The sequence below is a fragment of the Streptomyces sp. NPDC049627 genome (assembly GCF_044465645.1).
Lineage (GTDB): Bacteria > Actinomycetota > Actinomycetes > Streptomycetales > Streptomycetaceae > Streptomyces.
Map to the genome: position 1 here is coordinate 747,511 of NZ_JBITLW010000002.1, position 57,671 is coordinate 805,181.

The 57,671-nt window shown below is 70.2% G+C and carries 45 protein-coding genes and 1 tRNA gene (2 of these 46 only partly in view); 29 read left to right on the top strand and 17 right to left on the bottom strand.

What is annotated here, in order from left to right:
* Both ACIBU0_RS08420 and ACIBU0_RS08425 read right to left on the bottom strand, forming a co-directional pair.
* A protein-coding gene (locus ACIBU0_RS08420) for an ArsA family ATPase (protein WP_398813531.1) crosses the window boundary here: on the bottom strand, nt 1-1,381 show its 5' portion. 35 nt of this gene lie to the left of the window's left edge; only the first 1,381 of its 1,416 coding nucleotides appear in the window; it begins with the start codon at nt 1,379-1,381; its stop codon lies beyond the left edge, outside the window.
* 52 nt (nt 1,382-1,433) lie between these two features.
* A complete protein-coding gene (locus ACIBU0_RS08425) occupies nt 1,434-2,411 on the bottom strand; it encodes an ArsA family ATPase (RefSeq protein ID WP_398813535.1) in 978 nt (325 codons plus the stop codon).
* Nucleotides 2,412-2,527: 116 nt separating this feature from the next.
* Here ACIBU0_RS08425 and ACIBU0_RS08430 point away from each other — a divergent pair, with 116 nt between their 5' ends.
* Together ACIBU0_RS08430 and ACIBU0_RS08435 are read left to right on the top strand one after the other, a co-directional pair.
* Complete coding sequence (locus ACIBU0_RS08430) at nt 2,528-2,689, top strand: DUF4177 domain-containing protein (protein ID WP_003975360.1); 162 nt, start codon at nt 2,528-2,530, stop codon at nt 2,687-2,689.
* Nucleotides 2,686-3,153 carry a RidA family protein gene (locus ACIBU0_RS08435; RefSeq protein ID WP_398813538.1) on the top strand — a complete coding sequence of 156 codons (468 nt, stop codon included), beginning with the start codon at nt 2,686-2,688 and terminating at the stop codon, nt 3,151-3,153. The genes ACIBU0_RS08430 and ACIBU0_RS08435 overlap by 4 nt, the downstream gene beginning before the upstream one ends.
* A gap of 225 nt (nt 3,154-3,378) precedes the next feature.
* Here ACIBU0_RS08435 and ACIBU0_RS08440 read toward each other — a convergent pair whose 3' ends face one another.
* The 3 genes from ACIBU0_RS08440 to ACIBU0_RS08450 form a co-directional block, all read right to left on the bottom strand.
* Nucleotides 3,379-4,218 (bottom strand): MBL fold metallo-hydrolase, encoded by an 840-nt coding sequence (locus ACIBU0_RS08440; protein WP_398813541.1) that lies wholly within the window; start codon nt 4,216-4,218, stop codon nt 3,379-3,381.
* Between the two features lie 58 nt (nt 4,219-4,276).
* Nucleotides 4,277-5,143: an NUDIX hydrolase gene (locus tag ACIBU0_RS08445; RefSeq protein ID WP_398813544.1), complete on the bottom strand. Its 867-nt coding sequence runs from the start codon at nt 5,141-5,143 to the stop codon at nt 4,277-4,279.
* A gap of 382 nt (nt 5,144-5,525) precedes the next feature.
* Entirely contained in the window at nt 5,526-6,200 is a 675-nt protein-coding gene (locus ACIBU0_RS08450; protein ID WP_015658871.1) for a Crp/Fnr family transcriptional regulator, read from the bottom strand.
* Nucleotides 6,201-6,566: 366 nt separating this feature from the next.
* Between ACIBU0_RS08450 and nth the strand changes: the two genes are divergently transcribed.
* From nth to ACIBU0_RS08465, 3 genes are all read left to right on the top strand, one after another.
* A complete protein-coding gene (nth, locus tag ACIBU0_RS08455; protein WP_398813546.1) occupies nt 6,567-7,580 on the top strand; it encodes an endonuclease III in 1,014 nt (337 codons plus the stop codon).
* Nucleotides 7,581-7,731: 151 nt separating this feature from the next.
* Nucleotides 7,732-8,427 (top strand): NUDIX hydrolase, encoded by a 696-nt coding sequence (locus tag ACIBU0_RS08460; RefSeq protein WP_398813549.1) that lies wholly within the window; start codon nt 7,732-7,734, stop codon nt 8,425-8,427.
* Between the two features lie 120 nt (nt 8,428-8,547).
* Nucleotides 8,548-9,747 carry a MarP family serine protease gene (locus ACIBU0_RS08465; RefSeq protein ID WP_398813552.1) on the top strand — a complete coding sequence of 400 codons (1,200 nt, stop codon included), beginning with the start codon at nt 8,548-8,550 and terminating at the stop codon, nt 9,745-9,747.
* Nucleotides 9,748-9,760: 13 nt separating this feature from the next.
* Here ACIBU0_RS08465 and ACIBU0_RS08470 read toward each other — a convergent pair whose 3' ends face one another.
* The 6 genes from ACIBU0_RS08470 to ACIBU0_RS08495 form a co-directional block, all read right to left on the bottom strand.
* The gene (locus tag ACIBU0_RS08470) at nt 9,761-9,943 is read right to left on the bottom strand and encodes a hypothetical protein (RefSeq protein ID WP_398813555.1); all 183 of its coding nucleotides are present in this window, start codon (nt 9,941-9,943) and stop codon (nt 9,761-9,763) included.
* 261 nt (nt 9,944-10,204) lie between these two features.
* Nucleotides 10,205-11,143, bottom strand: a complete 939-nt coding sequence (locus ACIBU0_RS08475) for an alpha/beta fold hydrolase (protein ID WP_398813558.1) — start codon at nt 11,141-11,143, stop codon at nt 10,205-10,207.
* A complete protein-coding gene (locus ACIBU0_RS08480; RefSeq protein WP_398813560.1) occupies nt 11,140-11,637 on the bottom strand; it encodes a phage holin family protein in 498 nt (165 codons plus the stop codon). Before ACIBU0_RS08480 ends, ACIBU0_RS08475 begins: the two co-directional genes overlap by 4 nt.
* Before the next feature lie 78 nt (nt 11,638-11,715).
* Nucleotides 11,716-13,155 (bottom strand): Na+/H+ antiporter NhaA, encoded by a 1,440-nt coding sequence (nhaA, locus tag ACIBU0_RS08485; RefSeq protein ID WP_398813563.1) that lies wholly within the window; start codon nt 13,153-13,155, stop codon nt 11,716-11,718.
* Between the two features lie 220 nt (nt 13,156-13,375).
* Nucleotides 13,376-15,331 (bottom strand): acetate--CoA ligase, encoded by a 1,956-nt coding sequence (gene acs, locus ACIBU0_RS08490; protein WP_398813567.1) that lies wholly within the window; start codon nt 15,329-15,331, stop codon nt 13,376-13,378.
* Nucleotides 15,332-15,671: 340 nt separating this feature from the next.
* Nucleotides 15,672-18,344: a bifunctional SulP family inorganic anion transporter/carbonic anhydrase gene (locus ACIBU0_RS08495; RefSeq protein WP_398813568.1), complete on the bottom strand. Its 2,673-nt coding sequence runs from the start codon at nt 18,342-18,344 to the stop codon at nt 15,672-15,674.
* A gap of 297 nt (nt 18,345-18,641) precedes the next feature.
* Here ACIBU0_RS08495 and ACIBU0_RS08500 point away from each other — a divergent pair, with 297 nt between their 5' ends.
* Nucleotides 18,642-19,988, top strand: coding sequence for a hypothetical protein (locus ACIBU0_RS08500; RefSeq protein WP_398813571.1), 1,347 nt, complete (start codon nt 18,642-18,644; stop codon nt 19,986-19,988).
* Nucleotides 19,989-19,991: 3 nt separating this feature from the next.
* Here the strand turns inward: ACIBU0_RS08500 and ACIBU0_RS08505 are convergent, their stop codons facing one another.
* A complete protein-coding gene (locus ACIBU0_RS08505; RefSeq protein ID WP_398813574.1) occupies nt 19,992-21,002 on the bottom strand; it encodes an ATP-binding protein in 1,011 nt (336 codons plus the stop codon).
* Between the two features lie 147 nt (nt 21,003-21,149).
* On the opposite strand from ACIBU0_RS08505, the gene ACIBU0_RS08510 reads away from it, so the two are divergent.
* The gene (locus ACIBU0_RS08510; RefSeq protein WP_398813577.1) at nt 21,150-21,974 is read left to right on the top strand and encodes an oxidoreductase; all 825 of its coding nucleotides are present in this window, start codon (nt 21,150-21,152) and stop codon (nt 21,972-21,974) included.
* Between the two features lie 475 nt (nt 21,975-22,449).
* Here ACIBU0_RS08510 and ACIBU0_RS08515 read toward each other — a convergent pair whose 3' ends face one another.
* On the bottom strand, nt 22,450-23,283 hold the full coding sequence (locus ACIBU0_RS08515) for an HAD family hydrolase (RefSeq protein WP_398813581.1): 834 nt from the start codon (nt 23,281-23,283) through the stop codon (nt 22,450-22,452).
* Between the two features lie 572 nt (nt 23,284-23,855).
* Here ACIBU0_RS08515 and ssd point away from each other — a divergent pair.
* The 7 genes from ssd (at nt 23,856) to ACIBU0_RS08550 (ending at nt 30,228) form a co-directional block, all read left to right on the top strand.
* Complete coding sequence (gene ssd, locus ACIBU0_RS08520; RefSeq protein WP_398813584.1) at nt 23,856-24,968, top strand: septum site-determining protein Ssd; 1,113 nt, start codon at nt 23,856-23,858, stop codon at nt 24,966-24,968.
* A 620-nt stretch (nt 24,969-25,588) separates the two neighbouring features.
* The gene (locus ACIBU0_RS08525) at nt 25,589-26,755 is read left to right on the top strand and encodes a TadA family conjugal transfer-associated ATPase (RefSeq protein ID WP_398813587.1); all 1,167 of its coding nucleotides are present in this window, start codon (nt 25,589-25,591) and stop codon (nt 26,753-26,755) included.
* 118 nt (nt 26,756-26,873) lie between these two features.
* A complete protein-coding gene (locus ACIBU0_RS08530) occupies nt 26,874-27,725 on the top strand; it encodes a type II secretion system F family protein (protein WP_398814016.1) in 852 nt (283 codons plus the stop codon).
* A 150-nt stretch (nt 27,726-27,875) separates the two neighbouring features.
* Nucleotides 27,876-28,664: a type II secretion system F family protein gene (locus ACIBU0_RS08535; protein WP_398813590.1), complete on the top strand. Its 789-nt coding sequence runs from the start codon at nt 27,876-27,878 to the stop codon at nt 28,662-28,664.
* A gap of 205 nt (nt 28,665-28,869) precedes the next feature.
* The gene (locus ACIBU0_RS08540) at nt 28,870-29,079 is read left to right on the top strand and encodes a DUF4244 domain-containing protein (protein ID WP_398813593.1); all 210 of its coding nucleotides are present in this window, start codon (nt 28,870-28,872) and stop codon (nt 29,077-29,079) included.
* 76 nt (nt 29,080-29,155) lie between these two features.
* Nucleotides 29,156-29,548 carry a TadE family type IV pilus minor pilin gene (locus tag ACIBU0_RS08545; protein WP_398813596.1) on the top strand — a complete coding sequence of 131 codons (393 nt, stop codon included), beginning with the start codon at nt 29,156-29,158 and terminating at the stop codon, nt 29,546-29,548.
* Between the two features lie 284 nt (nt 29,549-29,832).
* The gene (locus ACIBU0_RS08550) at nt 29,833-30,228 is read left to right on the top strand and encodes an Rv3654c family TadE-like protein (protein ID WP_398814019.1); all 396 of its coding nucleotides are present in this window, start codon (nt 29,833-29,835) and stop codon (nt 30,226-30,228) included.
* Here ACIBU0_RS08550 and ACIBU0_RS08555 read toward each other — a convergent pair.
* On the bottom strand, nt 30,134-32,950 hold the full coding sequence (locus ACIBU0_RS08555) for a DEAD/DEAH box helicase (RefSeq protein WP_398813599.1): 2,817 nt from the start codon (nt 32,948-32,950) through the stop codon (nt 30,134-30,136). The two genes, ACIBU0_RS08550 and ACIBU0_RS08555, sit on opposite strands and share 95 nt — an antisense overlap.
* A gap of 82 nt (nt 32,951-33,032) precedes the next feature.
* Between ACIBU0_RS08555 and bldG the strand changes: the two genes are divergently transcribed.
* The 12 genes from bldG (at nt 33,033) to ACIBU0_RS08615 (ending at nt 50,560) form a co-directional block, all read left to right on the top strand.
* Nucleotides 33,033-33,374 carry an anti-sigma factor antagonist BldG gene (gene bldG / locus ACIBU0_RS08560; RefSeq protein ID WP_003975386.1) on the top strand — a complete coding sequence of 114 codons (342 nt, stop codon included), beginning with the start codon at nt 33,033-33,035 and terminating at the stop codon, nt 33,372-33,374.
* A gap of 122 nt (nt 33,375-33,496) precedes the next feature.
* Nucleotides 33,497-33,934, top strand: coding sequence for an ATP-binding protein (locus tag ACIBU0_RS08565; protein WP_398813602.1), 438 nt, complete (start codon nt 33,497-33,499; stop codon nt 33,932-33,934).
* A gap of 324 nt (nt 33,935-34,258) precedes the next feature.
* On the top strand, nt 34,259-36,664 hold the full coding sequence (locus ACIBU0_RS08570) for a sodium-translocating pyrophosphatase (RefSeq protein ID WP_398813605.1): 2,406 nt from the start codon (nt 34,259-34,261) through the stop codon (nt 36,662-36,664).
* A gap of 195 nt (nt 36,665-36,859) precedes the next feature.
* Nucleotides 36,860-37,468, top strand: coding sequence for a small secreted protein (locus ACIBU0_RS08575; protein WP_398813607.1), 609 nt, complete (start codon nt 36,860-36,862; stop codon nt 37,466-37,468).
* A gap of 111 nt (nt 37,469-37,579) precedes the next feature.
* Nucleotides 37,580-39,115 (top strand): methyltransferase, encoded by a 1,536-nt coding sequence (locus ACIBU0_RS08580; protein ID WP_398813610.1) that lies wholly within the window; start codon nt 37,580-37,582, stop codon nt 39,113-39,115.
* A gap of 542 nt (nt 39,116-39,657) precedes the next feature.
* Complete coding sequence (locus ACIBU0_RS08585; protein ID WP_398813613.1) at nt 39,658-39,855, top strand: hypothetical protein; 198 nt, start codon at nt 39,658-39,660, stop codon at nt 39,853-39,855.
* Between the two features lie 243 nt (nt 39,856-40,098).
* Nucleotides 40,099-42,936: a type I DNA topoisomerase gene (gene topA, locus ACIBU0_RS08590; protein ID WP_398813616.1), complete on the top strand. Its 2,838-nt coding sequence runs from the start codon at nt 40,099-40,101 to the stop codon at nt 42,934-42,936.
* Between the two features lie 236 nt (nt 42,937-43,172).
* Nucleotides 43,173-46,370 carry a dTMP kinase gene (gene tmk / locus ACIBU0_RS08595; RefSeq protein ID WP_398813619.1) on the top strand — a complete coding sequence of 1,066 codons (3,198 nt, stop codon included), beginning with the start codon at nt 43,173-43,175 and terminating at the stop codon, nt 46,368-46,370.
* 97 nt (nt 46,371-46,467) lie between these two features.
* The gene (locus ACIBU0_RS08600; protein WP_398813622.1) at nt 46,468-47,673 is read left to right on the top strand and encodes a DNA polymerase III subunit delta'; all 1,206 of its coding nucleotides are present in this window, start codon (nt 46,468-46,470) and stop codon (nt 47,671-47,673) included.
* A 130-nt stretch (nt 47,674-47,803) separates the two neighbouring features.
* On the top strand, nt 47,804-49,441 hold the full coding sequence (locus ACIBU0_RS08605; protein ID WP_398813625.1) for an alpha/beta hydrolase: 1,638 nt from the start codon (nt 47,804-47,806) through the stop codon (nt 49,439-49,441).
* Nucleotides 49,442-49,593: 152 nt separating this feature from the next.
* A tRNA-Thr gene (locus ACIBU0_RS08610) sits at nt 49,594-49,667 on the top strand.
* Between the two features lie 254 nt (nt 49,668-49,921).
* Nucleotides 49,922-50,560, top strand: a complete 639-nt coding sequence (locus ACIBU0_RS08615; RefSeq protein WP_398813627.1) for a hypothetical protein — start codon at nt 49,922-49,924, stop codon at nt 50,558-50,560.
* Between the two features lie 25 nt (nt 50,561-50,585).
* On the opposite strand, the gene ACIBU0_RS08620 is transcribed toward ACIBU0_RS08615, so the two are convergent.
* Nucleotides 50,586-51,371: a hypothetical protein gene (locus tag ACIBU0_RS08620; protein ID WP_398813630.1), complete on the bottom strand. Its 786-nt coding sequence runs from the start codon at nt 51,369-51,371 to the stop codon at nt 50,586-50,588.
* 200 nt (nt 51,372-51,571) lie between these two features.
* On the opposite strand from ACIBU0_RS08620, the gene ACIBU0_RS08625 reads away from it, so the two are divergent.
* Nucleotides 51,572-52,840, top strand: coding sequence for a hypothetical protein (locus ACIBU0_RS08625; RefSeq protein ID WP_398813633.1), 1,269 nt, complete (start codon nt 51,572-51,574; stop codon nt 52,838-52,840).
* Nucleotides 52,841-54,124: 1,284 nt separating this feature from the next.
* Here the strand turns inward: ACIBU0_RS08625 and ACIBU0_RS08630 are convergent.
* Together ACIBU0_RS08630 and ACIBU0_RS08635 are read right to left on the bottom strand one after the other, a co-directional pair.
* The gene (locus ACIBU0_RS08630; protein WP_398813635.1) at nt 54,125-55,759 is read right to left on the bottom strand and encodes a tyrosine-type recombinase/integrase; all 1,635 of its coding nucleotides are present in this window, start codon (nt 55,757-55,759) and stop codon (nt 54,125-54,127) included.
* A 1-nt stretch (nt 55,760) separates the two neighbouring features.
* A complete protein-coding gene (locus tag ACIBU0_RS08635; RefSeq protein WP_398813638.1) occupies nt 55,761-56,399 on the bottom strand; it encodes a helix-turn-helix domain-containing protein in 639 nt (212 codons plus the stop codon).
* A 117-nt stretch (nt 56,400-56,516) separates the two neighbouring features.
* Here ACIBU0_RS08635 and ACIBU0_RS08640 point away from each other — a divergent pair, with 117 nt between their 5' ends.
* Nucleotides 56,517-56,744, top strand: coding sequence for an integrase (locus ACIBU0_RS08640; protein ID WP_398813641.1), 228 nt, complete (start codon nt 56,517-56,519; stop codon nt 56,742-56,744).
* Nucleotides 56,745-57,013: 269 nt separating this feature from the next.
* A protein-coding gene (locus tag ACIBU0_RS08645) for an NACHT domain-containing protein (protein ID WP_398813644.1) crosses the window boundary here: on the top strand, nt 57,014-57,671 show its start. It continues 1,370 nt past the right edge of the window; only the first 658 of its 2,028 coding nucleotides appear in the window; it begins with the start codon at nt 57,014-57,016; its stop codon lies beyond the right edge, outside the window.

Here is a 57,671-nt window from a genome sequence, read left to right on the forward strand (position 1 = left end):
GATGGGCCGCGAGCCGGTTACCGATGTCCCGCAGACCGGTGAGGTCATGCACATCGCCGGGCAGTGCGGCCACTTCGGCCACCGCCACCTCGGGGTGGAGCGCGGTGAAGCGGTCACGTGTGCGCTGCTCGCGCGAGAGCAGCTGCATACGCTCCGCATGCAGCCTCAACAGGCCTGCGGTGAGCTGGTCGACGGACCGCTCGACATGCGGAGCGGCGGACTGCGGTGCGTCCGTGGCTGGAGTGCGCTCCCTGTCCGTGGCGGCGTCCGTGACGGCGGGGGAGCCTTCGTCAGGAGCCGGTACCTCGGAAGTGGCTGATTCTGAACTGCCGTACGTGTCGGGGGAGTTACGAAGTCCAGCTTTCCCTCCCTCCTGATCCACAATGCGGGGCTCTTCAAGATTTTCCGCGGCGGCGAGCGCCCGCTCGGCCGACAGCCGGTCGGCGCCGCTGCCGTGGACCCGGTTGAGCACCAGACCGGCGAGCGGCATGTCCTCGGCGGCCAGCCGCTCCACGAAGTACGCGGCCTCCCGCAGCGCGTCCCGCTCCGGCGCCGCCACCACCAGGAACGCCGTCCCGGGCGCCTGAAGCAGCTTGTACGTGGCGTCCGCGCGCGTGCGGAACCCGCCGAACATCGAGTCCATCGCGGCCACGAAGGTCTGTACGTCCTTCAGCAGCTGCCCGCCCAGCAGTTTGCCCAGCGCGCCCGTCATCATCGACATGCCGACGTTCAAGAACTTCATTCCCGCGCGTCCGCCGACCTTCGCCGGGGCCAGCAGCACGCGGATCAGCTTGCCGTCCAGGAACGAGCCGAGCCGCTTGGGCGCGTCCAGGAAGTCCAGCGCCGAGCGGGACGGCGGCGTGTCGACGACGATGAGGTCCCACTCGTCCCTGGCCCGCAACTGCCCCAGCTTCTCCATCGCCATGTACTCCTGCGTGCCCGCGAAGCCCGCCGAGAGCGACTGGTAGAACGGGTTGCCCAGGATCGCGGCCGCCCGGTCGGGGTCCGCATGCGCCTCGACGATCTCGTCGAAGGTGCGCTTCATGTCGAGCATCATCGCGTGCAGCTCGCCGTCGCCCTCGACGCCCTTCACCCGGCGCGGGGTGTTGTCGAGGGAGTCGATGCCCATGGACTGGGCGAGCCGGCGGGCCGGGTCGATGGTCAGCACGACCACCTTCCGCCCGCGCTCGGCGGCCCGCAGACCGAGAGCGGCCGCGGTGGTCGTCTTCCCCACGCCGCCCGAGCCGCAGCACACCACGATGCGGGTCTTCGGGTCGTCCAGCAGCGGGTCGAGGTCCAGCACGCGCGCGGGGGCCAGGTGCTGGGGGTGGTGGGGCTGGCGAGCGGCGTCGTGCGTGTGGGCCGGTTCCGGACGACTCATGACATCCCCTGCTTCCGACGTACCGCGTACCGCTCGCACCCGGTGAACGAACTCATGTCAGACCCTGTTCCCGCAGTTCGCGCCCGAGTTCGTACAGGCCCGCCAGGTCCATGCCCTCGGCCAGCAACGGAAGCTCGTGCACGGGCAGCCCCAACTCGCCCAGCACCGCCCGCTGTTCCTGCTCCAGCGCATACCGCTCGGCGTACTCGTCGGCCTGCGCCAGGAGCGGGTCCACCAGCCGTTCGGCGTTCCCGCCGCGCCGCGCTCCGCCGAGCCCGGCCGAGGACAGCGACTTGGCCACGGCGGCCCGCGGGACACTGCGGACGAGTTCCAGATCGGCCGCGTCCAACACCTCCGGCCGCACCATGTTCACGATGATCCGCCCCACCGGCAGCCGGGCCGCCCGCAGCTCGGCGATCCCGTCCGCCGTCTCCTGGACGGGCATCTCCTCCAGCAACGTCACCAGGTGCACGGCCGTCTCCGCGGACTTCAGCACCCGCATCACGGCCTGCGCCTGGTTGTGTATCGGGCCGATCTTGGCGAGACCGGCGACCTCGTCGTTGACGTTCAGGAAGCGCGTGATGCGCCCGGTGGGCGGCGCGTCCATGACGACGTAGTCGTACACGAACCGCCCGCTCCTGTCCTTGCGGCGGACGGCCTCACAGGCCTTGCCGGTCAGGAGTACGTCTCTCAGGCCCGGTGCGATGGTGGTGGCGAAGTCGATGGCGCCGAGCTTCTTCAGGGCCCGGCCCGCGCCGCCCATCTTGTAGAACATCTGGAGGTAGTCCAGAAGGGCCAGTTCGGGGTCGATGGCGAGGGCATACACCTCCCCGCCCCCTGGAGCGACGGCGATCTTCCGCTCCTCATAGGGCAGCGCCTCTGTTTCGAAGAGCTGCGCGATGCCCTGCCGGCCCTCGACCTCGACGAGAAGCGTCCGCTTCCCCTCGGTCGCGAGGGCGAGCGCGAGCGCGGCGGCGACCGTGGTCTTTCCGGTCCCGCCCTTGCCGCTGACGACCTGGAGCCTGCTCACGCCTTCGAGCCTAACCAGTCGGCGCGCCGGCTACGCGACAGCTTGTGGACAACGTGACCGCGGTCGGCCGCATGGCCCCTCATGGCCTTCGTCGGGCAGCGGATAAAGTCGGCCACATGACCAAGTGGGAATACGCAACCGTGCCGCTGCTCGTCCATGCCACGAAGCAGATTCTGGACACCTGGGGCGAGGACGGCTGGGAGCTCGTCCAGGTCGTGCCCGGGCCGAACAACCCCGAGCAGCTCGTGGCCTACCTGAAGCGGGAGAAGCAGGCATGAGCGCGGTCGAGGCGAAGCTCGCCGAGCTGGGCCTGACACTTCCGGAGGTCGTGCCTCCGCTGGCCGCCTACCAGCCGGCGGTCCAGTCGGGCGTGTACATCTACACCGCCGGCCAGCTCCCCATGGTGGAGGGCAAGCTTCCGGTCACCGGCAAGGTGGGCGCGGAGGTCACCGCCGATGAGGCCAAGGAGCTCGCGCGTACCTGCGCCCTGAACGCCCTCGCGGCCGTGAAGTCGGTGGCGGGCGACCTGGACCGCATCGCGCGTGTGGTGAAGGTGGTGGGCTTCGTGGCCTCGGCCCCGGACTTCACCGGCCAGCCCGGCGTCCTCAACGGCGCGAGCGAGCTCCTGGGCGAGGTCCTCGGCGACAAGGGCGTCCACGCGCGCAGCGCCGTGGGCGTGGCCGTGCTTCCGCTGGACGCGCCGGTGGAGGTCGAGGTCCAGGTGGAGCTGACGGAGGCGTAGGCCTCCGGCGGTTCGGCCGTCGTGGGGCCGGTCGTCGTCGGCTGGTGGTCGTGTGCCGGTGGTCGTGCGGCGGCCGTTGTGCCGCCGTCGTCGTGAGCCGGTCCTCGTGAGCCGGTCGTCGTCCACGGCCGCAGTGCCGCAGCAGCCTGTCCGGGAGGCCCGGGCAGGCTGAACATCGTCCTGAGCGGCGCCGGGAAGGGTCGGATCAGCCGGCCAGTCATGAGGTCAGGCGGACTCGATGAGGCCGTGCTCCTCCAGGTACTCCATCTGTGCCCGTACGGACAGCTCGGCCGCCGGCCACAAGGAGCGGTCCACGTCCGCGTACACATGGGCCACGACCTCGGCCGGTGTGCGGTAGCCGTCCTCGACCGCCGTCTCGACCTGGGCGAGGCGGTGGGCGCGGTGGGCGAGGTAGAACTCGACGGCGCCCTGGGCGTCGTCCAGGACGGGGCCGTGGCCCGGGAGAACCGTGTGCACGCCGTCGTCGACCGTGAGGGACCTGAGCCGGCGCAGCGAGTCCAGGTAGTCGCCGAGGCGGCCGTCGGGGTGCGCCACGACCGTCGTGCCGCGGCCCAGGATGGTGTCGCCGGTCAGGACGGCGCGGTCGGCCGGGAGATGGAAGCAGAGGGAGTCGGCGGTGTGGCCTGGGGTCGGTACGACCCGCAGCTCCAGGCCGCCGACGGTGACGACGTCCCCGGCAGCGAGCCCCTCGTCGCCGAGCCGCAGCGCCGGATCGAGGGCACGCACGCGCGTGCCGGTCAGTTCGGCGAAGCGTGCGGCGCCCTCGGCGTGGTCCGGGTGGCCGTGCGTGAGCAGGGTCAGCGCGATGCGTTTGCCGGCCTTCTCGGCCATGGCGACGACATTGCGCAGATGTCCGTCGTCCAGCGGGCCGGGATCGACGACGACGGCCAGGTCCGAGTCCGGCTCGGCGAGGATCCAGGTGTTGGTGCCGTCCAGGGTCATCGCGGAGGGATTGGGCGCGAGGACGTTGACGGCGCGGGGGGTGGCGGGGCCGGAGGCGACCCCGCCTCGCGGCTGGCCGGGGAGGGCTGCTGCGTCCGTCATGCGAGGGGGCCTTCCAGGGCTGCGGGCACTGTGAGCGGTTCGGGCAGTGCGGGCACGGTCATGCGGGGGCTCCGCCGGTCGGGATGTGCTTGGTGAACTCGTCGTGGCCCGGCCAGGAGAGCACGATCTCGCCGTCTTCGAGGCGAGCCTGAGCCAGGACCGGGGTCAGGTCGCGATCGGGGGCGCCGGCGAGGGCTTCGGCGGCGCTGTCGTACGGGGTCAGCTGGCGCAGGGTCGCGATGGTGGGCGGCATCATCAGCAGCTCGCCCTTGTCGTAGGAGGCGGCGGCGTCCGCGGGGCGGATCCACACCGTACGGTCGGCCTCCGTGGAGGCGTTCCGGGTGCGCTGGCCCTTCGGGAGGGCGGCGACGAAGAACCACGTGTCGTAGCGGCGGGGCTCGAACTCCGGGGTGATCCAGCGCGTCCAGGCGCCCAGGAGGTCCGAACGCAGGGAGAGCCCCCGGCGGTCCAGGAACTCGGCGAACGACACGTCCCGGGTGACCAGGGCGGCGCGGTCCGCCTCCCAGTCCTCGCCCGTCGTGTCGCCGACGACGGAATCGTCGGTGGGCCCGGCGAGCAGGACGCCCGCCTCCTCGTACGTCTCCCGTACGGCCGCGCAGACGATCGCCTGGGCCGTCGCCTCGTCGACCCCCAGCCTCTGCGCCCACCACGCGCGCGTGGGGCCCGCCCAGCGGACCGGGTGCTCGTCGCGCGGGTCGACGCCGCCGCCCGGGTAGGCGTACGCCCCACCGGCGAAGGCCATGGAGGCCCGGCGGCGCAGCATGTGCACGGCAGGACCGGCGTCGGTGTCCCTGAGCAGCATGACGGTGGCCGCACGCTTCGGAGCCACAGGGGTGAGGCTTCCGTCCGCCAGCGCACGGATACGGTCCGGCCACTCCGGTGGGTACCACTGCCCGTTTGCCATGGGCGGAGGCTATCTCTTGGTGCGCGGATGTTCGAGGGGTGGCCGTTGCCTCCGGCGGTGGGGCCGGGGATGCCTGCGGGGGCCTCCGGCGGCCGCGCGGGGGGTGCCTGCGGCGGCCTGTGCGGGTGCGGTGGGGGTTCGCGTAGCGCCTGCGGGTGGTTTGCGGGTCGGGGCCGCGCCGGGGGGGTGTCCGTCCTCGGACCGGCTGTTGGGTCGGGCAGGGAGGTGCTGTTTCTTGACGCCGGCCACTGCGGGCGGACCCCCGGCACGTCCCCCTCCCGCCGTACGCGACCGCGGGCCCGCGGGGGTGAAGGGCCCAACGGCGACGAGGCCCCGCCTCATAGTGAGACGGGGCCTCGGCGTCGTATGGCCAGACGCTCGGTCAGCGCGAGCGCTTCGCCAGCCGCTCGACGTCCAGCAGGATCACCGCGCGGGCCTCCAGGCGGAGCCATCCACGCTGGGCGAAGTCGGCCAGTGCCTTGTTGACCGTCTCACGCGAGGCGCCGACCAGCTGGGCCAGTTCCTCCTGCGTCAGATCGTGTACGACGTGGATGCCCTCCTCGGACTGCACGCCGAAGCGACGGGAGAGGTCCAGGAGCGCGCGGGCCACGCGGCCGGGGACGTCCGAGAAGACGAGGTCGGACATCGCGTCGTTGGTGCGGCGCAGGCGGCGTGCGACGGCGCGCAGCAGCGCGGTCGCCACCTCGGGGCGGGCGTTCAGCCAGGGCTGGAGGTCGCCGTGGCCCAGACCCAGCAGCTTGACCTCGGTCAGCGCGGTCGCCGTCGCCGTACGCGGACCCGGGTCGAAGAGGGACAGCTCGCCGATGAGCTCACCGGGGCCGACGACGGCCAGCATGTTCTCGCGGCCGTCGGGGGACGTGCGGTGAAGCTTGACCTTGCCTTCGGTGACGACATACAGCCGGTCACCGGGGTCGCCCTCGTGGAACAGTGAGTCACCGCGCGCGAGGGTCACCTCACTCATGGAGGCGCGGAGCTCCGCGGACTGCTCGTCATCGAGCGCCGCGAAGAGCGGGTTGCGCCGCAGAACGTCGTCCACGAGTTCTCTCCTTGTCGACCTGCTCAGGGGATCACTCCCCTGCGTACCAGGGGACCGTGTTCCCCATTTTGCCGGACGGTCCAAACAGTGTGATCTGTCACAAGGATGCCGCACAGGTGTCCCGAGGTAAGCGGCAGGGGTCCAATTGGGGGCCGATCTTCGGGGTCCGGGGCGGATGTCGGTGCCGGGCTTTAGGCTGGCCGAGTGTCCAAATCGCCGGTGAGAGCACAGGCCAAGGGGGCTGGGCGGGTGGTTGTACGTCGCGATTCCGCTGTGGGCGAACAGAACCCTGGTGGCGGACGGAAAACGGCAAAAGCGGCGAAAAAGGCGCCGGGTGAAACGGCCGCAGATGGCGAGAAAGCTGCGGTGAGGAAGTCGGCGTCCGCGCGGAAGGCCGCGCCTGCCAAGAAGGCTGGGGCGAAGAAGACGACGGCTCCTGCGAAGAAGGCGGCTGCCGTGAAGAAGACGGCTGCCGTGAAGACGGCCGCCGGCGCCGTGGCCACGAAAAAGGTGGTCGGCAAGAAACCCGCCGTCGTTCCGAAGAAGGCCACCGTCTCGGTCAAGGGTGCCTCTCCGGCCAAGACCGTGACCGCGAAGCCTCCGACGGCCGAGTCCCGCACGGCCCTCGTCCGCCGGGCCCGCCGTATCAACCGTGAGCTCGCCGAGGTCTATCCGTACGCCCATCCCGAGCTGGACTTCGACAACCCCTTCCAGCTCCTGGTCGCCACGGTCCTGTCCGCCCAGACCACCGACCTGCGCGTCAACCAGACCACCCCCGCGCTCTTCGCCAAGTACCCCACTCCCGAGGACCTGGCCGCGGCCAACCCGGAGGAGGTCGAGGAGATCCTCCGTCCGTGCGGTTTCTTCCGGGCCAAGACCAAGTCGGTCATGGGCCTGTCGAAAGCGCTGGTGGAGGACCATGGCGGCGAGGTCCCGGGCCGGCTCGAAGACCTGGTCAAGCTGCCCGGCGTCGGACGCAAGACGGCCTTCGTCGTCCTCGGCAACGCCTTCGGCCGCCCCGGCATCACCGTGGACACGCACTTCCAGCGGCTGGTGCGGCGCTGGCAGTGGACCGAGCAGACGGATCCCGACAAGATCGAGGCCGAGATCGGCGCCCTGTTCCCCAAGAGCGACTGGACGGACCTCTCGCACCATGTGATCTGGCACGGCCGCCGCATCTGCCACGCCCGCAAGCCCGCGTGCGGCGCCTGCCCCATAGCGCCGCTCTGCCCGGCGTACGGCGAGGGCGAGACGGACCCGGAGAAGGCGAAGAAGCTCCTCAAGTACGAGAAGGGCGGCTTCCCCGGCCAACGCCTCAACCCTCCGCAGTCCTACCTGGACGCGGGCGGCAGGCCGGCCCCGCCGCTGGGGGCCGGATGACGGGGCGAGCGGGAGAGGCCGGGGCAGGGGTACGCGTGCGTACGGCCGGGGCGGGACGGGCCGCCCGACGGCCGGCATGGGGTCGTACGGTCCCGGCGGAACGATCTAGGTGCCGTCAGGCGTTGGACTCGGCAGGACGACGGGGGTGGCGATGACGCGTGCGAGCGGTACCCAGGACGGGCCGGTGGTGCTGAGCAAGGAGGGGCTGCCCGACTGGCTGGGCCCGGTGGTGCGGGTGGTGGAGACGGTCGAGCCGCTGCAGCTGAGCCGTTTCCTGCCGCCGGAGAACGGCGCGGGGCGCCAGTCGGCCGTACTGATCCTCTTCGGCGAGGGTGAGTGCGGGCCCGAGCTGCTGCTCATGGAGCGGGCCAGTTCCCTGCGGTCGCATGCCGGGCAGCCGTCCTTCCCCGGTGGGGCCCTCGATCCCGAGGACGGCGACCCGCAGGCCGACGGGCCGCTGCGGGCGGCTCTGCGCGAGGCCGAGGAGGAGACCGGGCTCGACCCGAGCGGCGTCCAGCTCTTCGGCGTGCTGCCCAAGCTGTACATCCCGGTCAGCGGCTTCGTCGTCACGCCCGTGCTGGGCTGGTGGCGTGAACCCAGCCCGGTCGACGTAGTCGATCCGAACGAAACGGCCCGGGTCTTCACCGTCCCCGTGGCGGATCTCACGAACCCGGACAACCGGGCCACGACCGTCCACCCCAGCGGCTACCGAGGACCGGCATTTCTGGTCGAATCGGCCCTGGTCTGGGGCTTTACGGCCGGAATCATCGACCGTCTGCTCCATTTCTCGGGCTGGGAGCGCCCCTGGGACCGCGGGAAGCAGGTCCCGCTCGACTGGCGGTCATGACAGGGTGTCTGCGGTGCTGTGTTCCTCCGGGGGCCGCTGTGTCCGATTGCCGCGTCGCGGCGGGCCGGACCCTGCGCCGACCGGGCGTGATCGGAAAGTGACGAGGCGGAGCCTGAAGCAGTGAACGTGCTGGACATCCTGTTGCTGGTCGCCGCCGTATGGTTCGCGATCGTGGGCTACCGCCAGGGCTTCGTCGTCGGCATCCTGTCGGTGATCGGCTTCCTCGGTGGCGGCCTCGTGGCCGTGTACCTGCTCCCGGTCATCTGGGACTGGCTGACCGACAACGCCGAGGTGAGCACGACCGCCGCCGTCGTCGCGGTCGTCGTCGTGATCGTCTGCGCATCCGTCGGCCAAGCCCTGACCACGCACCTCGGCAACAAGCTGCGCCGGTACATCACCTGGTCCCCGGCCCGCGCCCTGGACGCGACCGGCGGCGCCCTCGTCAACGTCGTCGCGATGCTCCTCGTGGCGTGGCTGATCGGCTCCGCCCTCGCGGGGACGACGCTGCCGACGCTCGGCAAGGAGGTCCGCAACTCCAAGGTCCTGCACGGTGTCTCGGAGGCGCTGCCCGACCAGGCGAACACCTGGTTCGCGGACTTCTCCTCGGTCCTCGCGCAGAACGGCTTCCCGCAGGTCTTCAGCCCCTTCGCGAACGAGCCGATCAAGGAGGTCGAGCCGCCCGACCCGACGCTCGCGGGCAGCCCGGTGGCGACCCGCGCCCAGCGCTCCATCGTCAAGGTCATGGGCACGGCGACGAGTTGCGGCAAGGTCCTGGAGGGCACCGGTTTCGTCTTCTCCGACCGCCGCGTCATGACCAACGCGCATGTCGTCGGCGGCGTCGACGAACCCACCGTCCAGATAGGAGGCGAGGGCAGGAAGTACGACGCGACGGTCGTCCTCTACGACTGGGAGCGCGACATCGCCGTACTGGACGTGCCGGACATGCGAGCGCCCGTGCTGCAGTTCACGTCCACCGACGCCCGCAGCGGCGACAGCGCGATCATCGCGGGCTTCCCGGAGAACGGGTCGTACGACGTCCGCCCTGCACGCGTGCGGGGGCGCCTGCCGGCCAACGGTCCGGACATCTACCACCGCGGCACCGTGAGCCGTGACGTGTACTCGCTGTACGCGACCGTCCGCCAGGGCAACTCCGGCGGTCCGCTGCTCACGCCCGAAGGCAAGGTGTACGGCGTGGTCTTCGCGAAGTCCCTGGACGACGCCGACACCGGCTACGCGCTCACCGCGGACGAGATCCGGGAGGACATCGTCAAGGGGCGTACCGCGAACCAGCAGGTGGACAGCGACAGCTGCGCGCTCTGACGGTCGGTCGAGGTCAGCCGCGCGGGTGGCGTAGGCGCACGGAGACCCAGCGGGCCCGGCGGCGCAGAATGCGCGGAATGCCCACCCGGGGGTCGGCGCCCGCTATCTGCGGGGCGGTGCCTCGCTGGTGGGAGCTCAGCCCGCCGGCCGAGCGGCGATTGCGTGCTGCGTCACTGTAGTCGTGCGTCCAGCCCATACCCCGACGTCTGCCCCTGCCCCATGGTCGATAACCGCCTCACGCGCCCCCAATTGGCCTATGCGCCGGGCAATTGGCTGTTCGTAGGACAGGTGTTCAGTTCCGGATACCGGGCGCATCGGCGCGGTCACCGATCGGGCTCGGGATCTTTCAGCCAGTTGATGAGCTCGGTGGAAAAGGCCGAGGGATCCTCTTCGTGCGGGCTGTGCTGTCCCGGGGGGCGACCCCCGGACCCCCGGCAGGGTTTGGCGCAGCGGCGTTTCACCGATCGGGTTCGGGATCCTTGAGCCAGTTGATGAGCTCGGTGGAAAAGGCCGCGGGATCCTCTTCGTGCGGGAAGTGCCCGAGCCCGTCGAACAGCCGCCAGCGGTACGGCGCTTCGACGTACTCGCCCGAGCCGGCCGCGCTGCGCGTCCGCATCACCGGGTCGAGGGAGCCGTGCAGATGCAGCGTCGGGACGCGCACCGGCCGCTTCATACGCCGGTTGAACTGGATGCCGTCGGGGCGGGCCAGCGAGCGCACCATCCAGCGGTACGGCTCGATGGAGCAGTGCGCCGTCGACGGGATGCAGATCGCGCGGCGGTACGTCTCCACCGCGTCGTCCTCCGGCTGGCGGGGGCCAGACCAGTCCCGGACCAGCCGGGCGACGAGCGCCCCGTCGTCGGCCGTGAGCTGCCGCTCGGGGATCCAGGGTCGCTGGAACCCCCAGATGTAGGAACTCGCACTCGTCTGCTTGACGTCCGAGAGCATCGCGGAGCGCCAGCGCCGGGGATGCGGCATGGACGCGACCGCGAGTCGCCGTACGAGCTTGGGCCGCATCACGGCTGCCGTCCACGCCAGATATCCGCCCAGATCGTGACCGACCAGCGCGGCGTCGGGCTCGCCGAGGGAGCGGATCACGCCGGTGATATCCAGGGCGAGGTTGGCCGGGTCGTACCCGCGCGGCGTACGGTCGCTGCCGCCGACCCCCCTGAGGTCCATCGCGACGGCCCTGAAGCCGGCGTCGGCGAGCGCGACGAGCTGGTGCCGCCAGGCCCACCAGAACTGCGGGAAGCCGTGCAGGAGCAGCACCAGCGGCCCGTCGCCCATCTCCGCGATGTGGAAGCGCGCACCATTGGCGGCCACGTCCCGATGCGTCCAGGGACCATCGAGTCGTACGACCGAAGCAGGTTGCGCCGAAGGGGTGGCGGGATCCGTCATGACGACGAGCGTGCCACAGCCTCGATGGCCGCGGGCGCCCGGTCCTCCAGCTCCGGCGCGGACTCGGAACGCGGGTGCGGCTTGGCCTTCTGCAGGACGCCCGCCGTCTCCTTCATCGAAGCGGCGACCTTCTGCGGGCCCTTGCTCTTCTTGGCCTTCTTCGCGAAGGCCACACCGATCAGCGCGAGGGCCGCGGCGACGAGGACGTTCGCGGCGAAGGACAGCAGGAAGCAGATCGCGAGGTTCCAGTCGCTCCAGGTCCGAATGCCGTACGCCAGGGCGAAGTTGAGCATTGGCAGGGAGAACACGAGCACCGCGCCGGCCAGCGAGAACGCGCCGCCGCTCGTCGCGCCGCGCTTGACGTCCTGCTTCAGCTGCGCCTTCGCCAGCGCGATTTCGTCGTGCACCAGCGCCGACAATTCGGTCGTCGCCGAGGCGAACAGCTGGCCGATGCTGCGTTCGGCGCCGACCGGGCTGCCGTCGGGTGCGCTCATCGCGGGTCTCCCTCGTGTGTACGGTTCCGTCTTCTGCCTGACTGCGTACGGTTCCGTCTTTTGTACCGTCCCGTCAGATCATGCCCGACGCTGCTCCTCCTCGCCTGCCCCGCCCGGCACTTCGGCAAGCGCGTGGCGCGCGGCGGCCTTCTCCGCGGCGATACGGCGGTGCTCGGCGGCCTTGCGCTCGTAGAGGGCGGCCAGCCGCAGGTGGTACTCCGGCATGTCCTCTTCGTAGATGTCCGGAATGCCGTCCGCGTCCTCGTCGCGCTCCTCGACCTCGACCATCCTGCGGTACTTGGCGTTCCGTATCTTCAGCAGCACCGTCGCCAGGATCGCCGCGGTGAGGGAGCCCATGAGCACGGACGCCTTGACCTCGTCGGTCAGCGCGGCGTCGCCCTCGAAGGCGAGCTCGCCGATGAGCAGCGAGACGGTGAAGCCGATGCCGGCGAGGGTGGCCACCGCGAACACGTCGGCCCACGCCAGGTCGTCGCTGAGCGAGGCCCTGGTGAAACGTGCCGTCAGCCAGGTGCCGCCGAAGATGCCGAGCGTCTTGCCGACGACCAGCCCGAGGACGACACCGAGCGTCTCCGGCTGGGTGAACACGTCGCCGAGCGCGCCTCCGGAGATTTCCACACCGGCGCTGAACAGCGCGAACAGCGGGACGGCGAGCCCCGCCGACAGGGGGCGTACGAGATGCTCGATGTGCTCACCGGGGGAGTGCGCCTCGCCTTCGCGCCGGGTGCAGCGCAGCATCAGCCCCATCGCCACGCCGGCGATGGTGGCGTGGACGCCGCTGTTGTACATCAGCCCCCAGATCACCAGGGCGAGCGGGATGTACACGTACCACCCGCGTACGCCCTTGCGCAGCAGCAGCCAGAAGACGCCCAGGCCGACGACGGCACCGCCGAGCGCCGCGAAGTCGATCTTGTGGGTGAAGAAGACCGCGATGATCAGGATCGCGAACAGGTCGTCGACCACGGCGAGCGTGAGCAGGAAGGCGCGCAGGGCGCTCGGCAGGGAGGTGCCGATGACGGCGAGGACGGCGAGCGCGAAGGCGATGTCGGTGGCGGTCGGGACCGCCCAGCCTTCCAGCGAGCCGCCACCGGTGATGTTGGTCAGCGTGTAGACCAGCGCGGGAACCGCCATGCCGCACAGCGCGGCGACGACCGGCAGCACGGCCGCCTTGGGGTCTTTGAGATCACCGGCCACCAGCTCACGCTTGAGCTCGATACCGGCGACGAAGAAGAAGACCGCGAGGAGTCCGTCAGCGGCCCAGTGCTCGATGGACAGGTTCAGTCCGAGGGCCTCGGGGCCGAGGTGGAAGTGGCTGACGGTCTCGTAGCTGTCGTGCAGCACGGGCACGTTCGCCCAGATCAGCGCGGTGATCGCGGCGACGAGGAGCAGCACGCCGCCGACGGTCTCGGTGCGCAGCGCGTCCGCGACAAAGTTCCGCTCCGGGAGGGAGAGCCGTCCGAGGAGCTTGCGGGCGGGAGCGGGGGTGCGGGGCGCGGCCACGGGAGGGACCTCCGGTCGGTGGGCAGGACGGAGTACATGCCGACCAGACTTCCCGGCGCACCTGAGGACGAGTTTGTTTTGTTTAGCTTACCTAAGGGTGCGCCGAAGTGCATCTGTCAGCTCCACCGTACGAACACGAAGGGCACCCGGCGCGTTTGTCGCCGGGTGCCCTCGAAGGTCGACCTCAGTCTTCGGCCTGCACTCAGTCCTCGGCCTGCACTCAGTCCTCGCTCGGCGCCGCCGGGAGCTTCGCCTGGATGAGGTCCATGACCGTGGAGTCGGTCAGCGTGGTGACGTCTCCCAGCTGGCGGTTCTCGGCGACGTCCCGCAGCAGACGGCGCATGATCTTGCCGGAGCGTGTCTTCGGCAGCTCGGCCACCGGGAGGATCCGCTTCGGCTTGGCGATCGGGCCGAGGGTGGCGCCGACGTGGTTGCGCAGCTCGGCGACCAGGTCGTCGGTCTCGGCGGCCGTGCCGCGCAGGATCACGAAGGCGACGATCGCCTGCCCGGTGGTCTCGTCGGCGGCACCGACGACGGCCGCCTCGGCGACCGACGGGTGGGAGACCAGGGCGGACTCGACCTCGGTGGTGGAGATGTTGTGGCCCGACACGAGCATGACGTCGTCGACGCGCCCGAGAAGCCAGATGTCCCCGTCGTCGTCCTTCTTCGCCCCGTCACCGGCGAAGTACTTGCCCTCGAAGCGCGACCAGTAGGTGTCGATGAACCGCTGGTCGTCGCCCCAGATGGTGCGCAGCATCGACGGCCACGGCTCGGTGAGGACCAGGTAGCCGCCCCCGCCGTTCGGCACCTCGTTCGCCTCGTCGTCGACGACGGTCGCGGAGATACCGGGCAGCGGCGTCTGCGCGGAACCGGGCTTGGTCGCGGTGACGCCCGGCAGCGGCGAGATCATCATCGCGCCGGTCTCGGTCTGCCACCAGGTGTCCACGATCGGCGTCCTGTCGGCGCCGATGTTCTTGCGGTACCAGATCCATGCCTCGGGGTTGATCGGCTCACCGACGGACCCGAGCACCCGCAGGCTGCTGAGGTCGAACTTCGCGGGGATGTCGTCGCCCCACTTCATGAACGTACGGATGGCGGTCGGCGCCGTGTACAGGATCGTCACCCCGTACTTCTGCACGATCTCCCAGAAGCGGCCCTGGTGCGGGGTGTCCGGCGTGCCCTCGTACATGACCTGCGTCGCGCCGTTGGCCAGCGGCCCGTACACGATGTACGAGTGGCCGGTGACCCAGCCGACGTCTGCGGTGCACCAGTACACGTCCGTCTCCGGCTTGAGGTCGAAGACGGCGTGGTGGGTGTAGGCGGTCTGGGTGAGGTAGCCGCCGGAGGTGTGCAGGATGCCCTTCGGCTTACCCGTCGTACCCGACGTGTACAGGATGAAGAGCGGCTGCTCGGCGTTGAACGCCTCGGGGGCGTGCTCGGCGGACTGCCGCTCGACGATCTCGTGCCACCAGACGTCCCGGCTGTCGTCCCAGGCGACCTCCTGGCCGGTACGGCGGACGACGAGCACGTGCTCCACGTTGTCGACCTTGGAGATCGCCTCGTCCACGGCCGGCTTGAGCGCGGACGGCTTGCCGCGCCGGTAGCCGCCGTCGGAGGTGATGACGACCTTGGCGTCGGCGTCCTGGATGCGGGTGGCGAGCGCGTCCGCCGAGAAGCCGCCGAAGACCACGGAGTGCGCGGCGCCGATCCGGGCGCACGCCAGCATCGCGACCGCCGTCTCCGGGATCATCGGCATGTAGACCGCGACCCGGTCGCCCTTCTGGACGCCCAACTCCAGCAGAGCGTTGGCCGCCTTGGAGACCTCGTCCTTGAGCTCGGCGTAGGTGATCGCGCGGCTGTCGCCGGGCTCGCCCTCGAAGTGGATGGCGACCCGGTCGCCGAGGCCGGCCTCGACATGCCGGTCCACGCAGTTGTACGCGACGTTGAGCTCGCCGTCCTTGAACCACTTCGCGAACGGCGGGTTCGACCAGTCCAGCGTCTCCGTCGGCTCCTTGGCCCAGGTCAGCCGACGGGCCTGCTCGGCCCAGAAGCCGAGCCTGTCAGCCTTGGCCTGTTCATACGCCTCCGCGGTGACATTGGCGCCTGCGGCCAGGTCGGCGGGGGGTGCGAACCTGCGCTCTTCCTTCAGCAGGTTGGCCAGGCTTTCGTTGCTCACGACATCTCCCTTTCCCAGGGTGTCCGTTGTGTCCCAGGCCACAGCTCATCAGACCCGGGGGTCCGATGACAAGGGTCGACGGAAAATTGGTTTAGACCTGTCGGCGTGGTCCGGAGTTGCTGCTCGGCGTCGGGGTCATCCGTTCCCACGGACACCGGACGGACCCGGTTCAGGTCTGTTATCCCTTTCACATTCCGTCCTGGCGCAGGTGAGACGCCGAACCCGGGCGCAACACCCCCCTTTTCAGCCCTTGCGCCGCCCCAGGAGCAACGCAGTCCGCCATGGGATGCGCGGCCCCGCACCGGACGGGGCCGCGCTCCCACCCCACCGCACCCTCATCTCACGCCGACAGATCCGCCATGCCCACGTGGTCGAACACCTCGTCCCCGTCCCCCTCGGCGAGCAGGTACGCCTGTGCCTCGCCCACGTGGAAGTACATCCCGTGCAGTTCCAGCGCCCCCGCCCGCAGGGCCCGGGCCACCGACTCGTGGGCCCGCAGATGCTCCAACTGCTGGACGACGTTGGTCAGGCAGAGCTGCTCCACCGCGTCGGCCGGTGCCCGCCCGGCGAGTCGGGCCCACGGCCGGCTCTCGTCGGACAACCGCTCCAGGCTGGGCTGCCCGTGCCGCAGCCACCGTCTGAGCGGGGTCTGCGCGCCGCCCGGCTCGGAGCTGAGCAGCGCCTGCATGGCCCCGCACCCGGAGTGCCCGCACACCGTGATCGACCGCACCTGCAGCACGTCCACCGCGTACTCGATCGCCGCCGCCACCGAGTCGTCCCCGCTCTCCTGGCCGGGCAGGGGGACCAGGTTGCCCACATTGCGCACCACGAACAGGTCGCCGGGACCACTGGAGGTGATCATCGACGTGACCAGCCGTGAGTCCGCACAGGTGAGGAACAGCTGGGAAGGCTGCTGCCCCTCACGCGCCAGCCGTGCCAGCTCGCCGCGCACCAGGGGTGCGGTGTTGCGGTGGAACGCGCTGATACCGCGGGCCAGTTGATGCGCCCTCGGCCGTCCTGCCTCGGCTCCGCCGGACCTGTTGGCTCTGCCCTCGCCGGGGCGGCCCGTGCTGCCTGAGCCGCTGGGCCCACCGGAACTGTCGGATCTGTCGAGCCCGCTGGTCCCGCTGGGTCCGTCAGAGTCGCCGACCTCACCGACGGTGCTGGCGGTCCTACCGCCACCACTGGGACCCGACACCTCGTCCGTGGCGGGCACACCCGGGCTGTCGGGAGCCGGGCCGGGCTCCTCGGAGGTGCGAGGTGCGTCCGACGCGTCGGTGCCGGCAGTTCCGGTCGCCCGGGCTTGCCCCGTGTGTCCGTCCCGTTCGTCGCGGGGAGCGATGGACTCCGGGATCTCGCACTGGTGGTTGCGCCAGGGTGTCCAGGGGTGGCAACGGCAGTCGGCGGACTCGGCCGTGGCGCTCGTGGCGTCGAGATGGAGGCCGATCGGCGTGGTGGGTTCGCCGATCCGGACCCCGGCTCTGCGGCCGACGAGCTCGACGGAGCCGCCGTGCGCCGTGTGCGTGTTCTGCCAGTCCTGCAGTGACTCGTACGCCGCGTGGTCCATGAACGACCCGTCCAACTCCACGACGGCGTGGGTGCCTTGCGGTACGAGATGCAGGGCCCGGCTGAGCCGTGGCACCGCGAGGAACGTCAACTGTCCTCGCACGTGTACGTGATGGACTCCTTCCTTCTCATCATGCGTGATCCGGGTACGGGTGAGGCGGTGCAGGGCGACGGCGACGGCCATGGCGATCCCCAGGGCCACGCCCTCCAGGACGCCGAAGACCACCACGCCGAGGGTGGTGACGGCGTAGACCAGCACCTCTCGGTGGCGGGTCACCGTGCGGATGTGGTGCAGGGACACCATCTGGATGCCGACGGCCATCACCAGGGCGGCGAGCGAGGCGAGCGGGATGAACTCGAGGATCGGGACCATCAGCAGCGCGGCGACTACTACGAGAACGCCGTGCAGCATCGTGGAGTTCCGGCTGACGGCACCGGATTGCACATTCGCCGAACTGCGCACGGCCACTCCGGCGACGGGCAGTCCGCCGAGCGTGCCGGAGACGATGTTGGCTGCACCCTGCCCGAGTAGTTCCCGGTCCAGGTCCGAGCGTCCGACGCGGGCCGGCAGGCCGGGGCGTGCGGCCACCATCTTGTCCACCGCGACCGCGCCGAGCAGCGACTGCACGCTGCACACCAGGGTGGTCGTCAGCACCGCGGCGATCAGACCGAGCGTCGGGCCTTCCGGCATTCCGGCCAGGGCGTGGCTGCGCCAGGACGGCAGGTCCACCTTGGGCAGGGTCAGGCCGGCGAGCGAGGCAGCCGACGTGGCACCGGCGACGGCGACGAGAGCGGCCGGGACCTTGCGCAGAAGGCGTCCGGCGCGGCCGGGGATCCGCGGCCAGAGGAACAACAGGGCCAGGGTCAGCGCGCTCACCGACACCGAGGCGGGCCGTAGCTCGGCCAACTGGGCGGGCAGCGCACGGAGGTTGTCGAGTACGGAGCTCTGCGGGGTGCCGCCGAGGACGATGTGCAGCTGGGCGACGGCGATGGTGACGCCGATGCCGGCCAGCATGCCGTGCACGATGGCGGGGCTGACGGCGAGCGCACCGCGCGCCACGCGCAGGGAGCCCAGGCCGAGTTGGGCGATTCCGGCGAGGACGGTGATGGCACAGGTCGTCCGCCAGCCGTACTGATGGATGAGGTCGGCGGTGACCACGGTGAGGCCGGCGGCGGGGCCGCTGACCTGGAGCGGGGCACCGCCGAGCCATCCGGCCACAAGCCCTCCGACGGCGGCGGCGACAAGGCCGGCCTGGAGGGGTGCGCCGGTGGCGAGGGCGATGCCCAGGGACAGGGGGAGTGCGATCAGGAAGACCGCGATCGAGGCGGACACATCGGCGCCCGCGATGCGGTGACGACGGGGCCGGGTCGGGGGTGGGCTGTGGGGCTCGTGGGTGTGCTCCGCTCGACTCGAGTCGTCGGCGCGGGTGGGTACGCAGGCTGACATGTTTTCCCGTCTCCTCCGGGGCAGCGCGGTCGCGGATCAGGTGGTCCCCCGCTCGTCGGCGAGGGGTCGGGTCGCGGCCGTGTGGTCACGGCATGCAGCGGCGGGATGCATCAACAGTCGGTAAACGGATCGTAATGCAGAGTAAAGGGCCGGAATAGGTTTTCCGAGCAAATGGACTAATAAATCCCTCTGAAGAGTGAAGTAGGCAATTAGTCGGCTTGTCGTACTAATTCCTTCTCGGTCCCGTGCGACCTTGACGGCGCTGTCGGCACCCGAGAGAAGGAAGGTGGACGGAACATGGCCGCCACCCGCAGGTTCGCCGCCCCCCGCACGATCGCCGCGACGCCCGGGCTCGTGGGGACGCGCAGGCTCGTCGGGACGCACAGGATCGCGGCGGGCACCGCGCTCGCTGCGGTATGCGCCGCATCGCTCGCCGGTTGCGCGAGCGGCGCGCACACCACCCGGCAGGGGGCGCCCGGACCCCAGAGGCCGAAGCCGGCGGCGCCCGCGCCCGGGCATGTGGTCCGCCTGATCGGTGACGGGTCCACCGCGTACACCGGAGCCCAGCCACACCTGCCCAGACCCGAACGGCTGAGGCCCGGACAGACGCCCCCGCAGTTCGTGGTGTTCTCGTGGGACGGCGCCGGCGAGGACGGCCAGAAGCTGTTCTCCCACTTCCGCGAGGTCGCCAAGGCGAACAACGCGACGATGACGTACTTCCTGAGCGGCGTGTACATGCTGCCGGACCACAAACGCGACTTGTACCGCCCGCCGCGGCACTCCCCGGGCCGCTCCGACATCGGCTTCAACGACGACGAGGGCATCGCCGCCACCGTGAAGCAGTTGCGGCTGGCCTGGCTGGAGGGCAACGAGATCGGAACCCACTTCAACGGCCACTTCTGCGGCAGCGGCGGCGGAGTCGGCGAATGGTCGGTGGAGGAATGGAAGGAGGAGATCGCCCAGGCGAAGAGGTTCGTGAAGTCCTGGAAGACCAACACCGGCATGACGCGGGCGGCACCCCTGCCCTTCGATTACGACAAGGAACTCATCGGCGCCCGCACGCCTTGTCTGGAGGGCCAGAAGAACTTCGTCAGGGCCGCCCGTGAGATGGGCTTCCGCTATGACTCCAGCGGTGTCAACAACCAGGTCTGGCCCACGAAGAAGGGGGGCCTGTGGGACCTGTCGATGCAGCTCGTGCCCTTTCCCGGGCACTCCTACGAGCAGCTCACCATGGACTACAACTTCATGGTCAACCAGTCGGGCACCAACACCCACGGCGACCCCGCCAAGCACGCCTTCTGGGGCGACCAGATGCGCGACGGCCTGCTCAAGGGCTTCTACCGGGCCTACTACGGCAACCGCGCGCCCCTGATCATCGGCAACCACTTCGAGTCGTGGAACGGCGGCACCTACATGCGCGCCGTCGAGGAGGTCGTCGAGGCCGTCTGCAACAAGCCCGACGTGCGGTGCGTCTCCTTCCGGCAGCTCGCCGACTGGCTGGACGCACAGGATCCGGCGACCCTGAAGAAGCTGCGCACCCTGGGTGTGGGCGAGGCTCCCAGGCAGGGCTGGGCGTCCTTCCTGTCGGTGCACCCGGCTCCGGCTCCGAAGGGGGTGCCCGGAGCGCCGGCGGTCAAGCAGTAGCGCTCACGGAGCAGGAGTCAGACGGGAGTTGCCCGCAGGCCGGGCGGTGGCGCCCTCGCTGAGGATGAAACCGGGGTCGATCTGCGCCGCCAGGTCGGCCCCGGTGCGCTCGTTCCCCCAGGACTGGGCGTTCTTCAGGTGGAAGTGCACCATCTGGCTTGTGTAGCGCTCCCAGTCCCGCAGCTCGTAGGTCGCGTCGACAGCCGTGTGCAGCCGGCGCAGGGCCAGACGGTTGGCCTCCTCCAGGAACTCGAACCGCAGGGGGCGGCCCTTCTCCATGGCGCGCACCCAGTCCGAGTGCCCGACGGTCACCAGCAGGTCGTCGCCGACCTCCGCGCGGAGGAAGTCGAGGTCGTCCTGGCCCTGAACCTTGTTGCCGACGACCTTCAGGACGACACCGAAGTCGCGGGCGTATTCCTTGTACTGGCGATAGACGGAGACCCCCTTCCGGGTCGGCTCGGCGACGAGGAACGTGATGTCGAAGCGGGTGAACATACCGGAGGCGAAGGAGTCCGAGCCCGCCGTCATGTCGACCACGACGTACTCGTCGGGACCGTCCACCAGGTGGTTGAGGAACAGCTCCACCGCCCCCGTCTTGGAGTGGTAGCAGGCGACTCCGAGATCGGAGTCCGTGAAGGGGCCGGTGACCATCAAACGGACAGCGCCGCCGTCGAGTTCCACCGGCCGGGCGCAGGCGTCGTACACCGGATTGTGCTCGCACACCCGCATCAGCCGTGACCCCTCGCCGGGCGGCGTCGTCTTGATCATCGTCCGGGCGGAGGCGATCCGTTGGTTGGAACCGCGCAGATAGTCCTTGATCAGCGGCAACCGCTCGCCCATCGCGGGCAGTGCGGCGGCCTCCGCCTCGTCGAGCCCGAGCGCGGCTCCCAGATGCTGGTTGATGTCGGCGTCGACGGCGACGACCGGTGCCCCGGTCGAGGCGAGCCGGCGGACGAAAAGGGAGGACAGGGTCGTCTTGCCGCTACCGCCCTTGCCTACGAAAGCAATTTTCATGTTCACGAAGCGTAGTCGTGAAGTAGCTGTATGTGGCAGATGTGGGTGGGCAAGGCCACCCGATCGTGGGGTGCGGGCCGTCGAAGAGGGCGAAGCCCGCTGGGGGTCCGGCGGCCGCGTGACGGGTGGGCGCGTAGTGTCGTACTCATGAGTACGACAGGCGCGACCGCCGATCCGCTCGCGACCCTCGGGTCGCTGCCCGGTGTGCCCGAGTCCGTGGAGTCCGTACGCAAGGCCGTGGACCGGGTCTACGGGCACCGGATCATGCGGCGCCGCAGCAACGAGATCACCTCCGAGGCGGCCCTGCGCGGCGCCCGCGGCTCCGCTGCACTGTCGGGTGCCGACTGGGCCCTCGAAGAGGTCCGGCGGCGCACCGACTTCAGTGGGGACGACGAGGCGCGCGTCATGGGCGCGGCCCTGCGGCTGACCGCCGAGGCGGGCCAACTGCTGTCCATCTGGCGGCAGTCCCCGCTGCGAGTGCTGGCACGGCTGCACCTGGTGGCGGCGGCGAGCAACGACGACACGGTCGGGCGCCCGCGCCAGGAGGGCGAGCCGGTCGACGAGCCGCTCGTCGAACTGCCGCCGCCGAGCGCGGCGGAAGTGCACGGCCGTCTGGAGGGCCTGTCCGAGCTGATCATCGCCGGTGGTTCGGCGCCCGCCTTGGTGACGGCCGCCGTCGTGCACGGTGAGCTGATCGCGCTGCGTCCCTTCACCTCCCACAACGGCCTGGTCGCGCGCGCGGCCGAGCGCATCGTCCTCGTCGGCAGCGGCCTCGACCCGAAGTCGGTCTGCGCTGCCGAGGTCGGTCACGCCGAACTGGGCCGCGCGGCCTATCTGGCGGCTCTCGACGGCTATGTGTCCGGCACGCCCGAGGGCATGGCCGCCTGGATCGCCCACTGCGGCAAGGCGATCGAGCTCGGGGCGCGCGAGTCGACGGCGGTGTGCGAGGCGCTGCAGCGCGGCGCGGCGTGACGCATGCGTGCGTCAGGCGCAACCCACGCGCGCGTGAGGCGCAGCGTAAGCGTGCGTGAAGCGCCGTACGACGCGGATTGAGCACGGGCACGAAAAAAGCCCCGCGCGGGGGCTCATACGAGTTGCGGCGGTACGAGGGTTCGTACCGCCGCTGGCATGTTCACCGGGTTACCAAGCGTCCTCGATATGTTGCCCATCAGGTCGGGGACTTTGCCCGTTACCTGGTGCGGCTGGCCCGTAATCGACGGGTCGACGTCGCGTGGGTGCCCGGTGTCCATGCTCGGTCCGTGGGGCCAAATGCGTATTAAAGGTGATCCTCTCGGATGTCCTTGGTCTCGCGGGCCGTTGAGTCCTTTGTACTCCAGGACCCAACCAAGCGGAAGCCCTGGCTGCAGTTCTTTACGTTTAGCCTCAAAAAGGTGCCAAACGGGCGCCAATATCTCGAACAATGCACACGAAACCTGCGATGTGCAGGTCAGGCGAGTGTCGTACGACGTCGGCTCGCGTACCAGACGAGACCCGCGGTGGCCGCGGCCGCTCCTATGGCGGCGACCGCGAGGAGGGCGGGACGCGGAGGGACCGAGAGGGAGGGGATCCGCTGCTTGAGCCGAACCGGGCGGTGGAAGTCGAGAATCGGCCACCCGCGCGCGAGCGCCTCGCGGCGCAGCGCACGGTCGGGGTTCACGGCGTGCGGGTGCCCGACGCACCGAAGCATCGGCAGATCGGTGGCCGAGTCGCTGTAGGCGTAGCAGCCGGAGAGGTCGTAGCCCTCGGACTCGGCCAGCTCCCTGATCGCCTCGGCCTTCGTCGGGCCGTAGGCGTAGTACTCCACCTCCCCGGTGAAGCAGCCGTCGTCGCCGACGACCATGCGCGTGGCCACCACGCGGTCGGCGCCGAGCAGCTCGCCGATCGGCTCGACCACCTCGGCGCCCGATGTGGACACGATCACGACGTCGCGGCCGGCCGTGTGGTGTTCCTCGATGAGGGAGGCGGCCTCGTCGTAGATGATCGGGTCGATCAGGTCGTGCAGTGTCTCGGCGACGATCTCCTTGACCTGCTGGACGTTCCAGCCGCGGACGAGCGCGGAGAGGTACTCGCGCGTGCGCTCCATCTGGTCATGGTCCATACCGCCGACGCGGAAGACGAACTGGGCATATGCGGTCCGCAAGGCAGCTCTGCGGTTGATCAGACCGCCTTGGTAGAACGACTTGCTGAACGTGAGCGTGCTCGACTTCGCAATGACCGTCTTGTCCAGGTCAAAGAAGGCGGCTGTGCGGGGCAAGGAGTGGTTTTCCACGACCCTGAGCATAGGCGGAGCCCATTCGGCGTAAGGTGGGCGCGTGGGTTTGCCTGAGAGGGCTCTCGGGTACACCATGGAAGTCACGGATCGTTCGCGACCGTGCTAACCCGGTCCGACTCCTCCCCCCCCGAGTCGGCCGTGGAGACGACCCCCGCTCTCCCCCCCGGCGGGGGTCGTCGCATGTCCGGGGTGGTTTCTCTCTTTCGAACGCGGCCGCAGCGCCGGGGCGAGGCCCTGAGGCCCGCCTTTTCGACATGCTCATGATCCGTGACTGTGTGTAGTCGTCGCGCTGCTCTGCGGAAGTCGCACAGGGGTCGGTGTGGGCGTCACCGGTATGGGTGACGGCGATATTCACAACTGCCGAGTTGTCCACAGTTATCGACCAAGATCCACACGATTTCCGGGATCGCTGCACCGTGATTCCAGCGCGTCCCGCTCGGGCCGACTTCGTGGCCGGTTCCGGTTAGTCGGGCGTGTTTGGCCGGTTCGTATCGGCCGTTCATATGGAGGCCGGTTGCCGGTTCTTCACACGTTTGGGATTCGCGGGGCCGCAGGGCTCGCGAGTGATGCAGCGAAGGGGGATGGAAACCGTGGCCGCAGCCGTCACACACGATCCACCGCCCACCGCCTCCGGGCGGCCGGGCCAACCATTGATCGTCACGGAAGACGCCGAACTGCTCGACGACCTGCTGCGCCTGTGCGCGGCGGCCGGCGCCACACCCGAGGTCCACCACGGAGTGCCCGAGCCCAGAGGGAGCTGGGAGGCCGCGCCGCTCGTCCTGGTCGGCGACGACGCCGCACGCCGCGTGCGCGGGGCCGGACGCAGGCGTGGAGTAGTACTTGTCGGCCGGGACCAGGACGACTCCGGGGTCTGGCGCCGCGCCGTCGAGATCGGCGCCGATCACGTCCTGATGCTGCCGGACGGCGAGCAATGGCTCGTCGACCGCATCGCCGACGTCGCCGAGGGCGTCGGCCGGCCCGCCCTCACCGTAGGAGTCATCGGCGGCCGCGGCGGGGCCGGAGCGTCCACGCTCGCGTGCGCCCTCGCCGTCACCGCCGCGCGTGAGGGGCTGCGCACGCTGCTTGTGGACGCCGATCCGCTGGGCGGCGGACTCGACGTCCTCCTCGGCGGCGAGGCGACCGAGGGCCTGCGCTGGCCCGCGTTCGCCGGCTCGCGCGGGCGGCTCGGCAGCGGTGCCTTGGAGGAGTCCCTGCCGGAACTGCACTCCCTGCGGGTCCTGAGCTGGGATCGCGGCGAGTGCCTCGCCGTCCCGCCGCAGGCGATGCGAGCAGTGCTCGCCGCGGCCCGGCGCCGGGGCGGCACGGTCGTCGTCGACCTGCCCCGCCGTATCGACGACGGGGTAGCGGAGGCCCTGGCCCAGCTCGACGTCGGGATCCTCGTGGCCCCCGCCGAACTGCGCGCCGTCGCTGCGGCCCGGCAGGTGGCCTCCGCGGTCCGGATGGTCCTACGGGACCTGCGGGTGGCCGTACGCGGGCCGTACGCACCCGGTCTCGACGACCGCGAGGTGGCCCGGCTCCTGGAGCTGCCGCTCGTGGGCGAGGTGCCGGTCGAGTCGGCACTTCTGCGGCCGGACGGGAACAGGATTCCGCCGGGCGCGGTCGGACGGGGGCCGCTGGCACGGTTCTGCCGGGAGTTCTGGGAGCGTGCGGTGCTCGAAGCGAGGGCGGCATGAGTACGGCTTCGGGGCTCGACTGGGTGAGCGGCAGCGCGCCTGGGTCGGTGCGGGCAGCCCCCGAGCGGTGGAGGTCGGGCGGGACGGAGGCCGGCAGAGCGCGTAGGGCGGCGCCGCGATGGGCGTTGGACGGCTCGGCGAGTGATGCCGTTGCTCGGCGGGTGTCGGGGCGTGTGGTGCGTTCGGCGGCTGTGGGGCGGGTGTCGGGGCGTGTGGTGCGTTCGGCGGCTGTGGGGCGGGAGTCGGGGCGAGTGGCGAGTTCGGAGGCTGTGGGGCGGGACTCGGGTCGGGTTTCGAGTTCGGCAGCTATGGGGCGGTTGTCGGAGTGCGTGGTGCGTTCGGCGGTTGTCAGGCGGGACTCGGGGCGGGTTTCGAGTCCGGCTCTTGCGCGGCGGGATGCGGACCGTGCGGTGAGTTCGGCGGCTGCTCGGCAGGAGGCGGCCGGTCGGGCTGGTTCTTCGGCTGTGCGGTGGGACCTGGGCGATCGGGCTGGTTCTTCGGCTGTGCGGTGGGACCTGGGCGATCGGGCTGGTTCTTCGGTTGCGCGGTCGGACCCGGGCGATCGGGTCGGTTCTTCGGCTGCGCGATGGGACCCGGGCGGGACGGTTGCCGGGGCGGGTATGCCGGCGGGGCTGCTCGACGGGGTGCGGCAGTGGCTGGCCGAGAGCGGGGCCGAGCCGACGCCCGCGCGCGTGGCGCAGGCGCTGCGGGAGCAGGGCAGAGTGCTGGGAGACGCCGAAGTCCTGGGGGCGGCCGAGCAGTTGCGGTCCGAGCTGGTCGGGAGCGGGCCGCTGGAACCACTGCTTGCCGACCCGTCCGTGACGGACGTGCTGGTGTCGGCGCCGGACCGGGTCTGGGTGGACCGGGGCGGCGGCCTGGAGCTCACCTCTGTGTCCTTCCCGGACGCGGCGGCCGTACGGCGCCTGGCACAACGACTCGCCGCGGTGGCCGGTCGGCGACTGGACGACGCACGGCCGTGGGTGGACGCCCGGCTGCCCGACGGGACTCGGCTGCATGCGGTACTGCCCCCGGTCGCCGTGGGCTGCGCCTGCCTGTCACTGCGGGTCGTACGGCCGCGGGCGTTCACGCTCGACGAACTGGTGGCGGCGGGCACGGTGCCACCAGGCGGGGACCGGGTGCTGCGCGCGCTGGTCGACGCGCGGCTGTCCTTCCTCATCAGCGGAGGCACCGGCAGCGGCAAGACGACGTTGCTGAGCGCGCTGCTCGGGCTGGTCGGACCGGGCGAACGGGTCGTGCTGGCCGAGGACTCGGCGGAGCTCAGGCCGGACCATCCGCATGTCGTACGGCTGGAGAGCAGACCGGCCAACCAGGAGGGCGCCGGGCTCGTCACCCTCGAGGACCTGGTGCGGCAGGCACTGCGCATGCGGCCCGACCGGCTGGTCGTCGGCGAGGTGCGCGGACCCGAAGTGGTCGATCTTCTGGCTGCCCTGAACACCGGCCACGAAGGGGGCTGCGGAACCGTCCACGCGAACACTGCAGCCGACGTGCCGGCCCGACTGGAGGCGCTCGGCACTGCGGCCGGGCTCGACCGGGCTGCCTTGCACAGCCAGTTGGCGGCCGCTCTGTCGGTCGTACTCCACCTCGTACGCGACCGGACCGGACGTCGGCGGATCGCCGAGATCCATGTGCTGGAGCGGGACTCGTCCGGGCTGGTGCGGACGGTTCCGGCGCTGCGGTGGGGCGCGGAGGCATTCGCCCACGAGCGGGGGTGGGAGCGGCTGCGGGAGCTGCTTCGGGATGAGAGCGGTGAGGGGCGGGTTGATTGAGATGGGTTCGGTCGGCGGCTCGGTGATCGTGGTGGGTTCGGTCGGCGGCGTGGCGATCGCGGTGGGTTCGGTCGGCGGCGCGGTGGTCCTGATGGGTTCGGTGAGCTGAATGGGTGAGATGTCGTTGGGCGCGGCCGTGGCGTGTCTCGGGGCCGCGGTCTGGCTGCTGGGCGGGCGGAACTCCGGGGCGCGGCGGGCGCAGTTGCTGCTCGCGGGCGGTGGGGTAGTGGGAGCCGGGCCGCCCGACTGGCGGCAGGTGGCCGGTGAACTGCGGCGGCTGCGGGGACGATTGCGGGTCGAGTGGTGGGCGCCGGCCGTCGGGCTGGTGCTGGCCGTGCTGGGGTCGTCGGTGCTGCCGGTCGTCGCGGGGGCGGCCGGGGTGCCGTTGCTGCGGAGAGTGCGGCTGGCCCGGGAGGCGCGGCGGGCTCGGGAGCGTCGCGGGGACGCGGTGATCGCGCTGTGCGGGGCGCTTGCCGGGGAGGTGCGGGCCGGGAGGCAGCCGGGTCCGGCGTTGCTGCGGGCGGCGCGGGACTCCGACGGGCTCGGTGAAGCGCAGGCCGCGGTGCTGGCTGCGGCGCGGTTCGGCGGGGATGTGCCGGGCGCGCTCGCCTCTGCGGCACGGCAGCCGGGTGCCGAGGGCCTGAGGGGCTTGGCGGCGTGTTGGCGGGTCGCCGTGGACCAGGGCGCCGGGCTCGCGGCCGGACTCGACCGGCTGGAAGGGGCCTTGCGGGCTCAACGGGACCAACGCGCCGACCTGCGCGCTCAGTTGGCGGGAGCGCGCTCGACGGTGGTGATGCTCGCCGGGCTGCCGGTCCTGGGGCTGCTGCTCGGGGCCGCCATGGGGGCCGATCCGCTGCATGTGCTCCTGCATACCGGGGCCGGTCTTGCATGCCTGGTGGTCGGCGGAGTGCTGGAGGGGGTGGGGATGTGGTGGGCGGTGCGGATCGTGCGGGGAGCGGAAGCGATGTGAGGACTCGAGTCCGGCGGAGGTGCGGCGAGGGACGCAGCTCAGGCGTGGGAGCCAGTGCGGGCATGGGAGCCATGGCAGGGATCCGGATTCCGAGAAGGGGGATGGCGTGAGGACCTGCGTGAGGCGGGGGCGTGAGAGGGGGGTGACGGGGTGAACGCGGAAGTTGTCCACAGGCTGGGGGTGACCCTGGGGGCGGTGCTGGTCGCCGGGTGGCTGTTGCGGTCGTTCGTGACGGCACGGCACGAGCGGAGAGTCCGGCGCCGGACGGCCGAGCTGATGACGACCACCGATGTGACGTCGAAACGCCGACGGTGCGACGTCCGGCAGGGTGCGCGGCAAGGGCTGCCCATGGTGGCGGTCGTGGGCGCAGGTTGGGTGCTGGTCGGTGGTGTCGCCGGGCCGGTGGTGGGGCTGTTCGTCGCCGGTGGGCTGTGGCTGTGGCGACGTCGGCAGAGAGCCATCGGTGCTGAGGAAGAGCTCGACGCCGGTGAGGTGGCTCGGCAACTTCCGCTGGCCGCTGATCTGTTGGCGGCCTGCATCGCGGCGGGTGCCGGGCCGGTGATCGCGGCGCAGGCCGTGGGCGAGGCCCTGGGCGGTCCCGTCGGGGACGCGCTGGCACGAGGTGCGGCGGAGGTGCGGCTCGGTGGTGAACCGGGTGAGGCGTGGCAGCGGCTGGCCTCGATGCCGCGGGCTGGGGCGTTGGCGCGGTTGCTGGAACGGGCCGACGTGTCGGGGCTTCCGGCGGCCGGTCCGGCCGCGCGGCTCGCGGTGGAGGCCCGTGCCGACTGGGCGCGCACCGCGACGGAACGGGCCAGGCGGGCGGCCGTCATGGTCACCGCGCCGGTGGGCCTGTGTTTCCTGCCCGCGTTCATCGCGGTCGGCGTGGCGCCGGTCGTGGTCGGGCTTGCGGGTGGGGTGCTGGGAGGGGGTGGTGGATGACGGGGTGAGGGGCGGCGACGGCCGCAGGTCAGTGGATGGAGTCCGGAGTTCGCCAATAGGTGTTCGCCAACAGACGTTCGCCAACAGACGTTCGCCAACAGACGTTCGGCGACAGATGTTCGGCGACAGATGTTCAGCAGCAGACGATCGGCAGCCGATGTTCGGCAGCTGGGTTTCGACGAGTCCGAGCCTTACGGGGGTTGAAATGTGCAAGGCGGTAGGGGCGCGGATGCGCCGGCTGGTGTCCAGGGTGCGCGGGGCGCGGAGGGACGCGGGGATGGTCACCTCCGAGTACGCGATGGGGATCGTCGCGGCGGTGGCGTTTGCCGTGGTGCTCTACAAGGTCGTGACGAGCGGGCAGGTCAGCGCGGAGCTGCAGGCCATCGTGAAGCGGGCCCTTGATGCGCGGATGTGAGCGGAAGAGCGAGCGGGAGTCGGATCGGGCGCCAGACCGGGCGCCAGACCGGACGCTGGGTCGGGCGCCTGTGCGGGTGCCGCATGGGCCGCATCGGGCGCCGGACCGTCTACCGGCGTGGAGGTCGGACCGTGGGTTCGTCACGGCGGAGTCGGCTGTGGTGCTGCCCGTGCTGGTGATGTTCGCGATGGCGTTGGTGTGGGGCCTGCTCGTTGTGGCCGCACAGATTCAGTGCGTGGATGCGGCGCGGACAGGCGCCCGCGCGGCAGCCCGGCAGGATCCGGCCGACGCGGTCGTCGAGGTGACTCGCGAGGCGGCACCGCGTGGCGCGACGGTCACCGTCGGCCGGGAGGGGGACGAGGTTCGGGTGGTCGTCGTGGCCAAGCCGCCGCTGCTGCGTGGGCTCCCCTTCGAGGTGCGCGAGGAAGCCGTGGCGTCGGCGGAGGAGATGGTGGGGGCGGGCACATGAGTGGGGGTTTCGCCGTGGGCTGCGGATCCGTCGCCGGGCGACGCCGCGGGCGTGGGGCGGCGGGTGGTCGGCGTGCTGGCTCTGACCGGCCCTCCTCTGACGCCGGGTGGCGTCGTGGCATCGGCACGGGGCGGCGCGCCGGCATCAGGCCCGCCGCCGACCGGCAGGTCGCCTGGCACAGGTGCATCGTCGGCCAAGTATCCGTCCGCAGACGCTTCACTGGCTCGCAGTCCGGCCGCAGACCCGCCGCCGGCCGGTATGCGCTCCGCAAGCTCGCCGCCGACCTGCGTTCCGACCGCGGTTCGGCCACGGTCTGGAGTGTCGGCGCCATGACCGTGCTCTGCATCGTCTTCGGCGTCGTACTCGCCCTGGGGCAAGCCGTCGTGACCCGGCACCAGGCGGCACGCGGTGCGGATCTCGCGGCACTTGCGGCGGCCGACCACTGGGCTGATGGCGCGGCGGCGGCCTGCGCCCGTGCGGAGCGGGTGGCCCGGGCGCAGGACGTGCGGCTCGTGCGGTGCGAGGTCGTGGGCGAGGTCTCCGACGTGACGGCGGCGTCGGGCCGGGGGCCGTTCGCCGCGGAGGTCAGGGCGCGGGCGGGGACTGCGGGCCCGGTCCTGCCGACGGGGCCTCCGCCGCTCCGCCCTGCGGAGACGGATCGGTCGACGCCGGGCCCTTGACCGGTTCCGGTGCCCTATTCGGAGCAACCAGGTCTCCAGATGGAGCAACCGCGTCCCTCGCCGGGCCAGCCCCGTCCCCAGCCGGGTCAGCCCCGTCCCCAGCCGGGCCGAGCCCGTCGTCCCCAGCCGGGCCGTGCGCATGCTCCGCGGTGGCACCCCCACCGCCCCCGCCTCTCGCCGGACCACCCACATCCCCCACGGGAGCATGCTCGCCCTCTTCGCCGGGTCCAGCCTCTCCCTCGGCCTGCTCCTTCCCCTCCTCCTGCCCCTTCTCCTCCGGCGCCCCCCGCAACAGCACCGTGAGCAACCGCACGGCTCCCCTCTTGTGCAGCGGATCGTTCCCGTTGCCGCACTTGGGGGACTGGATGCAGGACGGGCAGCCGGCGTCGCACTCGCAGGAGGCGATGGCCTGGCGGGTGGCGGTGAGCCAGGCGCGGGCGGTGTGGAAGGCGCGCTCCGCGAAGCCGGCGCCGCCCGGGTGGCCGTCGTAGACGAAGACCGTGGGCAGGAGCGTGTCGGGGTGCAGCGGGATGGAGACGCCGCCGATGTCCCAGCGGTCGCAGGTGGCGAAGAGGGGCAGCAGGCCGATGGACGCGTGCTCGGCGGCGTGCAGGGCGCCGCCGAGGATCTCGGGGTTGATCCGGGCCTCGTCCAGCTGGTCCTCGGTGACCGTCCACCACACCGCGCGCGTGCGCAGCGTACGAGGAGGGAGGTCGAGCTTCGTCTCGCCCAGTACTTCACCCGTGATGAGCCGACGACGCAGGAAGGAGACGACCTGGTTGGTGACCTCGACGGAGCCGTAGCACAGGCGGCCGTCCCCCCACGGGATCTCGACGTCCGTCTCCAGCACGGAGATCGACGTGGTGTCGCGGGCGACCGTCGAATACGGCGGCGCGGCCTCCTCGACCAGGGCGACCGAGTCCTCCAGGTCGAGGGAGCGGACGAGATACGTGCGGCCCTGGTGCAGGTGGACCGCGCCCTCGTGCACCGTGCTGTGCGCGGCGCCCGCGTCGACCGTGCCGAGCAGCCGCCCCGTCCCGGCCTCGACCACCTGGACCGGGCGGCCGCCCCCGCCGCGGATGTCGGTGAGGTCGGCGGCCCGTTCCCGGCGCGTCCAGTGCCATGCCTTGGTGCGGCGGCGCAGCAGCTTCGCGGCCTCCAGCTGCGGCAGCAGCCCTTCGGTCTCGGGGCCGAACAGGGCCAGATCCTCGTCGGTCAGCGGGATTTCGGCGGCCGCCGCGCACAGGTGCGGGGCCAGGACGTACGGGTTGTCGGGGTCGAGGACCGTCGACTCCACCGGCCGGTCGAACAGGGCCTCGGGGTGGTGGACGAGGTAGGTGTCCAGCGGGTCGTCACGGGCGACCAGGACGGCCAGCGCGCCCTGCCCGGAGCGGCCGGCCCGCCCCGCCTGCTGCCACAGCGACGCGCGTGTGCCCGGGTAGCCGGCGATCAGGACGGCGTCCAGGCCGGAGACGTCGATGCCGAGTTCGAGTGCGGTGGTGGCGGCGAGGCCGAGGAGTTCGCCGGAGTGGAGGGCCTGTTCCAGGGCGCGGCGCTCCTCGGGGAGGTAGCCGCCGCGGTAGGCCGCGACACGCCGGGCGAGGGAGCGGTCTACCTCGGCGAGGCGTTCCTGGGCGATGACCGAGATCAGCTCGGCGCCGCGCCGGGAGCGGATGAAGGCGACCGTACGGATGCCCTGGACGGCGAGGTCGGTCAGCAGGTCGGCTGTCTCGGCGGTGGCGGTACGGCGGACGGGGGCGCCCTTCTCGCCCTGCAGCTCGGTGAGCGGGGGCTCCCAGAGGGCGAAGACCAGCTCACCGCGTGGGGAGGCGTCATCGGCGACCTCCACCACCGGGAGCCCGGTGAGGCGGCGGGCGGCCACCGCGGGCTCGGCGGCGGTCGCGGAGGCCAGCAGGAAGACGGGAGAGGCGCCGTAGCGGGCGCACAGGCGGCGCAGGCGGCGCAGGACCTGGGCGACGTGGGAGCCGAAGACGCCGCGGTAGGTGTGGCACTCGTCGATGACGACGTACTTCAGGGCCTTCAGGAAGGAGGACCAGCGGGGGTGGGACGGGAGTATGCCGCGGTGCAGCATGTCGGGGTTGGTGAGGACGTAGTTGGCGTACTGGCGGATCCACTCGCGTTCCTCGAATGGCGTATCGCCGTCGTACACGGCTGGGCGTACGGAATTGCCCAGCGGATGTGAAAGTTCCTTCACTGAGCGGCACTGATCCGCCGCAAGAGCTTTGGTGGGGGCCAGGTACAGGGCGGTCGCGCCACGGCCGTTCGGGGCCTCGGAGCCGTCGAGGAGTGTCGAGAGGACCGGCGCGAGGTAGGCCAGGGACTTGCCGGACGCCGTGCCCGTGGCGACGACCACCGAGTCGCCGTCCAGGGCGTGCTCGGCGGCGCGTGCCTGGTGAGCCCAGGGATGTTCGATTCCCGCGGTCTGCACCGCGGCGATGACCTCCGCGCGGATCCGGTCCGGCCAGACGGCATGGCGGCCCTCGCGCGGGGGCACATGCTCCGTATGAGTGATGCGCGAAGCCCGACTCGGCCCCGAGGCGAGTCGGCCCAGCACTGTGCCCGGATCCGCCCGGGATACGGGGCCCGTCGGGGATCGATCGGATCGGTGATTCTTGGCCATCGGCACCGAGTGTGTCACTGGCGTGACGGACAATGGGACCAAGGCGTCGTGCACGCCTGCCGGTAAGTGATTGAATGCCATCGCGGCTGGCGAACCGTCCTGGGGGCTGCAAGCCGAGGTGTCCCGAGGGGCGACCGCTCGATAGCAAGGTGCTGGAGGATCCGTGGACCTGTCCCTGTCGACCCGTACCGTCGGCGATCGTACGGTCGTCGAGGTCGGTGGCGAAATCGACGTATATACCGCGCCCAAGCTGCGCGAGCAGTTGGTCGAGCTGGTGAACGACGGGAGTTTCCACCTCGTCGTCGACATGGAGGGCGTGGACTTCCTCGACTCCACCGGGCTCGGCGTGCTGGTCGGCGGCCTGAAGCGGGTGCGTGCCCATGAGGGCTCACTGCGCCTGGTCTGCAACCAGGAGCGCATTCTGAAGATCTTCCGCATCACCGGTCTCACCAAGGTGTTCCCGATCCACACCTCGGTCGAGGAAGCGGTGGCGGCGACCGACTGACCACCGGACCGGGCGCGCCGCAGAGCGTGCCCGGGGCGGCAGAAGGTGAAGAAGTGAAGGGGGACCGGGCTTTCGGCAGCCCGGTCCTTCGGACAGCACGCCCGTAGTTCGGAGGGGGATGCATGGCCACCGTTGAACTCCGCTTCAGTGCGCTGCCCGAGCACGTCAGGACCGCCCGGCTGGTGGCGGCAGCGGTGGCGCGCAGGGCCGGAGTGGACGAGGCCGTACTGGACGAGGTGCGCCTCGCCGTCGGTGAAGCCTGCAGCCGTGCCGTCGGACTGCACCAGAGCGTCGGCATCACGGCGCCGGTGAAGGTGTCGTTGATCGAGGAGGAGAAACAGTTCTCCATCGAGGTCGGCGACGAGGCGCCGCACGCCGTCCCCGGCGAGCGGGCACCCGGCGCCGTCGGCGACGACGGTGACGTGGAGGCCGAGGAGGACGAGATGGGCCTCGCGGTCATCAGCGGCCTCGTCGACGACGTGGAGGTCTCCGCGGGAGAGCACGGCGGGTTGATCCGTATGACCTGGCCGACCACACCGCCGGCCGCGATGCTCTCCTGAACGACCCGCCGGACAATCTCATCGCGAAGGGGCCCTGCTGAGCAGGGCCCCTTCGCGTTTATCGGGGCGGCGCGAGGGAATTCGTGAAGGAATTCACGATCGATCTTCTGATAATTGATCAAGCGCTCCATCATTTGATCAAGCGTCAATGTGGGCGTCAACGGTTTTAGGGCATTAGCGCTTTCGGGTTCAGTGGCGCGATGTCGATCATTTGCTGAACGGCACGTGAAGGCCAATTCCGTTTACCGCCATCTGTTTTGATCAGGTTCCGGTACCTAGAATCCGTCCACATCTTGAGCTCAGCCCAAGCGTCAAGGAGGACGAATGGCGGGGCTTTCTACCCCTCATCAGCTTGACCACCCCACAACCCTCGCAGCGGCGGTGCTGACCGACGACAACCGGATCATCATCACGGTCATCGGTGTCGTCGCGCTGGCAGCCCTCGTGGTCGCCGGCGTCCTGGTACGCCAGGTGCTCGCGGCGGGCGAGGGCACCGACAGCATGAAGAAGATCGCGGCAGCGGTCCAGGAAGGCGCGAACGCCTATCTGGCCCGCCAGTTGCGCACCCTCGGCGTATTCGCCGTCGTGGTGTTCTTCCTGCTCATGCTGCTGCCCGCGGACGACTGGAATCAGCGCATCGGCCGATCGGTGTTCTTCTTGATCGGCGCCGCGTTCTCGGCGGCCACCGGTTATATCGGCATGTGGCTCGCCGTCCGCAGCAATGTGCGGGTCGCCGCGGCCGCACGGGAAGCGACCCCGGCGCCGGGAGAGCCGGAAAAGGATCTCACCGCCGTCTCGCACAAAGCCATGAAGATCGCTTTCCGCACGGGCGGCGTCGTCGGCATGTTCACGGTGGGGCTCGGTCTGCTGGGCGCCTCCTGTGTGGTGCTGGTGTACGCAGCCGACGCGCCGAAGGTGCTCGAAGGATTCGGACTCGGCGCCGCACTGATCGCGATGTTCATGCGTGTGGGCGGCGGCATCTTCACCAAGGCCGCCGACGTCGGCGCCGACCTGGTCGGAAAGGTCGAACAGGGCATTCCGGAGGACGACCCGCGCAATGCCGCGACCATCGCCGACAACGTGGGCGACAACGTCGGCGACTGCGCCGGTATGGCGGCCGACCTGTTCGAGTCGTACGCCGTGACCCTGGTCGCCGCGCTGATCCTCGGCAAGGCGGCCTTCGGCGACTCCGGGCTCGCCTTCCCGCTGATCGTGCCCGCGATCGGCGTGATCACCGCGATGATCGGCATCTTCGCCGTGGCCCCGCGCCGCGCCGACCGCAGCGGCATGTCCGCGATCAACCGCGGGTTCTTCATCTCCGCGGTGATCTCGCTCGCGCTCGTGGCAGCGGCCGTATTCGTCTATCTGCCGTCGTCGTACGCCGACCTCGACGGCGTCGCCGACGCGGCGATCGCCGCCAAGGACGGCGACCCGCGGATCCTCGCGGTCGTCGCCGTGGCGATCGGCATCCTGCTGGCCGCCGTCATCCAGCAGCTGACCGGCTACTTCACCGAGACCAACCGACGCCCGGTCATGGACATCGGCAAGACCTCGCTGACCGGTCCCGCCACGGTCGTCCTCGCCGGCATCTCCGTCGGCCTGGAGTCGGCCGTCTACACCGCCCTGCTGATCGGGCTCGGCGTGTACGGGGCGTTCCTGCTCGGCGGTACGTCGATCATGCTGGCGCTGTTCGCGGTGGCGCTGGCCGGCACCGGTCTGCTCACCACGGTCGGTGTGATCGTCGCCATGGACACCTTCGGTCCGGTCTCCGACAACGCGCAGGGCATCGCCGAGATGTCCGGCGACGTCGAAGGCGCGGGCGCCCAGGTGCTCACCAACCTGGACGCGGTCGGCAACACCACCAAGGCCATCACCAAGGGCATCGCCATCGCCACCGCCGTCCTGGCGGCAGCGGCGCTCTTCGGGTCGTACCGCGACGCCATCACCACCGGCGCACGGGACGTCGGCGAGAAGCTCAGCGGCGAAGGCGCGCCGATGAACCTGATGATGGACATCTCGCAGCCGAACAACCTCGTCGGCCTGGTCGCGGGCGCGGCGGTCGTCTTCCTCTTCTCCGGACTCGCCATCAACGCCGTGTCGCGGTCGGCGGGCGCCGTGGTGTACGAGGTGCGGCGGCAGTTCCGCGAGAAGCCCGGGATCATGGACTACAGCGAGAAGCCCGAGTACGGCAAGGTCGTCGACATCTGCACCAAGGACGCGCTCCGGGAGCTCGCGACGCCCGGTCTGCTCGCCGTGATGGCGCCGATCTTCATCGGGTTCACGCTCGGCGTCGGAGCTCTCGGCGCCTACCTGGCGGGCGCGATCGGCACCGGCACCCTGATGGCGGTGTTCCTCGCCAACTCCGGTGGCGCCTGGGACAACGCCAAGAAGCTCGTCGAGGACGGCCACCACGGCGGCAAGGGCAGCGAGGCCCACGCCGCCACGGTGATCGGCGACACGGTCGGCGACCCCTTCAAGGACACCGCCGGTCCCGCGATCAACCCGCTGCTGAAGGTGATGAACCTGGTGTCGCTGCTCATCGCGCCCGCGGTCATCCAGTTCAGCTACGGCGAGGACAAGAGCGTCGGCGTACGGGTCACGATCGCCGTACTGTCGCTCCTCGTGATCGTCGGCGCGGTCTACGTCTCCAAGCGGCGCGGTATCGCCATGGGTGACGAAGACAACGCCGAGAGGGTGGCCAAACCCGTCGACCCCGCGGTGGTTTCATAGGCGGTCTTACGACAGCCCTGCTCAACGGGCGGGCGGGTGGCGCGCATTGACGTGCCACCCGCCCGCCTCGCGCTTGTTCACGCCCTCGCCGTGACGCTTCTCTCACATGGTGCAAAGGCCGCGAAAAGTATTACAAGGAGCATTCGGCGTGTGGCTGTCTTGTGCCCGGTGTGTAAAGTCCGGGGGCCGAGAGCCATGGAAGGGACCGATCCGGTGAACAAGAAGCTCGCGGCCGCACTGTCCGGCGGTGCGGTACTGGCGCTGGCACTGACGGGATGCACGAGCGACGAGGGCAACCCGGAGCTGGACGCCTGGGCCAAGAAGGTCTGCGACGCCGTGCCCGCGCAGAACGCGAAGATCTCGGCGGCCTACGTCGCGATCACCAAGGCGGCCAAGGACACCACCAGCACGCCCAAGGAGCTCCAGCAGGCCGACTCCCAGGCCTTCCAGGACCTCGCCGACGGCTACAAGGCGCGCGCCGGCGTCATCGACACCGCCGGGGCGCCTCCCGGCGTCGAGGGCGGCGCGAAGATCAAGCAGGATGTCGTCAAGCAGCTCACCGACCTCTCTGCGGCCTACGCCGACCTGAAGAAGCGGGTCGACGGCCTGAACACCAAGGACCAGGGGAAGTTCGCGTCCGGTCTGAAGGACGTCTCGGCCGAGATGAAGCAGGTGGAGACGCAGCGCAAGAGCGCGGTCAACGCGCTGAAGAAGCTGGAGTCCGGTGACACCAAGAAGGCGCTGACGTCGCAGGAGGGCTGCAAGCAGGCGGCTTCGGCGTCCGCGTCGGCTGCCGACAGCTGAGCCGCCTCACGGGGCGACAGCTGAGCCGCCTCACGGGGAGACAACTGAACGCCGCGCGGGGCGACAAACTGAGCTGCCTCATTGGGCGGGCGGGAGCGGACACGCGTCACAATGAGGGGCGTGAGTAACTCCGGCCTGCCTGCCCTGCCCGCCTCCGATCGCCCCGATGTCGCCGCCCGGCTGCGCGATGCCCTGCTCGGGGCCTCCTTCACCGCCGACGGGCTGCTCGAACTGCTCGGTGCCCCCGCGTACGCGGCGCTCGCACGGAGCGAGACCGTGCCCGCGCTCCGGGCCACCCGTGGAGACACGCCCCTGGAGGCGCTCGTACGGCTGTTCCTGCTGCAGCAGCCCGTGCCGCACGCGCGCGTGGCGGACGTTCTGCCCGTCGACGCGTGCCTGGAGAGCGGCTGGCTGGTGCGGGCCGGCGACGACTCCGCCGACGACCTCGCCGCGACCGTCGACGTACGGCCGTACGGCGGGCCCGGGGGCGAGGACTGGTTCATCGTGTCCGACCTGGGATGCGCGGTCGGCGGAGCGGGCGGCATCGGCAGCAAGGACGAGGGAGTGGTCCTCGGCGTCGGCGGCGCCTCCACGACCCTCGCCGGCATCACCGTCCGTACGCCCGTCGCCTCCGCCCTCGACCTCGGCACCGGCTCCGGCATCCAGGCGCTGCACGCCGCGCAGCACGCCACGCGCGTGACGGCGACCGACCTCAACCCGCGCGCGCTGCACATCACCGCGCTGACGCTCGCGCTGTCCGGCGCCCCGGCCGCCGATCTGCGCGAGGGGTCGCTGTTCGAGCCGCTCAAGAACGGCGAGACGTACGACCTGATCGTGTCGAACCCGCCCTTCGTGATCTCGCCGGCCGCGCGGCTGACGTACCGCGACGGCGGGATGGGCGGGGACGATCTGTGCCGCTCGATCGTTCAGGGAGCGGGGGAGCGGCTGAGCGAGGGCGGGTTCGCGCAGTTCCTCGCCAACTGGCAGCACGTGGAAGGGGAGGACTGGCAGGACCGGCTCAGGTCGTGGGTGCCGCGCGGGTGCGACGCCTGGATCGTGCAGCGCGAGGTCCAGGACGTCACGCAGTACGCCGAGCTGTGGCTCAGGGACGCCGGTGACCACCGGGGGGATTTGGCCGAGTACCAGGCGCGGTACGACGCATGGCTGGACGAGTTCGAGGCGCGCAAGGTGAAGGCCGTGGGGTTCGGGTGGATCACCCTGCGCAAGACGTCGGCCGCCGTGCCCTCGATCACGGTGGAGGAATGGCCGCATCCGGTCGAACAGCCGCTCGGGGACACGGTCCGGGCGCACTTCGGTCGGCTCGACTACCTGCGTGCCCGCGACGACGCCGCCCTGCTGGAGGACCACTTCAAGCTGATCGGCGAGGTCGTGCAGGAGCAGGTCGGGCTGCCCGGCGCCGAGGACCCGGAGCACGTCGTGCTGCGCCAGCACCGCGGCATGCGCCGGGCCACCCAGGTGGACACGGTCGGCGCGGGGTTCGCGGGCGTGTGCGACGGCTCGCTGAGTGCGGGCCGCATCCTGGACGCGATCGCCCAACTCATGGGCGAGGACCCGGTGGTGCTGCGCGACCGCACGCCCGCGCAGATCCGGCTGCTGGTGGAGCAGGGGTTCCTGGAGCCGGCCTGAGCCAAGTGGATCTCCCGGCGGCCCCCCGGAGTTCGGCGTCGCTGACGGCCGTTCAGGGCGACCGCAGAGGGAGATTTCTCGCACAGGGTTGATGAAGAAGGTCAAAAGAAGGGCTGCGCCACGCTGAGCCGGAGTCGGCGGAAACGCATCCGCCGTCGCGGCAGCAAAAGCGTCGGTCCTGCCCGGCGTCCGGAGCGGACCGTCGATGGCTGGATCGCGTCCGAAGAGGACCGTGTTCGAAGAAGACAGGGAATCCGACGAGGACAGGGAAGAGATCTTCATCAAGATCGCTTGCACGGTCGCTCGGGCCGACGACGAGAAGACGACCGAAAAAACACCCGCTCCGAGAGGTGAGAGGCCCAGGAGGCTCGCGAGGGCGGCGGGACCGCTGAGGCTGCCGTGGCCGCTGAGCCCGCGGGGTTCTGAAGGCCGCCAGCCCTGTCGGCCCCGCGTTCACCTGGGGTTCGCCTGTGCGCCGCCCGCGCGTGTCAACCTCGCCGGGCTGGGCACTCGCGGACCGGAGAAAAGGGGCAAGCGGAACCATGGAGAGGGGACCGGCGATCTTCGCCGGGGTTGTGTTCGCCCTGTTCGGAAGCGGACTGCTGGTGTGGACGGCGGTCCGGGTACGGCAGCGTCAGCCGGTCGCTCACGGTGTGAGCCCTGTCGCATCGGCGACGCTCGCGAGCCTTGTCTCGGTGATCGCGCTGATCATCGGAACCTGGTGCTTCACCCGCCTCTGAGAACGGCCCACGAGCTGCGGGACCGATAATTGGGAGCCTGTCTTCCGGAAAGGCTCGAAAAGGCCGGTGGGCACTCCGGGCGGCAGGAATGGCGGAAGTCGGGTTACCGTTCGAGTGGCCGTTGCGGGCTTTTCCCGTTTGACAACGGGGCGGGATGTACCGTCACACTCCGCAGCGTCACCTACCTGACCCCGGGATGTAGGCCTGGGGAGGCCCCAGCGTCGACCGGAGAGAAGAGCGAAGTTGTCCCCGACCAGCGAGACCGCACAGGGCGGCCGCCGACTCGTCATCGTCGAGTCGCCTGCCAAGGCGAAGACGATCAAGGGCTACCTGGGCCCCGGCTACGTAGTCGAAGCGAGCGTCGGGCACATCCGCGACCTCCCCAACGGCGCCGCGGAGGTGCCGGAGAAGTACACGGGCGAGGTCCGCCGCCTCGGTGTGGACGTCGAGCACGACTTCGAGCCGATCTATGTCGTCAACGCCGACAAGAAGGCCCAGGTCAAGAAGCTCAAGGACCTGCTGAAGGAGTCCGACGAGCTCTACCTCGCCACCGATGAGGACCGCGAGGGCGAGGCCATCGCCTGGCACCTCCAGGAGGTGCTCAAGCCCAAGGTCCCGGTCAAGCGGATGGTCTTCCACGAGATCACCAAGGCCGCGATCCAGGCCGCCGTCGCCAACCCGCGCCAGCTCAACCAGAAGCTGGTCGACGCCCAGGAGACCCGCCGCATCCTCGACCGCCTCTACGGCTACGAGGTCTCGCCGGTCCTGTGGAAGAAGGTCATGCCACGCCTGTCGGCCGGCCGTGTCCAGTCCGTCGCCACCCGGCTCGTCGTGGAGCGGGAACGCGAGCGCATCGCTTTTCGTTCTGCTGAGTACTGGGACCTGACGGGCACCTTCGCGACCGGCCGCGCGGGAGATCCGTCGGACCCGTCGTCGCTGGTCGCCCGCCTGCAGACCGTCGACGGCAGGCGGGTCGCGCAGGGCCGCGACTTCGACTCCCTGGGACAACTCAAGAGCGCGAACACCCTCCACCTCGACGAGGCGAACGCCCGCGCCCTCGCCGCCGCCCTGGAGAACACCCGGTTCTCGGTGCGGTCCGTCGAGTCCAAGCCGTACCGCCGCTCGCCGTACGCCCCGTTCCGTACGACGACGCTGCAGCAGGAGGCGAGCCGCAAGCTCGGCTTCGGCGCGAAGGCGACCATGCAGATCGCGCAGAAGCTGTACGAGAACGGCTACATCACGTACATGCGTACCGACTCCACCACGCTGAGCGACACCGCCGTCGCCGCAGCGCGGGCACAGGTCACGCATCTGTACGGCGCCGACTACCTGCCGCCCCAGCCGCGTACCTACGCCGGCAAGGTCAAGAACGCGCAGGAGGCGCACGAGGCGATCCGCCCCTCCGGCGACCGCTTCCGCACGCCCGCCGAGACCGGACTGACCGGCGACCAGTTCAAGCTCTACGAGCTGATCTGGAAGCGGACGGTCGCCTCCCAGATGAAGGACGCGACCGGTAACTCGGTCACGGTCAAGATCGGCGGCACGGCGGCCGACGGCCGGGACGTCGAGTTCAGCGCGTCCGGCAAGACGATCACCTTCCACGGCTTCCTGAAGGCGTACGTCGAGGGCGCCGACGACCCGAACGCCGAGCTGGACGACCGCGAGCGCCGGCTGCCCCAGGTCAACGAGGGCGACGCCCTCAGCGCCGAGGAGATCACGGTCGACGGGCACGCCACCAAGCCCCCGGCCCGGTACACCGAGGCCTCGCTGGTCAAGGAGCTCGAAGAGCGCGAGATCGGCCGCCCGTCGACGTACGCGTCGATCATCGGCACGATCCTCGACCGCGGCTACGTGTTCAAGAAGGGCACGGCACTCGTCCCGTCCTTCCTGTCCTTCGCCGTGGTCAACCTCCTGGAGAAGCACTTCGGGCGACTCGTCGACTACGACTTCACGGCCAAGATGGAGGACGACCTCGACCGCATCGCCCGTGGCGAGGCGCAGTCCGTGCCGTGGCTGAAGCGCTTCTACTTCGGCGAGGGCACCAGCAACGGCGACGCGGCCGACGCCGGCAACGGCGACGGCGACCACCTCGGTGGCCTCAAGGAGCTGGTGACCGACCTGGGCGCGATCGACGCGCGTGAGGTGTCGTCGTTCCCGGTGGGCAACGACATCGTGCTGCGGGTCGGCCGCTACGGCCCGTACATCGAGCGCGGCGAGAAGGACACCGAGCAGCACCAGCGCGCGGACATCCCGGACGACCTCGCGCCGGACGAGCTGTCCGTCGAGCTGGCCGAGGAACTGCTGGCCAAGCCCAGCGGCGACTTCGAGCTGGGCACCGACCCGGCCACCGGTCACACCATCGTCGCCAAGGCCGGCCGCTACGGCCCGTACGTCACCGAGGTGCTCCCCGAGGGCACGCCGAAGACCGGCAAGAACGCCGTCAAGCCGCGTACGGCCTCGCTGTTCAAGTCGATGTCGCTGGACACGGTGACGCTGGACGACGCGCTCAAGCTGATGTCGCTGCCGCGGGTCGTCGGCACCGACGCCGAGGGCCAGGAGATCACCGCGCAGAACGGCCGCTACGGGCCGTACCTGAAGAAGGGCACGGACTCGCGGTCGCTGCAGTCCGAGGAGCAGCTCTTCACGATCACCCTCGAAGAGGCGCTGGCGATCTACGCCCAGCCCAAGCAGCGGGGCCGGGCCGCCGCCAAGCCGCCGCTGAAGGAGCTGGGCGAGGACCCGGTCAGCAAGAAGCCGGTCGTCGTCAAGGACGGTCGCTTCGGGCCGTACGTCACCGACGGGGAGACCAACGCGACCCTGCGCTCCGGCGACAGCGTCGAGACGATCACCCCGGAGCGCGGCTTCGAGTTGCTCGCCGAGAAGCGTGCGAAGGGGCCCGCCAAGAAGACGGCGAAGAAGGCCACCGCGAAGAAGACGACCGCCAAGAAGGCCGCCCCGGCCAAGAAGACGGCCGCCAAGAAGACCGCGGCCAAGAAGACGACGACAGCTGCGAAGAAGACGACGGCGAAGAAGACGACCGCCAAGAAGGCGACGGCTTCCAAGTCGGCGGCGGAGGACTGAACCGCGTCCCCCCGAGCGGGAGCGGAACTCCCTTCCGAGCGGGGGCTGAACCGCCCTCCCGGCGAGGGCCGACCGGTCCCGTGAAGGCCAACCGGGCTCTCGCGGCGGCCGGTTGACGGCCCGGCTTCTTCACCTCCGCTTCGCAAAACGAACGCCTCGGCATCAGTTTGGTGTCGGGGCGGGCGTACGTTCGGGCGGCGCGCCGGGCTGTCAGTGTGTCCCGATAGGCTGAAAGCATGACCCGAGCCGAGCAGCAAACGGCCTCCAGCCCCGCCCCCGACGACGCCCTGGTCGCGGACTCCCGCGAGCGCGCCGTCCGCGCCCTGCTGCGCCGACCGCAGCTCAAGCGGCTGTGGAGCGCGCAGTTGGTGGGCGGTGTCGGCGACATTCTCGCGCTCCTGGTGCTGGTTCTGCTGGCCCTTCAGGCGGCGATCGCCGAAGGGTCGTTCGGCGGTGGGTACCGGGGCGTGGCGTTCGCAGTGGCGACCGTCTTCGGCGTGCGCATCCTGGCGACCCTGCTCTTCGGCGCCGTACTCCTCGGCCCGCTGACCTCGCTCACCTCCCAGGAGGGCCCGCTCGACCGGCGCTGGACCATGGTCGGCGCGGACGGCCTGCGGGCCGCCCTGCTGATCGTCGCGCCCCTGTGGATCGACTGGACGCCGGACAACGCGCTGGCCGTCCTCCTGGTCACCGTCTTCGTGACCGGCGTCGCCGAGCGTTTCTGGACGGTGTGCCGGGAGAGCGCGGCGCCCGCGCTGCTGCCGCCCCCGCCGCCGGAGGGCGCGACGGTGCGACCGCTGCCGGACCACATGGACGCCTTGCGCCGCCTGTCGCTGCGCACGGGCTTCGTGGCGATTCCGCTGGCCGCCGCCGCACTCGTCGTCGCCGCCCTGCTCAACAACCTGCTCGGTGCCGGACTCGACTGGTTCGAGCAGCACCAGGCGGCCCTCGGGTCGTATGTCGCGGCCGGCCTGTTCGCCGCGTCCCTGTCCGTGCTGACCTTCCTGGAGCTGCCCGACACGCGCACCCCGCGCGCGCGGTCGCCGCTCGAGGGGCTGCGCCGGCCCAAGACCGGCTCGGGCGTCGACAAGGGCCGTACCGGCGCGATGCCGCTGCTGGTCCTCGCCTGCTCCGCGGTCGCCGGGGCGGTGTCCGCCGCGGTCGCCGTGGCCGTGCTGCACGCCAAGGACCTCGGCGGCGGACCGGTGCTGTACGGCCTGCTGGTGCTGGCGCTGACCGGCGGCGTGGTCGTCGGCATCCGTACGGCGCCCTCCGTGCTGCCCGCCCTGTCGCGGCGCCGGCTGCTGGCGCTGGTCATCGCCCTCACCGGTATCGCGCTGCTGGCCGCGGGACTCGTCCCCGACGTCACCACCGTGCTGCTGATCATCGCGCTGGCCGGGATCGGCGCCGGCATGGCCGCGAACACGGGGCACACCCTGCTCGACCAGGAGGCCGAGGAATTCCGGCGGCCGCGCACGACGGAGCATCTGCACGCGGTCGTACGGGTCTGTGTGGCGCTCGGTGCGGTGATCGCGCCGCTGGTGGCCGCGCTCATCGGGCCGCACCGGCTGGAGAGCGGGAAGTTCGTCTTCGCGCACGGCGGTGCGGCGTTCACGCTGATGCTGGTCGGGGCGCTGCTGCTGCCGGTGGCCGCGCTGGTGCTGGCCAAGGTCGACGACCGCTCCGGCGTGCCGCTGCGGCAGGACCTGCGGGACGCCGTGCTCGGCGGGGACGACCCGGAGCAGGTGCCCGCGACGTCCGGTTTCTTCATCGCCCTGGAGGGCGGCGACGGCGCCGGGAAGTCCACCCAGGCCGAGGCGCTCGCCGAGTGGATCCGGGGCAAGGGGCACGAGGTCGTCGTCACGCGCGAGCCGGGGGCGACGCCGGTCGGCAAGCGGCTGCGGTCGATCCTGCTGGACGTGTCGAGCGCGGGTCTGTCACACCGGGCCGAGGCGCTGCTGTACGCGGCGGACCGCGCGGAGCACGTCGACACGGTGGTCCGGCCCGCGCTGGAGCGGGGTGCGGTCGTGATCTCGGACCGCTACATCGACTCCTCGGTCGCCTACCAGGGCGCCGGCCGTGACCTCTCCCCGACGGAGATCGCCCGCATCAACCGCTGGGCGACCCACGGCCTCGCCCCGCATCTGACGGTCCTGCTGGATGTCTCGCCAGAGGTCGCGCGCGAGCGGTTCACCGAGGCGCCGGACCGGCTGGAGTCGGAGCCGGCCGAGTTCCACGAGCGCGTGCGGTCCGGCTTCCTGACGCTGGCCGCGGCCGACCCCGGCCGGTACCTGGTGGTGGACGCCGGCCAGGAGCCCGAGGCGGTGACGACGGTCATCCGGCACCGGCTCGACCAGATGCTGCCGCTGTCCGAGGCGGAGATCCAGGCGCAGGAGGAAGCGCGCCGCAAGGCCGAGGAGGAGGCCCGCCGCAAGGCCGAGGAAGAGGCCGCCCGCAAGGCCGAGGAGGAGCGCCTGGAGCGCGAGCGCCAGGAGCAGCTCGCCCGGCTGCGTGCCGAGGAGGAGGAGCGCAAGCGGCGCGAGCTGGAGGAGGCGCAGCGACGCGAGGCCGAACGCCAGGCGGAGGAGGCCCGGCAGCGGGCCGAGGAAGCGCGTCGCCGGGCCGAGGAGGAGCGCCAGCGCCTCCTCGCGGAGGAGAAGGCGCGCGCCGAGGAAGAGGCGCGCCGCAAGGCCGAGGAGGAGCGGCGCCGCAAGCAGGCCGAGGAAGAGGCGCGACTGCGGGCCGAGGCGGAGGCGCTCCGCCTGGAGAAGCAGCGCAAGGCGGAGGAGGCCCTGCTGCGGGCCGAGGAGGCACGTCGGCTCGCGGAACAGGCGGCGGCCGCCGCGGAGGCGGGGCCGAAGGCGGCGGGACCCGGGACCGGGGCTGCCTCGGGGGACGCGGCGACGGTTCCTACGCCGGTGGTGACGCCGGGGAAGGCGCCGGGCGGGGCGTCGGACGAGACGACCGTGTTGCGGCCGGTGCGCGATGACGAGCGCGGCGGTGAGCGGCCTTCCGGCGGCCGCGCAGCCGGGGAGTCCGACTCCGAGGTGACGACGAAGCTGCCGCAGCCGCCGGTGCCGCCGGGGGCGGCGGACGAGACGGCGGTGCTGCCGCCGGTGGTGCCGGGTGCCGCCGATGAGACGGCTGTGCTGCCGCCGGTTCCTCCGGGTGCCGCGGACGAGACGGCGGTGCTGCCTCCGGTGTCGGCGGAGGGGCCTTCGGATCGGGTTCCGCCCGGGTTCTTCCGGGACGAGGAACGCACGCGTGAGCTGCCTCAGGTCGACGAGGCGGGGGCGCCCCGGCGAAGGGCGCGGTCCGACTGGGCCGAGGAGACGCCCCTGGATGATCTGCCGACGCTGGCGGACGAGTTGCTGGGGCCGCATGAGGACGAGTACGACGACGAGGGGGGCCGGGGGCGGGGCCGGCGCGGCTGAGGCTGCCCGCAGCTACGGATGACGCGCCCCGATTGTCAGTGCCGCCCCCCACAATGGAATCCGCGACGCGAGATGTGACGGAAGGGCGGCGTGACCCATGACGGTATGGGACGACCTGGTCGGGCAGGCGAAGGTGAGTGAGCAGCTGGACGCTGCCGCTCGGGACGCCGACGCCCTCGTCACCGCCGCCGCTGCCGACGCGCCGCTCCCCGAGGCGTCCAAGATGACGCACGCCTGGTTGTTCACGGGGCCGCCCGGGGCCGGGCGGAATCAGGCGGCGCGGGCCTTCGCGGCGGCGCTGCAGTGCGTCAGCCCCGACCGCGCCCTCGGCGGGTCCCCCGGCTGCGGTTTCTGCGACGGATGCCATACGGCGCTCGTGGGCACGCATGCCGACGTCACCACCGTCGCCGCCGTCGGCACCCAGATCCTCGCCGACGACATGCGGGACACCGTCCGCAAGTCGTTCACCTCACCGGCGAACGGCCGCTGGCAGATCATCCTCGTCGAGGACGCCGAGCGGCTGAACGAAAAGTCCGCCAACGCCGTTCTGAAGGCCGTGGAGGAGCCCGCTCCTCGTACGGTCTGGCTGCTCTGCGCCCCCTCCATCGAGGACGTCCTGCCCACCATCCGCTCCCGCTGCCGTCACCTGAACCTGAGCACGCCCTCGGTCGACGCCGTCGCCGACATGCTCGTACGGCGCGAGGGCATCGAGCCCGAGGTCGCCGCCGCGGCGGCCCGCGCCACGCAGGGACACGTCGACCGGGCCCGCCGCCTGGCCACCGACGCGGCCGCGCGCGAGCGCCGGGCCGCTGTCCTGAAGCTGCCCCTGCGCCTCGGTGAGATCGGCGGTTGCCTCAAGGCCGCCCAGGAACTCGTGGACGCCGCCGCCGAGGACGCCAAACAGCTCGCTGAGGAGGTCGACGCCAAGGAGACCGAGGAGCTGAAGGCCGCCTTGGGCGCGGCCCAGGGGGGCAGGATGCCGCGCGGCACGGCGGGAGTGATGAAGGAACTGGAGGACAAGCAGAAGCGGCGCCGTACGAGAACCCAGCGGGACAGCCTCGACCTCGCTCTGACCGACCTCACCGCCTTCTACCGCGACGTCCTCGCCCTCCAGCTCGGCTCCCGCGTCGCCCTCGCCAACACCGATGCCGAGGACGCCCTGGAGCGCCTGGCCCGGGACAGCGCCCCCGAGTCCACGCTCCGCCGTATCGAGGCGATCGCCGCCTGCCGCGACGCCCTCGACCGCAATGTGGCGCCACTGCTGGCGGTGGAGGCGATGACCATGGCACTCAGAGCGGGCTGAGACGTATCCCGCATCTGCCCTCACCTCCACCCCACCGGCACTGATCAACAGGAGATTGACCATGTAACCCGTACGAGCCGTGATGGGCACGCACGGCATCCAAGCCACTGCACAGAGTTACGCTCGGTGAATGCACACCAGGCGCAGCTCTTCAGTCAACCCCGACCCGAGCCCGACCGGGCCCGGCCGCCAACGCACCCGCCGCTCCAGCCCCCGGCGAACCCGCACGGTCGGCGCCTTTCTCGCCGCCGCATCGATGATCGTCTCCGCCTGCACCTCCGGTGGCTCGACGAACTCGGGGAACCCGGCGGCCGAGGCGGCCCTGGCCGCGCTCGCGCCGCTGCCGCGCTCGACGCCGGCCGCGCTCGCGCCGTACTACGGGCAGAAGCTGACCTGGCGCAGCTGTGGGACACCGGGCTTCCAGTGCAGCACGATCAGGGCGCCGCTCGACTACGCGAAGCCGGACGCCGGGAGCATCCGGCTCGCCGTGGCCCGCAAGAAGGCGACGGAGCCGGGCGAGCGGCTCGGGTCGCTGCTCGTGAACCCGGGCGGACCGGGCGGCTCGGCGGTCGGCTACCTCCAGCAGTACGCGGGGATCGGCTACCCGGCCGAGGTGCGCGCCCGTTACGACATGGTGGCGGTCGACCCGCGCGGAGTCGCCCGCAGTGAGCCTGTCGAATGCCTCGACGGGCGGGCGATGGACAGGTACACGCAGACCGACTTCACGCCCGACGACGAGAAGGAGACCGAGGAGCTCGTCGGCGCGTACAAGAAGTTCGCGGAGGGGTGCGGAGCGGACGCGGCCGGCGTACTGCGCCACCTCTCGACCACCGAGACGGCCCGGGACATGGACATCGTGCGGGCAGCGCTGGGGGACCGGAGGCTGACGTACGTGGGCGCGTCGTACGGCACCTTCCTCGGGGCGACGTATGCCGGACTCTTCCCGGACCGGGTGGGCAGGCTCGTCCTGGACGGCGCGATGGACCCCTCCCTTCCCGCCCGCCGCATGAACCTCGACCAGACGGCGGGATTCGAGACGGCGTTCCAGGCCTTCGCCCGGGACTGTGTGCGGCACCGGGACTGCCCGCTGGGCAGGAAGGCCGCCGATGTGGGCAGGAACCTCAAGTCCTTCTTCGCGAAGCTCGACGCGAAGCCGATCCCGACCGGCGACCCGGACGGCCGGATGCTCGGCGAATCCCTCGCCACCACCGGCGTGATCGCGGCGATGTACGACGAGGGAGCCTGGGCGCAACTGCGCGACGCCCTGTCCGCGGCGATGCAGGAGGACGACGGCGCCGGCCTGCTCGTTCTCTCCGACAGCTACTACGAGCGTGACGCCGACGGCCGCTACACGAACCTGATGTTCGCCAACGCGGCCGTGAACTGCCTGGACCTCCCGGCGGCCTTCTCCACCCCCGACGAGGTGCGCCGATCCCTCCCCGCCTTCGAAAAGGCGTCCCCCGTCTTCGGCGAGGGCCTCGCCTGGGCCACCCTGAACTGCGCGTACTGGCCGGTGGCCCCGACCGGCGAACCGCAGCGCATCGAGGCGAAGGGCGCGGCCCCGATCGTCGTCGTGGGCACCACCCGCGACCCCGCGACCCCGTACCGCTGGGCCCAGGCCCTCTCCCGCCAGCTCTCCTCGGCCCGCCTGCTCACCTACGAGGGCGACGGGCACACCGCGTACGGGCGGGGCAGCGCGTGCGTCGACCGGACGATCAACGCCTATCTCCTCCGCGGGACGCCACCCACCCGGGACAAACGCTGCTGACAGCCGCCCCCGACGGCCCCGGCCGGCCCCGGAGGACGCGATTCCGGGGCCCTGCGCTTGCTCTCCGGGGCCCCGGAGGGGCTGGTACGGAGCACTCCAGAAACTGTGTAGACTTACCGACGTTGCTGACCGCACCATAGTGCGGACGGCGCGCCGCCTTAGCTCAGATGGCCAGAGCAACGCACTCGTAATGCGTAGGTCTCGGGTTCGAATCCCGAAGGCGGCTCTTCCTAAACCCCGGGTCAGACGCACCTGACCTGGGGTTTTTCCTGTTCTCGGGCGTCGGTGTCGCCTCACTTGCCCAGTCGGTCCGTGCCACCGAATCCAAGGGGTGCGCGAGGGGAGCGCATGGGCGCAGAGCTTGTGCATGCGGCTGCGCGAGGGAAAGTGCGGCAGCGCCGTCGAAGCGCCCAGCGAGGCTTCTTGGCGAGCAGGACGGTTTTGTGGAAACGCTCCAACCGGCACTTCTAGGCTGGGTCCGTGGCGGATCCATTGGACACTCTCCCGTTCAAGACCCTGGTGGCGCAGGCGGGCGCTGTACTGCTGACCCACGGAGTCGAGGTCGAGGCGACGTCGGTGCGCGGCGTCGCGGCGCACCTCGTAGAAGTCATGGCTCAGCGGATCGGCATGGACCAGGAAGAAGCCGTCCATCTGGTGACCCCAGAAGCCGTCGCGGAGATCATCATGAAAGCGGCGAGAGAAGAGGACCAAGGCGTCTCCAGCCCGCATGCCATGCGGCCGGTCCGGATCGAGGACCGCACCGTCAGTGCCCCCGTCGAGTCGCTCGGCCACTTGGTCATGGCCGCCTCGCAGGCCGGCAAATACGCGGGCCTCAACGACGACGGGGCGGCTGCAGCTCACCTCCTGGATCTCGCTACCGAGATTGGCGCGGCCCTCGTAGAGAACCACGCCGACGGGGCGGTAGAGATCTCCGCGGGCGTGCTGGACGAACTGGCTGAGCTGGTCGGCGCCGTGGCTGACCAAGTCGAGACGAGCGGATGGAGCATCTGTCCCTGTGGCGATGACCATGGTCAGCACGCGGTGGATGCCGGGACGGTCCCGGTTATGCGCCATCACGCTGCATTGGCCCGCGATCTCCGTGAACAGGTTGACGGGTAGAGAGTCTGCGTGGACGCGGATGCATTCAGCTGACGCGATGCAGCTTGGTGCCACCCCAGAACTGGCTACCCCCGTAACGGCTGTCACTGTCGGGTATCACTGCTTCGAACCATGTGGCCGGCAGCCGGAAGCGACTTGGAGGCCAGCCGTTAGAACGGGCGATGGTCACGATGCTCGCGTCAATGAGCTGTAGGAAGACCGCGGTGATGCCTCTTGCGTGGCCACTCTGGATAGTGACGGACTCAGCGTTGTTGAACCACGTATAGCTGGTTTCGACGGCATCATCAGGATCCTGAGGGAGTGCGTAGTGGGCAGCGCCGTTCCGGATCCGCTGGGCTTCCTTGAGGATCACGTGAAAGGCGTCGGGATTCGTCGCGTACTCCTCGAACGACCATCCCTTCGGCGTGGCGCCGATCCAAGAGTTGGACAACCATGCGGACCATCCGTCGGACAGGTCCTGGCTAAGAACTCCTTGCTGACGGAGGTAGGAGTCCAGGTGCACAGGTTCCCAGGGGAGTGAGATCCACCCCTTACCGTCGCCCCTCTTTTTCTTCGCGATCTGGAACCGTCCGAGTCCGCTCTTCCCTTTCGTGCCCCAGACGTCGTCCGGATACTTCACTGCGCCAACGAGATCGCTGAGGAACCGTTCCCAGGCAGCCGCTGCGGCGAGGACTGTGAACGGGTTGAGGGTGGCGCGCGGCTGCCGGCCACTAACGTCCCGTTCCGAGTGGATGAAGATCAGGTCCAGAGGACGCCTCACGTGCCACCTGGTCTCGGTGCAAACAGCGGCGAATCGCTCATCGGTCAGCATGAGAGATCACCGTAGGCGTGATCACAGGGCGGTGCGGGCGACTTGGGGGAGATCGCTTGCTCGGCTCTGGCGGTCCACCTACGCTGATCCTCTCTTTCCTTTATGGAACGGCATTCCCGGGATCTGACTCGCACTCCGCCCGGGGCGATGTCGTAGCTGGGAAGGGGGGCGAACGGCAGGGCATCCGGGGGGCGGTTGTCATGAACGTCGGTGGGACGCTTCTCGGCGAGAAGATCACGAAGAGATATCCACTTCGGGGTGATCTGCAGCTGGTCCGGTTGGGAGCGGCTGCGCCCTTCACCTGTTCGCGGTGTGGCAAGGCGAAGACAGCAAGCCTCGTTGCGGTACAGGGCAACGCCCTGCTCTGCAATGGCTGTTACGGGCGTTCGGTGGCGGAGCTCCAGTCATATGACGACATCTCACTTGGGGGGCCCGACCAGTCATCGCTCGGTTCCGCGCCATCGTCGGCAGTGCGGGAAGTCGAGCCGCTGGCTTCTGGCGTAGAGGAGGTCACCCGGATCAGGGTTGAAGAACCCGATGGCGGGCTGCCCTACTCGGTTGTGGACACCGGCCTGACCTTGCAATGGAAGTTTCACGTGCGGGCAGAGCACCTGCTGAACGGTACGTGCCCCGTTCCGGCCGAGATGGCCCGCAGAGCCTCGCAGGCATCACTCGACATTACTTTCGTGCATGTTGCCCGTCACCACAGCAGAGCCCTTGCCGAGCAGCAGAGAGCCAAACTCCAGCGTCACAGCAAGCAGTCACTCCTTACAGGCATCTCGTGGCAATCCGCCGTCCTTCCCGGGACGCGGGTCTCGGCGCGCTGGGACCGGTGGAAGAAGCTCCGGTTCGCCTACACCTCGCTGGGTAGGCCCGTGGTCGTCGCTGGCACCGTGGTGCGTTACGCCTACGATCCGCGGATCATGACCCGCGACCTCGCTGCCTTCGGCGCGCGAGTGGATGGGGTCGAGGAGCTGGTCTTGATTACGCTCCGTGAGCTTGGATACCTCGATGAGCAGGGCCGCGCGCTCCTTCCGCACCAGGCGTTGATCCGGAACACCATCGAGCGCGGTGTGCCGGAACGACCGTCAACGAAGCAGATCCGTGGGGCGATCGAGCGGCTCCTGTTACGCGGGATACTCACGTGGGAGCAAGGCAGCCTCGGCCGAGGAGGGATGCTCCACTATCCAACTCGCCGCGGAGAGAAGCCGGTTCAACTGCTCTGCTACGCCCCCACACTGCGTGTGGCGGAGCGCGAGGATCTTGCAGCTGCGAACGGACACGGCATGCATAGCGCGAGCGCTCACCGCGTTGCAGGACATCTGATGCGCATCGGTCACCTCGGGAAGGAAGCGAGTGCGGAAGCGCGGGCTGCCTACCGACACGACCATCAGAGAGCCGGCCTTGCCGGTCCTCATGAGCTCCCGCGCGGCTACACCTATGTCCGGGAACACGAACGAGGAATGTAGGCCGCCGTCTCCGGTCAGCTCGCGTGTCAGCGACCAGTGGCCGACAACCAGATGGCGAGGCCGAGAGCGGCAAGGTTCTGTCCATGACACCCGCCTCCGGGACTGCTCGCCGCGGTCGAAGCGACGGCGGGCGAGCAGTCCCGGGGGTTTGATGATGCGCGCTGTCAGTAGGTTTCGGGGGCTGTCGACGTGAGGGCCATCGGGCCCCTTCAGGCGTGCCCCGACCGGTCCGAGGCCTCCCGAACAAGGCCCCTATTTGACCCGACAGCCCAGTTGGTTCGGCACGACTGTCACATCTCAACTGTTGCCTTGCGCCGTGAGCAGGTGGTGTAACGACGTATGGCGTAACAGCGCATGTGGAGGAGTCACTGAAGCCATAGCTTCACCACCAACATGCCCACAGCGCTCCCGGCTCCGGTCAGGAAGCCGGCGACAGCATGCCGCGCGACAAATTTGGCGACCTTTTCCCGCCGGGTGATCAGTTGCCGCCACCGGGGAACAGCGCTGGGCAGCTCGGGAACTGGTCGCTTACGCTTGCGAAGCATTCGGGTCTCCCAAATCGGATGATGAACGGCGACTCGTGCGAGGGCTCCGCAAGACCATTTGCTGTAGGAGGCGCTGGTCGGGCGGGGCCCTCGGTGTTCCCAGAGTCTAGGCATTCCCATAAGCGACAAATCGACCCCGTCGTACGGGAGTTGCTCAAGGCTTGAGCTCCTGGTTGCGCCCGGGCGCGTGTGCGTGCGCGCGTGCGCGCGTAACATAAAATCACGGCAGATAAATGTGACCTTTGTTACATGTTGCAGTCGCCAACCCACTCGTCTTCACGGAGAGGTGAGCGCCTTTTCCACCCGTCCCTTCCGCCGCGCGACGATGCGCGACGCATCCGGGCTTGCCTGCGCGCCAGTTTCCGGTCGTGTGCTCGCTCTGCGGTGGTCCATCGCTGCTCATGGGACGGAGCTGGTTCCATTGCCGGTATGGGCATTTTTTGCCACTTTTTGATGACTGTCACGCTGTACCCGAGCCTCTGGGCCACAAGTTCCGGTGGCATGTTGGCGGCGAGTGCGCGTGCTGCAACCTCCCTGGCCTGTTTGGCCAGGGTGAACTCTGCCGAACGCAGTTCAGCTCGGCGCGTCTTGATGCGTGCAAGTTCCCACTGCAGATCGTCCACCCCGTCACAGTAAGAGCCCTTAACGGCAGATGGGTTCGCAGGTGGTACCCAACAGAAGTGCGGACAGATCAACTTGAGGAACTCGTAGGGCCGGAACCAACGGTCGGCCGCCTCGGTTACGCCGTCAGTCCCGCGTCCGGAGTGGCACCGCACGTGCACTTACACGTACAGCGGGGAGAGGCAGCGAGGGTAGGGCGGGCCGCACGCTGCTCGATCACCGAACGGATCGCGCGCGGCGCGCGCGGCACGAGCTTCACGACCGCCTCCGCCGCCGCCCGCGCGAGGTCATCGAGGACGGACTGGTAGATGTCGCGTGTGATGCGGCTGTCGCTGTGCCCCAGCGTCTCCGAGACCACCTTGATGTCAACGCCTGCGGCGAGCATGAGGGTGGCGGCGCCGTGACGTAGGTCGTGTAGGCGGATGGGCGGCAGTCCGGCTTCGGCGACGAGCCGCTCGAAGAGATCGGAGATCTTGCCCGGGTGGAGCAGGGAGCCGTCCTCTTCGGTGAAGATGCGCCCCGTGTCCTTCCACGCGTCTCCCCACCGACGCTTCTCCTCCTGCTGGAGGAGCCGACGTCGTTCCAGGGCGCCCACCGTCTCCTCGTCGAGGGCCACGGACCGGATGCCGCTGTTGGTCTTCGGAAGACCTTCGAGGACTTCCCAGCCGTCCTGGACGAGCTGGGTGGCGATCTCCAGGGAGCGGGTCCTCTTCGAGAAGTCGATCCAGCGAGGGCTGCATCCCTCGCCTCGACGCAGGCCGCGGAACGCGATCAGGCGCCACATGGCGTCCAGACGGTCCCCGTCGACATAGTCCAGGAACTGGCCGGTCTGTTCCGGAGTCCAGACCATCACCGGACTGGGCTTCTCGCCCGTAGCCCGCCAGTGAGCCACCCGCTCCTCGGTCCACACGAGCGCCTTGGGCTTGGTGCCCGGCTCCAACTCGACGTGCTCGGCCGCGTTGTAGTTCGGGATGATCCGCTGCGCTATGGCGGTGTTGAGGGCGGCGCGAAGCGTGGCCCTGATGTGGTGCTGAGTGTTGACGCTGGTCACCCGCCGGAAGGGCGGCATCTGATCGATGGCGGCCTTGAGCCACTTGCGGCGGGCGCGGTTCTCGGCGCCCTTCCAGGGGATGGCCTTGAGCTCGGCGAGAGCCGCACGCCTCTGGGCGTTCTGTTCCTGGATCTCGATGTTCGCCTCGTTGATGGCATCGAACATCCGGTCCAGGTGCGGGACGTTGAGCTTGTCGAGTCGCACGTCCCCGAGATGGGGCTTGAGGTGAACCCGGATGTCGCTCTCGTACCGCTTCTGGCCGCTCACGCGGAGGCGCTTCTTCCCGCCCAACCAGAGGTCGAGCCACTCGGACACCGACATCCTGGGGTTGAGGGCCTGCCCGGCAGCGAGCCGCCGACGAGTCTCGTCGTAGTCCGGCAGAGGCTCCTTGTTCTTGGCGCAGGTCTCCAGCATGTCGCTGACCACGAGATGGCCGACGGCGTCGTCTTCGTCGGGTATGGCGACCAGCGCACGGACCTTGTTCAGTTCCTTGGTTGCCTCGGCCGAGGTCTCGAAGCCGCTGCGGCGGAACTCCCGACGCGTGCCGTCGGTCCGGTTGGCCAGCTCATGGCGTATAGACCAGGTGCCGTGACGCCGATTGGCGAGCTTGGGGCACGACTTGCCGTAGTTCTTGCCGGTCTCCGGGTTGCGGCACGAGCAGCGTCGGGTGGTCGCGCCGCCGGAGGAGGTGGTGCTGGTCACGCTAGTCCTGGGGGTTGGGTTCGTCGACGAACGAGAGATCGGCGGGGAGGGTGGGCGGAACCAGCCCGCGTTCCCGCATCGCCTGGCGGAACTCCCGCAGTTCTCTGCAGTCGTCAAAGGCGAGTTGCTCGTACGACGCCGCGGCCTCCAGGAGCGTCTCGCGCCGACCCGAGTCGAGCGTGATGCTGGCCTTCCGGCGTCGCTCCTTCGCCAGGCGGGTGGATGCCATGGCCGTAGCCACGGAGTCGCTGTGGGCGCGGAACGTGTCCAGTACCTCCCGGGCGGACCCTTGAGGCGCGGGTTCGGTCAGCGGCGTCTCGCCGGTGAACCATGCCACCGCCTCCCAGGTCGGGACCTCCCGGTCGGGAAGTACGGCGACGGAGGCTTCCGCGTCCAAGGGGAACAGCAGACTGATCGGCGGGACCTTGTAGACCTCGGCGAGTACGAGAAACTCCGCCAGGTCGATCGAACTGCGGCGTCCGGTCTCCAGGTTTGTGATCGTCGTCTTGGGGACCGCCAGACCCAGCGCCGCACACGCTTCTGCGGCCTCTGCCACGGTGAGGCCGGCCGCCTTGCGGGCCTGGCGCATCTGCTCGGCGACGCGGGCGGTGAAGCTCGGCGACCAGTCTGCGTTCGTCATGGCTACAACTTACGTCGCAAAAATGAGTGGCTGCAACATCCATGGTACTCATTCTGCCGTCACCGCACATCTTGGCGATCGGAATGCATCATGGCGACACCAAAGGTCGGTCGGGGGATGACCCGCGAAGAGCTGCTCGCTCTGCCCGTTGCCGTCGACCTCGACACGGCCAACAAGGCACTGACGATCGGGCGCAGCACGGGTTACGCCCTGGCGAAGAGGAATGAGTACCCGGTCACCGTTCTCAAGCTCGGCAACGCGTACCGAGTGGTTACCGCAGAACTGCACCGGCTTCTCGGCATAGACCCGGCAGAGCTCGCCGCTGGCAGTGAGCTCTGCGCCTAGAGACCTGGGTGCCGAGGTCTCGGACGTCGCGGGGCGGCGCTGGTCGATGGGTTCGGCGACGGCGCGGTACGCGTGCGTCGCGGCCTCGCTGGCTTACGGAGGAGCTGGTTGATGGGGATGTTTGAATCTCCCCACCCGGGCTCTGAATGGACCCAGAGTTGCTCGGCTTCAGTCCCCAGGTGCAGGCGTGCCGCCCGCTTTCGATCGACTCAGCGCGGATTGTGATGATTTCTTACTCGACGGAGGCGTGAACCCGGAAGATGCCTCGCATGGGGGCATCACGCACACGCCGGGTCGCTGTTGTCTATTTCATCCTGCAGACTGCTGCCGCGGCACTGGCGCTGTGGCTGTCCAAACGGTTCGGTGTGGCCCGCCTAGCCGCCACAGCCGTTGCACTGGCGCCGAGCTTGCCCGGCGCCTACCTGGCCTGGGCGGCCTACCGGGCCGACCGTACCGAGGCTGCGGCAGACACCGACACCAAGGTCAAGAGCCTGGCCGCCGCCGTAGCTGTCGACGAGGCCCGGCAGCGAGCTCAACTAATCGGCCCCGGCGCCCACCGCATCGACCTGACCTTCACCCACCGGCCCGAACCCGCCAACAACGCCAGTGGCGCCCATGCCCAGGGCTCGCTCATCGACATCGTCTCGTATTACCAGAATCTGCGCCCTGCCCGATTGGTGATCACTGGCGAACCAGGTGCCGGCAAGACGCTGCTTGCCGTCGAACTCATCCTCGGTCTGCTCACGCACCCCGACCGTAACCAGGCCGACATGGTTCCGGTCCGCCTCTCCCTGGCGAGCTGGGACACCAGCCGCCCCCTCCCTGATTGGCTCACAGACCAGGTCCACGAGCGGTTCCGCGGCCGCGGCATCAGCCGCGCAGACGCCCGGCAGTTGGTCCAGGGGCACCACATCCTGCCTGTCCTCG

Coding starts and splice junctions, on each gene's coding strand:
- ACIBU0_RS08430 (WP_003975360.1), top strand. CDS start 2,528: ATGACCAAGTGGGAATACGCAACCGTGCCGCTGCTCGTCCATGCCACG.
- ACIBU0_RS08435 (WP_398813538.1), top strand. CDS start 2,686: ATGAGCGCGGTCGAGGCGAAGCTCGCCGAGCTGGGCCTGACACTTCCG.
- ACIBU0_RS08440 (WP_398813541.1), bottom strand. CDS start 4,218: ATGACGGACGCAGCAGCCCTCCCCGGCCAGCCGCGAGGCGGGGTCGCC.
- ACIBU0_RS08445 (WP_398813544.1), bottom strand. CDS start 5,143: ATGGCAAACGGGCAGTGGTACCCACCGGAGTGGCCGGACCGTATCCGT.
- ACIBU0_RS08460 (WP_398813549.1), top strand. CDS start 7,732: ATGACGCGTGCGAGCGGTACCCAGGACGGGCCGGTGGTGCTGAGCAAG.
- ACIBU0_RS08470 (WP_398813555.1), bottom strand. CDS start 9,943: ATGGGCTGGACGCACGACTACAGTGACGCAGCACGCAATCGCCGCTCG.
- ACIBU0_RS08475 (WP_398813558.1), bottom strand. CDS start 11,143: ATGACGGATCCCGCCACCCCTTCGGCGCAACCTGCTTCGGTCGTACGA.
- ACIBU0_RS08480 (WP_398813560.1), bottom strand. CDS start 11,637: ATGAGCGCACCCGACGGCAGCCCGGTCGGCGCCGAACGCAGCATCGGC.
- ACIBU0_RS08495 (WP_398813568.1), bottom strand. CDS start 18,344: ATGTCAGCCTGCGTACCCACCCGCGCCGACGACTCGAGTCGAGCGGAG.
- ACIBU0_RS08500 (WP_398813571.1), top strand. CDS start 18,642: ATGGCCGCCACCCGCAGGTTCGCCGCCCCCCGCACGATCGCCGCGACG.
- ACIBU0_RS08505 (WP_398813574.1), bottom strand. CDS start 21,002: ATGAAAATTGCTTTCGTAGGCAAGGGCGGTAGCGGCAAGACGACCCTG.
- ACIBU0_RS08510 (WP_398813577.1), top strand. CDS start 21,150: ATGAGTACGACAGGCGCGACCGCCGATCCGCTCGCGACCCTCGGGTCG.
- ACIBU0_RS08515 (WP_398813581.1), bottom strand. CDS start 23,283: ATGCTCAGGGTCGTGGAAAACCACTCCTTGCCCCGCACAGCCGCCTTC.
- ssd (WP_398813584.1), top strand. CDS start 23,856: ATGGAAACCGTGGCCGCAGCCGTCACACACGATCCACCGCCCACCGCC.
- ACIBU0_RS08525 (WP_398813587.1), top strand. CDS start 25,589: ATGCCGGCGGGGCTGCTCGACGGGGTGCGGCAGTGGCTGGCCGAGAGC.
- ACIBU0_RS08530 (WP_398814016.1), top strand. CDS start 26,874: ATGTCGTTGGGCGCGGCCGTGGCGTGTCTCGGGGCCGCGGTCTGGCTG.
- ACIBU0_RS08540 (WP_398813593.1), top strand. CDS start 28,870: ATGTGCAAGGCGGTAGGGGCGCGGATGCGCCGGCTGGTGTCCAGGGTG.
- ACIBU0_RS08555 (WP_398813599.1), bottom strand. CDS start 32,950: ATGGCATTCAATCACTTACCGGCAGGCGTGCACGACGCCTTGGTCCCA.
- ACIBU0_RS08565 (WP_398813602.1), top strand. CDS start 33,497: ATGGCCACCGTTGAACTCCGCTTCAGTGCGCTGCCCGAGCACGTCAGG.
- ACIBU0_RS08570 (WP_398813605.1), top strand. CDS start 34,259: ATGGCGGGGCTTTCTACCCCTCATCAGCTTGACCACCCCACAACCCTC.
- ACIBU0_RS08575 (WP_398813607.1), top strand. CDS start 36,860: ATGGAAGGGACCGATCCGGTGAACAAGAAGCTCGCGGCCGCACTGTCC.
- ACIBU0_RS08580 (WP_398813610.1), top strand. CDS start 37,580: ATGAGGGGCGTGAGTAACTCCGGCCTGCCTGCCCTGCCCGCCTCCGAT.
- ACIBU0_RS08585 (WP_398813613.1), top strand. CDS start 39,658: ATGGAGAGGGGACCGGCGATCTTCGCCGGGGTTGTGTTCGCCCTGTTC.
- tmk (WP_398813619.1), top strand. CDS start 43,173: ATGACCCGAGCCGAGCAGCAAACGGCCTCCAGCCCCGCCCCCGACGAC.
- ACIBU0_RS08600 (WP_398813622.1), top strand. CDS start 46,468: ATGACGGTATGGGACGACCTGGTCGGGCAGGCGAAGGTGAGTGAGCAG.
- ACIBU0_RS08605 (WP_398813625.1), top strand. CDS start 47,804: ATGCACACCAGGCGCAGCTCTTCAGTCAACCCCGACCCGAGCCCGACC.
- ACIBU0_RS08620 (WP_398813630.1), bottom strand. CDS start 51,371: ATGCTGACCGATGAGCGATTCGCCGCTGTTTGCACCGAGACCAGGTGG.
- ACIBU0_RS08625 (WP_398813633.1), top strand. CDS start 51,572: ATGAACGTCGGTGGGACGCTTCTCGGCGAGAAGATCACGAAGAGATAT.
- ACIBU0_RS08635 (WP_398813638.1), bottom strand. CDS start 56,399: ATGACGAACGCAGACTGGTCGCCGAGCTTCACCGCCCGCGTCGCCGAG.
- ACIBU0_RS08640 (WP_398813641.1), top strand. CDS start 56,517: ATGACCCGCGAAGAGCTGCTCGCTCTGCCCGTTGCCGTCGACCTCGAC.